Annotated in this window: 50 protein-coding genes, 2 pseudogenes, 1 riboswitch and 1 other annotated feature (1 of these 54 running past the window's edge); of the genes and pseudogenes, 28 read left to right on the forward strand and 24 right to left on the reverse strand. The window is 64.7% G+C overall.

Annotated elements, in window-relative coordinates; translation table 11 throughout:
* Positions 1-101 precede the first annotated feature (101 nt).
* Positions 102-219, forward strand: a sequence feature (AL1L pseudoknot).
* Positions 135-1067, forward strand: a pseudogene (locus tag AWC17_RS32235) (IS3 family transposase); the annotation flags it as partial. Its footprint overlaps the feature before it by 85 nt.
* A gap of 180 nt (positions 1068-1247) precedes the next feature.
* Here AWC17_RS32235 and AWC17_RS24920 read toward each other — a convergent pair.
* The 8 genes from AWC17_RS24920 to AWC17_RS24950 all read right to left on the reverse strand — a co-directional run bounded on the left by AWC17_RS24920 (position 1248) and on the right by AWC17_RS24950 (position 7089).
* The gene (locus tag AWC17_RS24920; protein WP_085165393.1) at positions 1248-2591 is read right to left on the reverse strand and encodes an MFS transporter; all 1344 of its coding nucleotides are present in this window, start codon (positions 2589-2591) and stop codon (positions 1248-1250) included.
* 126 nt (positions 2592-2717) lie between these two features.
* Positions 2718-3110 (reverse strand): ArsR/SmtB family transcription factor, encoded by a 393-nt coding sequence (locus tag AWC17_RS24925; RefSeq protein ID WP_085165181.1) that lies wholly within the window; start codon positions 3108-3110, stop codon positions 2718-2720.
* 273 nt (positions 3111-3383) lie between these two features.
* On the reverse strand, positions 3384-3674 hold the full coding sequence (locus AWC17_RS24930) for a DUF732 domain-containing protein (protein ID WP_244193516.1): 291 nt from the start codon (positions 3672-3674) through the stop codon (positions 3384-3386).
* A 157-nt stretch (positions 3675-3831) separates the two neighbouring features.
* On the reverse strand, positions 3832-4485 hold the full coding sequence (locus AWC17_RS24935) for a cation efflux transmembrane domain-containing protein (RefSeq protein ID WP_085165395.1): 654 nt from the start codon (positions 4483-4485) through the stop codon (positions 3832-3834).
* Between the two features lie 41 nt (positions 4486-4526).
* Positions 4527-4985, reverse strand: coding sequence for a PPE family protein (locus AWC17_RS24940; RefSeq protein WP_167385633.1), 459 nt, complete (start codon positions 4983-4985; stop codon positions 4527-4529).
* 361 nt (positions 4986-5346) lie between these two features.
* Positions 5347-5745: a putative copper homeostasis (lipo)protein LpqS gene (lpqS, locus tag AWC17_RS34300; protein WP_482805292.1), complete on the reverse strand. Its 399-nt coding sequence runs from the start codon at positions 5743-5745 to the stop codon at positions 5347-5349.
* Positions 5746-6104: 359 nt separating this feature from the next.
* Entirely contained in the window at positions 6105-6311 is a 207-nt protein-coding gene (locus AWC17_RS24945) for a hypothetical protein (RefSeq protein ID WP_085165187.1), read from the reverse strand.
* Between the two features lie 301 nt (positions 6312-6612).
* Entirely contained in the window at positions 6613-7089 is a 477-nt protein-coding gene (locus tag AWC17_RS24950) for a universal stress protein (protein WP_244193517.1), read from the reverse strand.
* Between the two features lie 166 nt (positions 7090-7255).
* On the opposite strand from AWC17_RS24950, the gene AWC17_RS24955 reads away from it, so the two are divergent.
* From AWC17_RS24955 to AWC17_RS24960, 3 genes are all read left to right on the forward strand, one after another.
* Positions 7256-8415, forward strand: a protein-coding gene (locus tag AWC17_RS24955) for an IS3 family transposase (protein WP_085978335.1) whose coding sequence is annotated in 2 segments (ribosomal slippage) — positions 7256-7547 and positions 7547-8415 — 1161 coding nt in all. Because the reading frame shifts where the segments join, the coding sequence is not laid out codon by codon here.
* A 381-nt stretch (positions 8416-8796) separates the two neighbouring features.
* Positions 8797-8967 carry a hypothetical protein gene (locus AWC17_RS32880; RefSeq protein ID WP_167385634.1) on the forward strand — a complete coding sequence of 57 codons (171 nt, stop codon included), beginning with the start codon at positions 8797-8799 and terminating at the stop codon, positions 8965-8967.
* A gap of 128 nt (positions 8968-9095) precedes the next feature.
* Positions 9096-10214 (forward strand): threonine synthase, encoded by a 1119-nt coding sequence (locus tag AWC17_RS24960; protein ID WP_244193518.1) that lies wholly within the window; start codon positions 9096-9098, stop codon positions 10212-10214.
* Between the two features lie 723 nt (positions 10215-10937).
* Here AWC17_RS24960 and AWC17_RS24965 read toward each other — a convergent pair.
* The 3 genes and pseudogenes from AWC17_RS24965 to AWC17_RS24980 form a co-directional block, all read right to left on the reverse strand.
* Positions 10938-12185, reverse strand: coding sequence for a PPE family protein (locus tag AWC17_RS24965; protein WP_085165190.1), 1248 nt, complete (start codon positions 12183-12185; stop codon positions 10938-10940).
* A 16-nt stretch (positions 12186-12201) separates the two neighbouring features.
* Positions 12202-12504: pseudogene (locus AWC17_RS24970) on the reverse strand (PE family protein).
* A gap of 298 nt (positions 12505-12802) precedes the next feature.
* A riboswitch (M-box (ykoK) riboswitch) is annotated at positions 12803-12974 on the reverse strand.
* A 1022-nt stretch (positions 12975-13996) separates the two neighbouring features.
* Positions 13997-14491, reverse strand: coding sequence for a hypothetical protein (locus AWC17_RS24980; protein ID WP_074376080.1), 495 nt, complete (start codon positions 14489-14491; stop codon positions 13997-13999).
* Positions 14492-14751: 260 nt separating this feature from the next.
* Here AWC17_RS24980 and vapB point away from each other — a divergent pair, with 260 nt between their 5' ends.
* Positions 14752-14979 (forward strand): type II toxin-antitoxin system VapB family antitoxin, encoded by a 228-nt coding sequence (vapB, locus tag AWC17_RS24985; protein ID WP_074376081.1) that lies wholly within the window; start codon positions 14752-14754, stop codon positions 14977-14979.
* Positions 14970-15383, forward strand: a complete 414-nt coding sequence (locus AWC17_RS24990; protein WP_074376082.1) for a PIN domain-containing protein — start codon at positions 14970-14972, stop codon at positions 15381-15383. Before vapB ends, AWC17_RS24990 begins: the two co-directional genes overlap by 10 nt.
* Before the next feature lie 214 nt (positions 15384-15597).
* On the opposite strand, the gene AWC17_RS24995 is transcribed toward AWC17_RS24990, so the two are convergent.
* Complete coding sequence (locus AWC17_RS24995) at positions 15598-17361, reverse strand: S1 RNA-binding domain-containing protein (RefSeq protein WP_141224764.1); 1764 nt, start codon at positions 17359-17361, stop codon at positions 15598-15600.
* On the reverse strand, positions 17358-20747 hold the full coding sequence (locus AWC17_RS25000) for a serine/threonine-protein kinase (RefSeq protein ID WP_085165196.1): 3390 nt from the start codon (positions 20745-20747) through the stop codon (positions 17358-17360). The genes AWC17_RS24995 and AWC17_RS25000 overlap by 4 nt, the downstream gene beginning before the upstream one ends.
* A gap of 213 nt (positions 20748-20960) precedes the next feature.
* Between AWC17_RS25000 and AWC17_RS25005 the strand changes: the two genes are divergently transcribed.
* The 3 genes from AWC17_RS25005 (at position 20961) to AWC17_RS25015 (ending at position 23556) form a co-directional block, all read left to right on the forward strand.
* Complete coding sequence (locus tag AWC17_RS25005; RefSeq protein ID WP_085165198.1) at positions 20961-22118, forward strand: helix-turn-helix domain-containing protein; 1158 nt, start codon at positions 20961-20963, stop codon at positions 22116-22118.
* A gap of 30 nt (positions 22119-22148) precedes the next feature.
* Complete coding sequence (locus tag AWC17_RS32250; RefSeq protein ID WP_141224765.1) at positions 22149-22499, forward strand: hypothetical protein; 351 nt, start codon at positions 22149-22151, stop codon at positions 22497-22499.
* Between the two features lie 97 nt (positions 22500-22596).
* On the forward strand, positions 22597-23556 hold the full coding sequence (locus tag AWC17_RS25015; RefSeq protein WP_141224766.1) for a hypothetical protein: 960 nt from the start codon (positions 22597-22599) through the stop codon (positions 23554-23556).
* A 240-nt stretch (positions 23557-23796) separates the two neighbouring features.
* Here the strand turns inward: AWC17_RS25015 and AWC17_RS32255 are convergent, their stop codons facing one another.
* Positions 23797-24003 (reverse strand): hypothetical protein, encoded by a 207-nt coding sequence (locus tag AWC17_RS32255; protein WP_141224767.1) that lies wholly within the window; start codon positions 24001-24003, stop codon positions 23797-23799.
* A 299-nt stretch (positions 24004-24302) separates the two neighbouring features.
* On the opposite strand from AWC17_RS32255, the gene AWC17_RS25020 reads away from it, so the two are divergent.
* The 4 genes from AWC17_RS25020 (at position 24303) to AWC17_RS25035 (ending at position 27446) form a co-directional block, all read left to right on the forward strand.
* Positions 24303-24491 carry a hypothetical protein gene (locus AWC17_RS25020; RefSeq protein ID WP_085165203.1) on the forward strand — a complete coding sequence of 63 codons (189 nt, stop codon included), beginning with the start codon at positions 24303-24305 and terminating at the stop codon, positions 24489-24491.
* On the forward strand, positions 24488-24736 hold the full coding sequence (locus tag AWC17_RS25025) for a hypothetical protein (protein WP_085165205.1): 249 nt from the start codon (positions 24488-24490) through the stop codon (positions 24734-24736). The genes AWC17_RS25020 and AWC17_RS25025 overlap by 4 nt, the downstream gene beginning before the upstream one ends.
* Positions 24737-25041: 305 nt before the next feature.
* Positions 25042-25884 carry a tyrosine-type recombinase/integrase gene (locus tag AWC17_RS25030; protein WP_308292900.1) on the forward strand — a complete coding sequence of 281 codons (843 nt, stop codon included), beginning with the start codon at positions 25042-25044 and terminating at the stop codon, positions 25882-25884.
* A complete protein-coding gene (locus AWC17_RS25035; RefSeq protein ID WP_244193519.1) occupies positions 25881-27446 on the forward strand; it encodes a serine/threonine-protein kinase in 1566 nt (521 codons plus the stop codon). The genes AWC17_RS25030 and AWC17_RS25035 overlap by 4 nt, the downstream gene beginning before the upstream one ends.
* Here the strand turns inward: AWC17_RS25035 and AWC17_RS25040 are convergent.
* Complete coding sequence (locus tag AWC17_RS25040; protein ID WP_085165207.1) at positions 27416-28063, reverse strand: hypothetical protein; 648 nt, start codon at positions 28061-28063, stop codon at positions 27416-27418. The genes AWC17_RS25035 and AWC17_RS25040 overlap by 31 nt on opposite strands.
* A 716-nt stretch (positions 28064-28779) precedes the next feature.
* On the opposite strand from AWC17_RS25040, the gene AWC17_RS32885 reads away from it, so the two are divergent.
* Complete coding sequence (locus tag AWC17_RS32885; RefSeq protein ID WP_167385635.1) at positions 28780-28935, forward strand: hypothetical protein; 156 nt, start codon at positions 28780-28782, stop codon at positions 28933-28935.
* 18 nt (positions 28936-28953) lie between these two features.
* Here the strand turns inward: AWC17_RS32885 and AWC17_RS25045 are convergent, their stop codons facing one another.
* The 5 genes from AWC17_RS25045 to AWC17_RS25060 form a co-directional block, all read right to left on the reverse strand.
* Positions 28954-34497 (reverse strand): helicase-related protein, encoded by a 5544-nt coding sequence (locus AWC17_RS25045; RefSeq protein WP_085165209.1) that lies wholly within the window; start codon positions 34495-34497, stop codon positions 28954-28956.
* 218 nt (positions 34498-34715) lie between these two features.
* Positions 34716-35318: a hypothetical protein gene (locus AWC17_RS25050; protein ID WP_244193520.1), complete on the reverse strand. Its 603-nt coding sequence runs from the start codon at positions 35316-35318 to the stop codon at positions 34716-34718.
* A 208-nt stretch (positions 35319-35526) separates the two neighbouring features.
* Positions 35527-36384 (reverse strand): hypothetical protein, encoded by an 858-nt coding sequence (locus tag AWC17_RS25055; protein WP_085165213.1) that lies wholly within the window; start codon positions 36382-36384, stop codon positions 35527-35529.
* Positions 36385-36578: 194 nt separating this feature from the next.
* Entirely contained in the window at positions 36579-36863 is a 285-nt protein-coding gene (locus AWC17_RS32260; RefSeq protein WP_141224768.1) for a hypothetical protein, read from the reverse strand.
* A 90-nt stretch (positions 36864-36953) separates the two neighbouring features.
* Positions 36954-37175, reverse strand: coding sequence for an antitoxin VbhA family protein (locus AWC17_RS25060; protein ID WP_085165215.1), 222 nt, complete (start codon positions 37173-37175; stop codon positions 36954-36956).
* Between the two features lie 168 nt (positions 37176-37343).
* Here AWC17_RS25060 and AWC17_RS25065 point away from each other — a divergent pair, with 168 nt between their 5' ends.
* The 3 genes from AWC17_RS25065 (at position 37344) to AWC17_RS25075 (ending at position 41774) form a co-directional block, all read left to right on the forward strand.
* A complete protein-coding gene (locus AWC17_RS25065) occupies positions 37344-38267 on the forward strand; it encodes an MPT63 family protein (protein ID WP_244193521.1) in 924 nt (307 codons plus the stop codon).
* Positions 38268-40161: 1894 nt separating this feature from the next.
* The gene (locus tag AWC17_RS25070) at positions 40162-41100 is read left to right on the forward strand and encodes a ParA family protein (RefSeq protein WP_085165217.1); all 939 of its coding nucleotides are present in this window, start codon (positions 40162-40164) and stop codon (positions 41098-41100) included.
* 11 nt (positions 41101-41111) lie between these two features.
* Positions 41112-41774: a hypothetical protein gene (locus AWC17_RS25075; RefSeq protein ID WP_141224770.1), complete on the forward strand. Its 663-nt coding sequence runs from the start codon at positions 41112-41114 to the stop codon at positions 41772-41774.
* An 18-nt stretch (positions 41775-41792) separates the two neighbouring features.
* Here the strand turns inward: AWC17_RS25075 and AWC17_RS25080 are convergent, their stop codons facing one another.
* Entirely contained in the window at positions 41793-42236 is a 444-nt protein-coding gene (locus AWC17_RS25080) for a hypothetical protein (protein WP_085165221.1), read from the reverse strand.
* Positions 42237-42443: 207 nt separating this feature from the next.
* Between AWC17_RS25080 and AWC17_RS25085 the strand changes: the two genes are divergently transcribed.
* A complete protein-coding gene (locus AWC17_RS25085) occupies positions 42444-42722 on the forward strand; it encodes a hypothetical protein (protein WP_085165223.1) in 279 nt (92 codons plus the stop codon).
* A 108-nt stretch (positions 42723-42830) separates the two neighbouring features.
* On the opposite strand, the gene AWC17_RS25090 is transcribed toward AWC17_RS25085, so the two are convergent.
* On the reverse strand, positions 42831-46175 hold the full coding sequence (locus AWC17_RS25090; protein WP_085165224.1) for a type ISP restriction/modification enzyme: 3345 nt from the start codon (positions 46173-46175) through the stop codon (positions 42831-42833).
* Between the two features lie 180 nt (positions 46176-46355).
* The gene (locus AWC17_RS32890) at positions 46356-47543 is read right to left on the reverse strand and encodes a helix-turn-helix domain-containing protein (protein ID WP_085165404.1); all 1188 of its coding nucleotides are present in this window, start codon (positions 47541-47543) and stop codon (positions 46356-46358) included.
* Between the two features lie 963 nt (positions 47544-48506).
* Here AWC17_RS32890 and AWC17_RS25100 point away from each other — a divergent pair.
* The 6 genes from AWC17_RS25100 (at position 48507) to AWC17_RS25130 (ending at position 52486) form a co-directional block, all read left to right on the forward strand.
* The gene (locus AWC17_RS25100; protein WP_085165226.1) at positions 48507-48821 is read left to right on the forward strand and encodes a hypothetical protein; all 315 of its coding nucleotides are present in this window, start codon (positions 48507-48509) and stop codon (positions 48819-48821) included.
* 9 nt (positions 48822-48830) lie between these two features.
* Entirely contained in the window at positions 48831-50522 is a 1692-nt protein-coding gene (locus AWC17_RS32895; RefSeq protein WP_167385637.1) for a hypothetical protein, read from the forward strand.
* Between the two features lie 63 nt (positions 50523-50585).
* Positions 50586-50951, forward strand: coding sequence for a hypothetical protein (locus tag AWC17_RS25115; RefSeq protein WP_141224774.1), 366 nt, complete (start codon positions 50586-50588; stop codon positions 50949-50951).
* An 84-nt stretch (positions 50952-51035) separates the two neighbouring features.
* Positions 51036-51605, forward strand: coding sequence for a hypothetical protein (locus tag AWC17_RS25120; protein WP_085165234.1), 570 nt, complete (start codon positions 51036-51038; stop codon positions 51603-51605).
* A complete protein-coding gene (locus AWC17_RS25125) occupies positions 51602-51895 on the forward strand; it encodes a hypothetical protein (RefSeq protein ID WP_141224775.1) in 294 nt (97 codons plus the stop codon). The genes AWC17_RS25120 and AWC17_RS25125 overlap by 4 nt, the downstream gene beginning before the upstream one ends.
* A 3-nt stretch (positions 51896-51898) precedes the next feature.
* On the forward strand, positions 51899-52486 hold the full coding sequence (locus tag AWC17_RS25130; RefSeq protein ID WP_085165238.1) for a hypothetical protein: 588 nt from the start codon (positions 51899-51901) through the stop codon (positions 52484-52486).
* A 1478-nt stretch (positions 52487-53964) separates the two neighbouring features.
* Here AWC17_RS25130 and AWC17_RS32900 read toward each other — a convergent pair.
* Positions 53965-54102, reverse strand: coding sequence for a hypothetical protein (locus AWC17_RS32900; RefSeq protein ID WP_167385638.1), 138 nt, complete (start codon positions 54100-54102; stop codon positions 53965-53967).
* 184 nt (positions 54103-54286) lie between these two features.
* Here AWC17_RS32900 and AWC17_RS25140 point away from each other — a divergent pair, with 184 nt between their 5' ends.
* The 4 genes from AWC17_RS25140 to AWC17_RS25155 all read left to right on the forward strand — a co-directional run.
* Positions 54287-55039 (forward strand): hypothetical protein, encoded by a 753-nt coding sequence (locus AWC17_RS25140; RefSeq protein ID WP_141224776.1) that lies wholly within the window; start codon positions 54287-54289, stop codon positions 55037-55039.
* Between the two features lie 14 nt (positions 55040-55053).
* Positions 55054-55770, forward strand: a complete 717-nt coding sequence (locus AWC17_RS25145; RefSeq protein ID WP_141224777.1) for a hypothetical protein — start codon at positions 55054-55056, stop codon at positions 55768-55770.
* Between the two features lie 136 nt (positions 55771-55906).
* Complete coding sequence (locus tag AWC17_RS25150) at positions 55907-56197, forward strand: hypothetical protein (RefSeq protein WP_085165406.1); 291 nt, start codon at positions 55907-55909, stop codon at positions 56195-56197.
* A gap of 302 nt (positions 56198-56499) precedes the next feature.
* Positions 56500-57671: the 5' portion of a DUF4226 domain-containing protein gene (locus AWC17_RS25155; RefSeq protein WP_167385639.1), read on the forward strand. The gene runs 37 nt beyond the window's last position; 1172 of the gene's 1209 nt are visible here — the first part of the coding sequence; its start codon is at positions 56500-56502; its stop codon lies off the right edge, out of view.

Genomic DNA, 57671 nt, shown 5'->3' on the forward strand with positions numbered 1-57671 from the left:
GCCCACAACGGATCTCGGCGCACCCCGGACCGCGTGTCGTTTACATCATCGACAGGACGCTGAGAACCTCAGATAACTAACGAGATTTTGAAGTCAGCGTCTGCGTTTTTTGCCGCGGAGTTCGACCGCCCCGCGACGAAATGATCGCCTACATCGATGCTCATCGCGATCAGTTCGGGGTCGAGCTCATCTGCCGAGTGCTGCGGGCAGCTATCCCCGGATTCCTCACCTCGCGGGGTTATCGGGCCGCGCGGACCCGACCACCGTCGGACCGGGAGATCCGCGATGAGCAGCTGATCGCCGACCTTGAGGCGGTGCACCGGCAGAATTACTCGGTGTATGGGGTCAAGAAGATGCACGCGGCGATGACACGGCGTGGTTGGCAGCTGGGCCGTGAACAAACCCGCCGGTTGATGCGCAAGGCCGGGTTGCGCGGCGCCCAGCGGGGCAAGCCGGTGTTCACCACGATCAGCGACCCGGCCGCGATCCGGCCGGCCGATCTGGTCAACCGCCAATTCCGGGCTGCTGCACCGAACCGGCTATGGGTCGCCGACATCACGTTCGTGCGGACCTGGCAGGGGTTCTGTTACACCGCGTTCGTCACTGATGCGTGCACGAAGAAGATCGTTGGCTGGGCGGTCTCGGCCACGATGCGCACCGAAGACCTCCCACTTCAAGCATTCAATCACGCTGTGTGGCAGTCGAATACCGATCTATCCGAGTTGGTTCATCATTCCGACCGCGGATCCCAGTACCTATCGCTGGCCTATACCGACCGGCTGGCTGAACTGGGGATCGCGCCCTCGGTCGGGTCGCGTGGCGATAGTTATGACAACGCCCTCGCTGAAGCGGTCAACGCCGCCTACAAGACCGAGCTCATCAACCGCGGCAAGCCCTGGCGGTGCATCGATGATGTCGAACTCTCGACCGCCGAATGGGTGGCCTGGTACAACCAGGAACGCCTGCACGAAGGCCTCGGCTACGTTCCACCCGCCGAGTACGAGGCCGCCCTCACCGGCACCTCACACCATGCGAGCCAGCCGACCCCGGCCCTCGCAACCGAGTAGGAACTAAACCTGGGGTAGTTCACACATCCTCGAAACCGGCACCGAGTCCTACCGTCTGCGCAGCTCCAAAACCACCACGCGACGCAAACGCACCGGATAACCGCGTCGCCGGATGGCCGGCGCCACCCGGCAGCCCTGGGCGTGGCCGTGGGGCCAACGACGGGACCCCACCCCGAGTGCCTACTGGGTGGGTGTGGGCCAGCGCAGGTGGTCTTGGTCGACGATGAAGGTGTGGGTGTGTTGCATGCGACCACCCTCGATCGCGGCGGCGTCGTTGAGGTGGTGGTGGTCGGTGGCGGCGATGTCGTGGGTGTGGGTCAGTTCGTCGGGATCGTGTCGGGGCCACAGCAACCGCGCACTGACTGCGCCCACGCCCGCGATGGCGGCGAGGATGATCCAGGTGGTGGTGAATCCGGCCAGGGTGGCGACCCATCCCGCGATCGGATAGGTGAGCAGCCAACACAGGTGCGACAGGGAGAATTGCGCGGCGAACACCGCAGGCCGATCCGCTGCACTTGAGGAGCGTCGGAGCACCCGACCCACCGGGGTCAACACCAGGCTCATCCCGGCCCCAATGAGCAGCCAGATGATCAGTGCCGCCCCCCAGCGCCCCGCACCGTGGGTCGCCGAGAGGGCGATGGCGCTGCCGGCACCGGCGACCAGAAGTGCTGCGCCGGTGGTCATCACGCTGCGTTCGGGCACCCGGCGCAGCACCGGGGGTAGCAGCAGCGCGACGATCATGGTGCCGGTGCCCGAGGCGGCCAGCAGCCACGCGACATCAGCTTGGGTGCGGCCCAGGGCGTCGCGCACGTAGTTGACAGTATTCACCAGCACGATCGACCCGGCGGCGGCAACCACCAGATCCAGTGCCAGCACGCCACGCAGCCGTGGGGTCGCGGCGAAGATGCGGATCCCGGCGGCGGTCTTGTCCCAGGCGCTGGCGCGGGGGTTGGGGGTGGCATCAGGGATGCGGGTGCTGAGGACCAGGGCCGCGGAGATCAGGAACCCGATCATGGTGCCCAGGAACAGCCAGTGGAAGCTCATCACGGTCAACAACACCGCGGCCAGCACCGGGCTGAGCAGGCTCTCCATGGTCGAGGCCAGCTGGGAAGCGGATAGTGCTGCGGTGTAGTCGGATTCATCGGTCACCACATCGGGGATCATGGCCTGAAAGGTGGGGGTGAACGCGGCCGAGGCGCACTGCAGCACCGCGATCAGCACATAGATCTGCCAGATCTGGTCGATGAACGGCAGCGCGACCACCACCGTGGCACGGATCAGGTCCAGACTGACCAGCATCAGTCGTCGCGGGAACCGATCGGCGTGCGCGGCAGCGACGGGGGCTACCACCACATAGGCGATCATCTTGATCGCCAACGCTGTTCCCAGTACCGCGGCCGCTCGCCTGCCGGCCAGCTGATAGGCCAGCAACCCCAACGCCACCGTGGTCAGACCCGTGCCGAACAACGCGACCACCTGGGCGGCGAATAGATGTCGGTAGTCGCGATAGCTGAACAACGACATGCCCAGTCCTTCCATGCGTGATCAACCGACGGACCGTGCCGTCTAGTGAGATATTCGTTTGCAGGCCAACGACTCCCGCGAAGATAGATCCGCCGGCCACCGCTGTCGGCGGCGAGTGAAAGTTAGTTACTTATGCGCTTTCTTGGCCGAACCCCCGGCCAAGGGATGCACGACGGCATCGGCGCGGTGATGCGGCGGGATACCGTGCCCGGCGTGCTCGGCGTTGAACACCGCGTCGGTCACCAACTGCCGGACATGTTGGTTTTCCAAGCTGTAGTACATCGTGGTTCCCGACCGGCGCGTGCACACCAGCCGCGCCATGCGCAGCTTGGCCAGATGCTGTGAGACCGACGGCGCCGGCTTGCCCACCCGCTCGGCTAACTCGTTGACCGACAACTCCTGACCGGTCAGCGCCCACAACAACTGCACCCGGGTCGGATCGGCAAGCATGCGGAACACCTCGACGATCAGGTGGACATGATCGTCATCCAACCGAGGCGATGCACTATCTGCATTCATAAGCAGATAATAGCTCACAAGAGTTCCGGATGGGAACTGCCCAGCAAGACCAACACCAGAAGCCAACGAACCAACGCGGCTGGGGCCACAATTCGTGACAACAGACGGAGCCGAACTACTTGACGAAACTCACCGACACGTCGGTCGCGAGCCGTTGTCCTGATTAATTCCGTTGTTGGCCATATGGATAACAAAACCTCCCCTTGCTCATGAACTGGCGCTCACGCCTTGGTCGAAGCTCCCGCACCGCGCTCGGAATCCGAGTTAGTCGTTTCACCGCTGGTGTTGGGGGCAATAGGAAGCCACCGACGCGCCGACGAAATAGCCGGCTTGATGTGGCGCAAGGTCGGTGTTCTTTACCAGAGACAACACCACGACTAACCGTGATTGGCCCTGATCCAGTCCGGCGCACACACTATGGGCCGCGGCAATCGCGGCGTCGCGGTTCGCAAAGACGACCCCGTGTTGCTCAAGTGCCCCGATGAATGCGTCATCAGCGTCATCAGCCGACGCTGGCGCTGCCACGAGCAGCGACGCGGCAGACACCAAGGCCACACCGATCATCAACCACCTCCCACGATCTAGCTTCGGTTCAGCCATGGTTTTCCCCAGCGGCTCTCATCAACCACCTTGCAGGCAGTGCGCAGACCCATCTGATCTCTCGCCGGAGATGCGATAGCGCGCGCTTCGCGTTTCGGGCACTGTTGACCGACCTCGCGCCCTAACATCCGCAGTCCTCGCCGCGCCACGATCGCAGGCCTTGCCAGAGCGCAACCGCGGCAATGCCCAACCCGATGACCGGATCCAACCACCACCCACCCGACCACATGACGGTGACCGCCAGGCCTAGCAGAACCGCGGCGGCCTGAGCAGCACAAAGGTAAGTTTGGATTCCTTTACCGATTGTGGCAGTCGACCCCAAGCGGCCGCCGAGCCTGTGCTGCGCGCGCCCCAGGATCGGCATCAGCAACAACGCGGCCCCCGTCAACACAATGCCTACCGACGTAGGGTGCGACGCGTGATCCTTAAACAGGTGGTGGATGGACTCCGCGCCGATATAGGGAGCGCTGAGCCAAAATGACACTGCCACGCCCCGTTGCGCGCGAAGCTCTGCCGACTCGGACAGGGTGCGCCAGCCGCTAAACCGCCAGATCACGATGAGGCTGGCCATCGCTTCGGGCCCGCTGCCCAACGCCCATGCGGTCAGCGCGATCGATCCCGCGGCCACACCCTGCCACAGGCCGATTCCCCCATCGACGACCACGAACACCAGACTGACCCACGCCAAGTGCCGCGCCCATCGCGCGGCCCGATGCCATCGGGCATCGAGCCCGCGCGCCGCCGCGGATTCATGAGCGATTGCGGCGCAACACATGTCGCTGACGATCCCTGCGGTTGCCGCCGAATCGAGTGCGGTCATAATGCGCTCCCCATGAGCACGCCGCGCATAATGACGGCCGACGCCGGCGCATCTGCGCGTGAAAATCCCGACGGCGAGACCATGATCGCCAGCGCCGTATCGTAGGCGGTCACTGACGCCCTAACCTGCGTTACGGCCTGCTCGGCGGTGGCGGCAAGCCATTTGAGGTACGGCGCGACTGAGTCAGCCATCGATGCCGCCGCACGACCGTGCCACGAGTCATCTAGTCCAGAAATCACCGCGCCGAAAGACGCTGCAGTGGAATATAGTTCGTCGGCCAGCCCATCCCACACACCAGCAGCGACCAACATCGGGCCCACTCCGGGACCGCAATACATTCTGGCGGAGATGATCTCCGACGGTAATGCTCCAAAATCGACCTCGTTGACCGGCAGATCCGTTGCGGATTCCGTTGGAGACGAAGCCAATAGCAACGTGGAGGCGTTGCTAACCATTCCGGTAGTCGGCGCTGTCGTTGCGTGAGTCGCTAAGTTCTGTGGCCAACCGGGATATGTCATGTCGGCGACCGCAACCACTGACATGGGTGTGCGGCTGTGATAGGGCATTGCGTACTCCTGTACGACGTAGGTTTTGCGGAAGCGAAACACACTCAGCGGGGTCGCTTCAGTGGTGTGTCACATATCCGAGGACGGCACGGCGGGAGCCGGTACATCCGATGACTCGATGCAGTTCGATTGACAGATAACTCAGGGTGTCGGCGAGTCAATCCGTCGATTTCGTCGATACCGAGGACGCGTCGAACGAGTAAGAATCACCGCCGCCGAACGCAGCGTCGAACGATTCGACGCTGATCTATCAGCGCCGTGCGAGACAGAACCGTGTCAACATGTCTTGACCGGTGACAATTAAGACAGGCCTCCGAGGCGGGCCTCGTCTGCTCTGCAGACAGTCAAAGCACAAGCCGACGGTCGCAACCAGTGCGAGCACGCCGAGCGTGAGAAAACCGGCGACCCAACGAGGGAGATCCCCCACAGCCGCCGATTCGGGACACGACGGCGACCAACCTCGATCGCAATGCGTGTGGTCCGCGTTGACCGCGAATACACCACGGGATGAGGTGCTCGAGCCGTGGGCCGCATCGAGCGTGACAGTCGCGTGCCGAGCATGCTCGGCGGTGCCACCGAGTAGCCACACTGCGGCCGCGATGGCAATAACCCATCGCACAAGTGGCTGTCTGGTTACGTCGCGGGGCACAGTGCCTTCAAATGTAGCAGCAGTTCAACGCCGGGCATCCAACGTTGCGGCCCTGATGCCATTTATGCATCGGACCGTCACGGCGCTCAGGAGACTCTCGGTTGAACGCGTGTGCGGCCGAGAAACGTGAGTGCCGATATCCTCGCGCAGCCGAGCACTAAGGAGATGCTTTAGTGACTTCAATTTCCAAATAGCCGCTCAGGTTGAGCGTGCCCGCGAACACGGTTTCGCCGCCAAACTTCTCTTTGGGTACGCTTCCACCGGATAATAGTGGCCTCAGCCACCGGCGACTCGGCGCCCACCACGACCCCATCGAGGGGCACTGTGTCTGCGGGACGGACCGCCACGATCGCGGCGGGCTACACCTGATCGACCGGTAGCACACGGCCATCGGCACGGTGGGCGGTCTTTGAGGAGCGGTCGATCAGTTCGAATACTGCTTTCTGTAAACGGGTCTCGCCGAACGCCTCGAAAGCCTCGGCCAGTGCGAAGAAGAACACCACCGCGGCCGCCTCCGCGACCTGACCTAAACACACCGCCTCGATCGCCGCCACGCTGACCAGCAAGTTAATAGTGACGTTACGCCGCAAAAGATCCCTTAACGCGGCACCGCCATGGGCACACCACCCGCGCCAAGCGGCAGCCCCAATAGCCCACACGCCTGAGGCGATTTCAACCAGCTGCCAACCAGACCCGCCGCGAATGCCGCCGCCGCCAACCCGGTCAAAGGCTTGTTACACGACCGTTGCCCAGCCACGACACGGTCGTCACTCATGCTTCAAGATGCGAACGGATCTGCGACGCAGTTTCCGGCCGCCGCGCTGTCGGACAAACCTTTGAGTCCACTTCCCGTCAGTTGCCGGTCGACTACTCGCCATCCCCGTCCGCACCCCCGTCCGCGGCGTCAGCACCGCGACGTTCGCCCGGGACGATGACCAACGGGCACGGCGCGCCTTGGGCGCACTGCTGGCTGACAGAGCCCAATAACAACCCCCGAAAGCCCCCGTACCCGCGTGACCCCACTACCAGCAACCCAGCGTCGGCGCCCGCAGCGATCAACACCCGCGCCGCGGAGCCCTCCTCAACGACGGGCATGATCTCGACCCCGGCGGTCTCGATGCAGGGGTCAGCGAGCGCGGCGTGTAGCGTTTGGCGGGCTGCCTCGATGAGGGGCTCGCGAAGATGCCCGAGCGCCAGGTGACCGACATAGCCCTGGTGGTAGGGCAGTTGCCAGGCATGAACGGCGCGTACCACACTGCCATGGTGGCGCGCTTCGGCCACCGCCCACCGTAGCGCCCCCAACGACCCGGGGGATCCATCGACACCTACCGCAATCGTGGACACCCAAACCCCTTTCCGCCGCCTAGTGTCACGTCCGGCGACCCACCCGCGATCCGCGGGGGCGAGTCGAATCTCGTGAGCACACAGCCCGTCTAGCTGCAAGGGTCTGCCCCCGGTTTGGTTGACTCCTGACCTGTGAGGATTCGTCCTTGCTGGAAGGATCAACCTCGTGCCGAGACCGTTTCCCGCCGAGTTCCGAGCCGATGTCATCGCTGTGGCCCGCAAGGGTGAGGCGCCGTTGCGCCAGATCGCGAAGGACTTCGGGATTTCGGAGGCCTGCCTGCATCGCTGGCTTAAGATCGCCGACCGCGAGGACGGTGCCAACCGGCTGTCGCCTGCGGCGGTCTCTGAGGATGTGTCGGCGCAGCTGCGCGAGGCGCATAAGCGGATCAAGCTCCTCGAGCAGGAGGCTGAAGTGATGCGTCGCGCGGTCGGCTACTTGTCCCGGGATGCCAACCCAAAATGATGTACCCGCTGGTCCTCGACCTTGCCGATGACGGCGTGCCCGTCACGGTGACCTGCCGGGTCCTGGGATTTTCCACCCAGGCGTTCTACAAATGGCGCAAAGCACCTCTATCGCAGCGAGATTGGGATGATGCGCACCTGATCAACGCCGCCCGCGACATCCATGCCGACGACCCCGCATTCGGCTACCGATTCATCGCCGACGAACTTCCCGGACGCGGTATCTTCGCCAGCGAGAACCGTGTCGCACGGTTGTGTTCCCAGGAGCGCATCTGGTCGGTCTTCGCCAAGAAGCGAGGACTGAACCGCAGATCCGGGCCGCCAGTTCACGACGACCTCGTGCAGCGTCAGTTCAGCGCCCAGGCCGCCAACCAGGTCTGGCTGGCCGACATCACCGAACACCGCACCGATGAAGGCAAGCTCTACCTCTGCGCGATCAAAGACGTCTATTCCAACCGGATCGTGGGTTACTCGATGGACTCGCGGATGAAGTCCTCGCTGGCAGTGGCCGCCCTCGATCACGCCGTGGCGTTGCGTTCACCTGCCGCGACGATCGTTCATTCGGACAGGGGTAGCCAATTTCGCTCACGAAAGTTCGTCCATGCACTGTCGCACAACGGATTACACGGATCGATGGGTCGTGTCGGCGCGTGCGGTGACAACGCTGCCATGGAGTCGTTCTTCGCCCTTCTGCAACGCAACGTGCTCGACCGGCGACGCTGGTCCACCCGAGCCGAACTACGCCTGGCGATCGTGTCGTGGATCGAGCGGACCTACCACCGACGCCGCCGGCAACGCGCACTCGGCAGACTCACCCCGATAGAGTTCGAACTGCTCCACACACAAGCCGCAACCGCGGCCTGAAAATCCCACCCCGCGAGTCAACTGAATGCGGGGCAGTCCCCAACAAGCCGAATGATAGCGCGGCAAACACCTGGCACGATAAGCAACACGGCCAGGGCACCGCCCTGCGAGCATCCCCTCACCTGACCGTGCTACCAGATCGATGCGGCTACACGGACCTTCGCAGTGGCGCTTACGTCCCTTCCTTTCCCGGGTCCGCCGTGGACGGGCACACGCCACGTGACACTAACATGCACATTGCAATATCAACATATGTGTGGCTGGGTAAGCCGTTGCGCCCGTTGGTGATTCCGGCTCAGCAAAACCACCGGATCACGGCGAGTCAAGGTGGCGTCCTGTCCTCGCCTTAACGTCACAGATTCGGGGTGCGCCGTTCTAGGATTGACACCACCGCACCAGCTCAACGCCCGCGGCGTGGTTTTCTATCTTCGCAATGCGTTACTACGGGTCAAGTGGGATGGTCTGATGGTGGAGGGTGGCGGTGCTGTGATCGATGAAGCGGCCGAGTGGTTCACGACATTCGACGCCGAGTTTGCCGTCGTGGGCCGGTGAGCGCGCGCTATCTCGGGGTGTTGTATTGTCCCCGTTGCGGATTGCAAGCACCCGAGGATCGAGCATCGTTGGGATGCTCTGTGTGCGCGCGTCGCGGTATCGGAGTCAACGTCAACCCCGCTTACGCATTGACAGCTGGCGTTTTGCCATGCGAGGCCTCCCAACCGGGGATCTTCGGTTTCCGCGAGTTGCTGCCGTTGGCGCCCGACGACGTCGCGGTGAGCCTGAGAGAAGGTGCGACGCCTCTGGTTGCGTTGAACCGGCTGGGTCCTCGAGTGGGATTGCGCAGACTCATGCTCAAAGACGAAACGCGCAACCCAACGTGGTCCTACAAAGACAGGCTCGCGGCGGTCGCGATCACCAAGGCGGTCGCGTGTGGAGCGTCAACGGTCGTTGTCTCGTCAACCGGAAACCATGGCGCAGCGGTTGCGGCCTACGCCGCGGCCGCGGGGCTGGGCTGTGTGGTGCTCACGGTGTCGTCCGTACCGCGCGAGATGCACATACTGATGCAGGCGTATGGCGCCTGTGTCGCCGCCTACGACAAAGGCCCAGACCGATGGTCGGTGCTGCGGGCCGCAGTCGAAGAGTTCGGCTGGATGCCGATATCTGGGCTGGTGATCCCCCCAATCGGATCGAATCCCTTCGGCATCGAGGGATATAAGACGATCGCCTACGAGTTGTGGCGACAACTCGGCGAAACGCCCGACGTTGTTGTGGTGCCCACCGCCCATGGCGATGGATTAGCCGGTATTCGCCGAGGGTTTTCCGACCTTATCGGTTTGGGTCTGGCCGAGCGCATGCCGCGGTTGGTTGCGATCGATCCTTTCGGCGCCTATGCGCGCGGGCTGCGTTCCCCAGAGGGCGAGCAGCCAACGGTTGCCACAGGGGCCTCGATGGCGTTCTCGGTCGGCGCGCGTGTAGCGACCTACCAAGGATTGGATGCCATCAGAGCCACCAATGGGACAGCAGTCGCCGAGCCAAGCGACGACGCGATCGCGGGTATGCAACGCGAATTGGCCTCAACTGAAGGCTTTTACGCAGAAGGCGCGTCGGTGTTGACGCTACTGGCCGCTCAACAACTTGCCGCGAGCAAATGGATCGACCCCGATGAGGTGGTGGTGGTGGTGTCAACGTCGACCGGGCTGAAGGATGCAGGCGCCTCGGCAAGGCGCCTGAGCAATGTCCCCGTTCTCGAACCGACCCTGGCGGCCCTTGAGGAGGCGTTGCCGGCGCGCATGTGCCGATGAGCTTTCGGACGCATCGCGCGAATCAGCGACCGAGCGATTGTATTTCGTCAAGTGTGTGCCAAGGCTCGAGTGTTGACGGCGGGTGAAAAGTAGGCTCCCGTTGCGACGCGTCGCTACTAGCCCCCGGTCGGACCGCCGTCAACAGGGAGGGGCTTTTGTGGAAATCTTTAACTCGAATTCAGTGTCGGCCTCTTGCGGAAAAATTGCAGGCTCCGCACGTCTACGCTTTCGCCAACCATCGCCTCGGCGATTGCGCTAATTTCCGTGATTCGAAGTCATGACCGCTCGCGATAGTGGCGTTGAAGTCAGGGTAGGAAAGGCCGCCCACCGTGTGCGTGCCCAACGGCATCCACCTGCTTGCATGTCCATTGACATTGCAAATCTCGGATGCCAGGTCGGAGTCCGGCGCGGAGGCAGGCTGGAAACTCGACTCGTCTGACACAAGATTGCCATCGCCCATGGGCACGTCTCGCATCGGTCGGTTTGCGGGATTCATGTCTGGTGGTCGGGCAGCGCGCCGTCGTTGACGCGTGCCGCCCATATCTTGCGGGGTGATCGTCCACCGTTTGAGCGTGTACGTCGAAGCGGCCCGCCAACGCGCGCATCTCGTGGTCATGAAACGTGTGATCACCTGAATTTCTCCATCTCTCAAACTGGTGGCGGTTAGTGTCCACGTCCGCAGGGTTGGCCGGCTTGAAATCAACTGCACTCCATCTCTTTCCGTTACCCGACGGCCGGCCAGTGTGGCAGCATCGGGGGGCGGGTCAAGTACCGGGTATCCGCAACGCCGGTACCCGCCGCCCCACGTCCGGCCATACTTGCCAGGGGGATCCCGGGAAAGCCTCCCGCCACCGTTGGCGGAGCGGTTAGCGGGGTTCCTCCCAAAACCGAAGCGACAGAATTGATCGGCGGAGCAATCGCAGTCCAGGTCGCCGGCACCGACAGTGAGCCGATCGAGGCCGCCTGGCCCGCGCCCGCAGACACCGCGCCGCCCAGGCCTGCGAGCCCGCCAAACGGACCCGCCAACGCGGAACCGAGCCCCCCGGCGGCAGCGTCTCCCATCGCCTCCCCGACCGCGCTTCCAGCGCCCGCACCGAGCAGACTCAGAAAAGGAGCGACCGTGTTACTTGGCATGAAGAAACCGGACGAGAATATGGTGTTCCAGATATTGGCGTTTGGGCCCAGCGGCGAATTCATCAACCAACCCAGGATGTCCGATGATCCCGATGAGGACGACCCGCCAGATGCAGCCAATGTACCCAGCATGTTCCCACTCCCCGACAACGCCGACCCAGAGGACGCGGGTGTCGCGAGGTTCTGCAGCGCCGGGGGCACCCCTGACATCAGCTGCGACAGCGCCGCCTGCGTGCTCGTGTTGGCCGACGTGGCGGTGGTGTGGGTGACCGCCGCGGCCTGGTCGGCCAGCCCACCAACACTGGTGTTCTGCTGCGGCGCGCTGAACGGGGTCACCTCGGTGGCGACCGCCGACGACCCGGCATAGCTATACATCGCCGTGGCGTCCTGCGCCCACATCTCGCCGTAGTGGGCTTCGGTGGCCGCGATCGCTGGGGTGTTCTGCCCCAGGATGTTGGTCGCGATCAACGACACCAACAAACTGCGGTTGGCTGCGATCACCGGTGGGGGCACCGCCGCCGCGAACGCGGCCTCATACGCGGCCGCCGCCGCCGTGGCCCGAACAGCGGTCTGCTCGGCTTGCGCCGCAGTAGTGTTCATCCACATTGCATAGGGCGCAGCCGCGGCCGCCATTGATGTTGACGCCCTGCCGCGCCACGCGTCGCTGGTCAGCCCCAAGATCACCGCAGTGTAGGAAGCCGCCGCCGAGCGTAGATCAGCGGCCAGCCCATTCCATGCGGTGGCGGCGCTCAGCATCGAAGCCGAACCTCGGCCGGAATAGATTTTGGCCGAGTTGACTTCGGGCGGTAAAGCGCCGAAATCCGTTGCTATAGTCATTGCCCCGCTCCTTTCTTTAGCGCGCTGCTCTTGCGTTGGCGGCTTCGGTAGCTGCAAGCGAACCGGCGCTGACAGTCAGCATGGTCACAAACATTTGGTGAATCGAGGCCGCGCCGCTTGGGCGCTTACCCCCTGGTGCATCTGGGCGTGCGCGGCGAATTGTGTTGCGGTCAGCGCCGATACCTCGTCCCGCCGCTGCGGCAACCAGGCCTGTGGTCTGCGCGGCCGCGGCGGTATTCTGGGCGCTCATTGCCGCGCCGATGCCGCGCAGATTGGCTGCCGCCGCCAAAATTTTCGGCACGATACGTACGAATGACATAGGACCACTCCCTGAGAGACGGGCCAAGCCCGACCGCTGCGTGCGTGTTAAATCGCACGCTGACCCCACGCGTCAGCGATGCGGAGACGCGCGTAAAAGAACAATCAGCGCAAGCTGACTCAGATAGTGAAAACGGCGCCGGGGCCGGATCGGAACGAAATGGTCATCGATCTCGGACTCGGATAGGGACTATCACCCAGACTCATCTCGCTCTCACCTCCTCACGGCCAAGGCACACGGGGGTGCCACCACAGTCGCACAAATGGGGTGAGACGGCCCGGCAAAGTGAACCGCGGCCGCGGCACCCCTCTCGTCAGAGCTTCAGCACCACACGGCGTATCCGACTTGAGCCGGAAGCCACTTGGGCTCAACCCTTAAGCCGGGAAGAGCTGTCCTGACCCTGGGCGTCTTTCGACGTTCGAGGTCAGCGGCCTATGTCCGTGCAGACGCCTCACCTAGCGAGGTGCATATGGTCGTAATACTGGCACTTCGGCCGATGCCCGTCAACCCGGCGTGTCGACTCCACCGAATGCGCGACTAGCTGCCGCCGATGATCCGCGTGAGAATATACGTTCGGCCTATACGCCTCAATTAACCGGTGCCCGAGAACGTCGGCGCGCAAAAGGGCCTGACCTCATCGACCGGCATCTATCGGCGTGGCACGTCAACACATCCGCAGACCTGTTGCGAATGCAACACGCTCTGCATCGTCCGCCGCGGGCGGAGGATGTAGCCCTCCCGGTTGCGAACCACCCCAGCTCTTGTATGCGGGTGCGAGGCAGGGTTAGCCAGCGCGTCCAATCCTTCAGCGCTCCCCGCCCGCCAGCAGCCTCAACCGGGCCGGTACCGGTAACCCGCCATATCGATTCGGCCGTATTCCCCACCTAAAAGTAGTAAATCGGATGAGGTGCCCGAGGGCGGCGCCCGCCAGTCGGGCAAAGATATCGACTTTTAGGCTGGGGTGGCAGTGGGGATGTCCTAGTCCCATGGTCGTTTGCTTGCCAGACTCGTCCCGCAATCGTGTCGTGGCCCAGGTTGCGGCACATTTGCTGGTTGCGCCAACCCTCGAGCATCTCATCGACGGTCTGCGCCTCCGGATGCAGCAGCGGCACCGATCCGACGACATGAACCCGACCGCTCTTGTCGAGGGGCAAATCAGCCTCCCACCCAGTCTCACCGAATGAATCATTGAATCACTCAATGATTCATTACCACATCCCTGCTGCCAGAAGGCTCGCGCTGACGACGACACTTTGTTCCGGCGTGTCGGCGGAGCGAACTACCCCTGCCGCCCCCACGGGGGCCCGCCACGCCCGAAAACCAGCCCCCATCACGGCATCTCGGGTGCAATCGGGTCGTCCTTATGAGCGTCGGCGAGCTAGGATCATGATTCATCAGATGAAAACGGCGTAATTGGTCGTGGATAACTGCTGTTATGCATGAGGAACCACTGCATATTGCATCTGATGAATCAGCGCTTGTGTGGTTGTCGCTACCGAGCAGTCCCCAAAACGCGCACGAGGATCTCGTACTCGGGCGGTCGATGGAATCGCAGATAGGTGATCCGGTGGCGGCCGTCGGCGAGACACGTGGGTCCGATGTCGGCAGGGCACCCGAGCCAGGTGCTAGTGAGGCCCTTGGCGGTGCAGTAGGGCCTCGCCCAATCGGACCACTGGGACTGGTCGTCTGGTAGTGGTTGATTGAACAGGGGCGATGAGCGCGCCAGAGTTGTTGCCGCGTCTACGTCGTCGAGTAGGTCGATGCTCCACGGCATCTGGGTCAGCGCGTCCAGGACGATGCGGCGGTATTCGGGATCTGCGCTCTGGTAGGCCCGCTGGTGGGCTGCGGGATCATAGCGGCCATCGCCGAGGTAGTTTTTCAGCTGGGTATCGAGCTTCTTGTACGGGTGCGTGTCGCCGGCGTTCTTGCCAAGTCCGTGGGGCCAAGGCAGGGCGCCGAGGCGACGGATTACGAAGCGGTGGGCCATCGGAACCTCTTGGGGTCGTTGTGTTCCCGGTACCAATTGCGGAGGCGTAGGCTGCCACGCCGTCGATCTGGGTGTCGTTCATGGCTTCTCGTTTCCTCGCGATCCGAGGTAAGTCGAGGCACTTGTTCTCCTTGGCTCGCCTTGTTTGCCGGACAATCGGCTGGCGGTCACTCAGCATCGTTGGCCGACTTGCCGCGTCGAATCTCGCCGGTGCTACCGTCTGACATGATGATATCATCGATATCAGGAGGTTGGTCGGTATGGCTGATGTGTTGATCAGGGGACTATCGGACGCCGCGGTGGCGCACATCGATGCGTCCGCGGCGGCGCGCGGATTGTCGAGGCAGGAGTATCTGCGGCGACGGTTCGAGACGGAGCGCTCACAGGGGCAACCTCAAGGCAAGCTCACGATCGAGGACATGCGTCGCGCGGCGGCCGCAGCGGCGGACCTCGACGACCCAGAGGTAATGGAGGGCGCGTGGCGGTGACCACGTGGCTCATCGACAAGTCGGCCTACACCCGCATATCAGGCTCGCCCGATGCCGAACTCTGGATCGACCGGATAGAACGCGGTCTCGTGCGAATGAGCACCGTCACCCGCCTGGAGATTGGGTATTCCTTTCGCACCGCGGCGCAAGCGCGTCACGAGGTCGTCTCCCCGCCACTGTCGCTAATGCCGGTGGAGTATTTAACGCCGGCCGCAGAAGATCGCGCCGTCGCGTTGCAGCTGCTGCTCGCCGATCGCGGTCAGCATCGCGCACCGTCGATCCCTGACCTCCTGGTGGCCGCCGCCGCCGATATCGGAGCGCTCACAGTCCTCGCTGTTGACAAAGACTTTGACTTGATCGCGCAGATCTCTGGACAAGCCATCGAATGGCTACGCCTGACATAGGGGCGGCGGCGGCGTGACGGGAAGGCGGCGCTGTGTTCCGGTATCGCCTCAGAAGCCTCGTGGCCGGGCGTCAAGGATGCCTTTGGGTTAACGCTGAGGGAGTTGTGCGAACCGACGACGATTTGCCCTTATCTGACTGTGCCCCAAAGTGATCGAATGGGCCACACTAATTCTAGCCAGCGCGTGCCAGTGTAAGCAGCGAGCCACATGGACGTTAGAGGGTATTGAGCGCGAGTGAGACTCGGCCCCGGTCGACGTCGACCTCGACGACCATGACCGAGACGGTTTGTCCGATAGTGACTACTTCTGAGGGATGTTCGACGCGCCGTTTGCCGAGCCGTGTCTTGTGGATGAGCCCGTCGAAATCGCCGAGGTCGACGAACGCGCCGAAGTCGGTGATGTTTTTGATAGGGCCCGACAGGGTTTGTCCCACAGCGAGTTTGCGTAGAGCGGCTTTCGTGCGTGAGCTGGTTACCGAGGACCGTTTACCGGGGGTGCGGTCCGGCGAGGCCTTTGCCGGCGCCGTGGTCGTTGCTGGTCTGGCGGCGTGGTGCGCCGGCGGGACTCTGGCGGCGCGGGTTGTGGCGCCGGGCCGTACCCCCGTGCGGTACTGGGCTGGGAGAGTGCCGACGACTTCGAGGGCATGTGCCAGGTTGTCGGTCATGTATTTCGCGTAGGCGCCGTCGGCGAGTACCTGGTCTTGGACGAGGTCGCCTTCTTCTTGGCGGTACTTGCGTGATGGGTCGCCGCGAAACGATAGCCAGTTAAAGCTCGTCTTGATGTAGAAGTCGTCGCCTACGAGGACCTTGGCGTGTGTGTCGTCGACTTTGACGATTGCCAGGCGTTGTGAGCGTTGCGCGGCGGTGTGTAGCGCGTCGATGGCGGTGGTGTCGGTTTTCCGGTTGTCACCGAATCCCCAGAAGATTGTGACGTCGACGGTGCGGGCCAGCTTTTCTACGCGGCTGACCCATTGTGCGTCAACGACGGACTGGGTGATCCACGGGCTGATGATTAGCAGCCTCCGTTGGGAATTGGTCAGCGCGTCATCGAGCCGTTTGGGGTGTTCGTAGACGCCGAGCCAGCGAATAGCGCTGCGGCTGAGCGCTTCCGGGTCAGACTGGTCTTGGTCGACCATCGATGTCTGCAGGGCGATGACTTCGTCTCGGGTTAGCCGTTTGCCGGGGTGGCCGACGGGTTCGTGGGGTTCCTCGACGGGGGCGGCAGTCAGGCCAAGGCGCTGCACTGCGCCAATCGCTTCGAGGGCGGCGGTGTGTTCTTCGCTCCACACTCCGTCGACTTCGACACCTAGCCGCAGCGTGTTTGAGTCAATGTCTTTGTACACCAGCAGGATCGCGTCGTAGTAGTAGTTGCGGTTCTCGGTGAGCCCGCTGACGCCCAGGATCCGGAACGCGTCGCTGTTAGCTCGCAGCGCCGTTGAGACCGCGGTGATGCTGAGATCCTCCAGTTGGATCGGCATGCTGGTCGCCGGCGGCATGAGAATTCGGCCGGGGTCGGATTTGGCTTGCGCTGAGCGCCGTAGCGACGGTTTTCGCCATTCGGTGACCCGGTTGGTGAGCCGGTCGTAGATCACCGGAATGGTCGCCGGTTTAGGGCGCCGTATGGTGGCGTTGCGGGCCGCTTCTTGGCCCAGGGCTTGCAGAGACAGTCGACGGTCGCCGCCTTCGGGTGGTTGGCGATAGTCGATGAACTCCGCGTGAAGCATGCCGGCTACGACGCTTTTGGTGTCCCCTTCATCCAGGCCGAGGAACAGCTGGAGGTCGTCGACGGTGTCGATGCCGTGCAGGATGGCCCGCAGCGCGTACTTCAGCCCGGCTTCGATCTCTTCAACCTGTTCGGCGAGTACGTCAACGGTCACGGCGGACACCGGGATTGCCGACGGTTCTGCTGCTAGCAGGACGTGGCCGGGCAGGGCGTGGGCCCAGCGGCGCGCGGCGTCGGCGAGGATGTCGCGGCTCACAGGTATTCCACCCTTGAGGTGTTGGCGGCGGTGATGTGGTGCAGCACCTTCTTGAGTGGGCCTTCCTTGCTGGCACAGAAGTCGGAATCGCCTACTATCCATAGCATTTCGCGGGCCCTGGATAGGGCCACGTTGAGGCGGCCTTTAAATCGTTCGGCGAGGAAGCCCAGTTCGCCGGCAGGGTTGCTGCGGGTTACTGAGAAGATGACGACGTCTGCCTCGCGTCCCTGGACGGCGTCGACCGTTTTGGCGGTGGGCTCGATGTTGGTCAGGGTAAGGCGGCGCAATGCGCGTTCAATTTCGGTGCACTGGGCCCGATAGCCGGTGAGGATCAGGACTTCCAGGGGCTGGCCATCGAGGCGCAGATAGGAGCCGCCGCTGATGTCGGTGTCGATCTGTTGGACCAGTTTCGCGACGTGGTCAGCTTCGAGTTTGTTCGACGAGCTCGAGCTGGCGTGCCGATCTTCTTCGTGGCGGTTGCCGCGCCTGCTGGTGGAAAACCACACCAGGCGATCGGCTGGGTTGACGGTCGCCTGATCCACGACGGGGACCGGGTCATGAATGAGGGCGCCGTCGTAGAAGGTGTTGGAGATGAGTTCGCCGATGGGGACAGCCATTCGGTGCTGGGTGACCAGGCTGGTTTTGCAGGCGGCCGGAGCTTCTCCGATCAAGATGTCGAACAGCGACGCTGACAAGAACGCTTGGTCGAGGTCGAACGTCTCGACCAGGTCTTTGTGTTCGAACACCTCTTCGACCATCGGGGGCAGCTGCTTGGTGTCGCCCACCATGACCCATCTCTTGGAGCGGGTCATCGGGACCAGCAGCTCGGGTGCGGTCGCGCGCGACGCCTCGTCGATGATGCACAGGTCGAATTGCATGTCCTGGATGTGGCTGTTGGCGAGGAAGCCCATGCAGGTTCCCGCGACGACACTTTGGGTGGGTAGAAACATTGGCTCAGCGCTGTCCGGGTCGTTGAGGCTGGCCAGCCAATCACCTTGGGCGCGCATGAGTTCGCGCAGACGACGGTCGGTGCTGCGTCCCCCGAGCAGATCAGCCACCAAGGCGTGCAGTTGGGGTTCATCGACGGTGTCGCCCAGGGGGATGCCCAATTCGGTTGCCGCGGAACGGACTGCGGCGACGGTGTCGTCGGCGCGATCGCTAGCGCGTCCGTAGTCGGCCAGTAATTCGGCGCGGTCTTCGGGTAGCTCGTCGTTGTCGAGGCGGTCGTCGTCGCCGAGTTGGCCGAGGGCTTCGGCGGCCTCGGCTTTACGCCGCAGTGTCGATGCGGCCTCCTCGGCGGTCAGCGCAAGTGAAAGATGTTCGACTTCAACGCCTTCGCGCTGGGCAAGGGTCGACATGCCCGCGCGGGCACGGTGGGCGACCTGTGCTGTCCATGCGGACACTTTGTTGGACAGCAGCATGTGTGCTGCGTCGGGGTCGACGTTGTCGTCGCGGCTGGACAACCGCACGACTGAGGTGACCCCGGAGCGGTGCAGCCGGGTGATGGCGTTGTCGATCGCCACGTGCATCTGGCTGACCAGGAGCACTTTGTCGGCGGGGCGTGCGGCCAGGTATTGGCCGATCAGTTCGCAGATGAACGACGTTTTGCCGGTGCCGGGTGGGCCCTCGACCAGAAACAGGTCGCTTGAGCCGAGCGCGGCGGCGACGGCGGCTTTCTTGTCGTCGTCGAGATCCGGTGTCCTCGGCTGGAACGCGACCGGCTGCGGGTGTGCGGCCAGCGTCGGATCTAGGACGAGGTCGCGCAGGTGTGGCCGTGCCGCGCTGCCCTCCCGCAGCGCTGCCAGGGCGCTTTTCTGCCGGCTAATGGCGGCATTGGATGGTGTGCGGTCGCGGACTAGCAGCCCATCGGTTGGGATGTCGCCGCCGGGACGGTGGACGCGCACGGTGAGAGTTTGGCCGTCGACGTCGACGATGGTGGCGGCCACGCCGCGGCTGGTCGGTTCACTGACGGGTCGCGCGATGCGTTCTTGGTCGAGGACGGCGCCGGTCTGCGGCGTTGTTGCTTCGAGTTCGAATTCGGGGCCCGAGCGTGCTATCCGCTTGTACTGGATTGGCTCCTCGAGCCGCTTTTCCAGTTGCTGCTTGGCGTCGATCAACTTCGACCAGTTGTTGAGCCGCAGCTGTTTGAACCGGTCGCTGACCTGATCGCCGGCATCCTGAACGGCTTTTTGCAGCATTGTGTGCAGTTCGTGGGTGGCCAGCGCGGCCTGGTGCGGGTTGGCCGGGCGTGACGCGGTCCAGGTGTAATCGCGGCCGTCGAGGGTGACGGCGCTCTCGTTGCGCCGCAGAATCTCAAGCTGTTCGAAGTCTTTCGTTTCAGCCCAGATACAGAGCAGCCGCTGGGAGTTCTTGAACACCAGCGTCAACGAGATCTGGTCACCGACCAGGCGGAATTCTTCGGCGGTGAGTTCGGCGCCGCCGTCGTCGCTGTTCTTCAGCCGGGGAATTGCATAGGTTGCTGTCCCCATGCGCGCCGCGATCACCGCTTCAGCGGGTCGGCCGTCGCCGCCTTCTTCGAGGGCTCGGCGCGCTGTGGCCGACAGTTCGAACGGGATTTCTTTTCTGCGGTGCCAGCGTGCGCTTCGCTTCGTTTGGATGGTCTGTAGAGCGAGGTGGAAGACCTGCCCGTCGGCCGGTCGTCGGTTGAGGTCGGTGTGGAGGGCATCGCTTAGCAGCTGACCCACTTCTGGGGGGACGTTGGCGTTGTCCAGGGCGCGCCCGATATCGGGGTAGTCCCGCAGTTCGTGGCCGGTCACGCACTGCAGCAGCGTTGCCGCCAGTCCGTAGACGTCGAAGCGGGTGGACCCGCGTGAGGCGGCGTCGGGCGGCGCCCACGGCGGCGTGGTCATCCCGGCCACCGTGGCGTCTTTGGCGCCGGCGATCTGGTCTTTGATCTTGGACAGTGCGAAGTCGGCCAGCAGCGGTTGCGTGCCGTTCCATAACACGTTGGCGGGCTTGATGTCTCGGTGCAGAACCGACATCGAGTGTGAGTGCGCCAGCGCGGAGGCCAGCGGAAGCGCGATCACATCGGCGATGTCGTCCCAGCCCGGCGGCTCAGCGAACGCGGCCAGCCAGTCTTTGATGGTCTCCTCGACCCAGTCGAGCACCACGTAGTAGAACCCGGAATCGGTGTCGGTGCCGCTGTCGAGCAGGGCAGCGATATGAGGGTGGCTGAGCTTGCGTAGCGCGCCTGTTTCGCGCTCGAAATAGATGCGGTAAATGTCGTCGGATGTCGCCGGCACGATCTTGACCGCCACCAGGCGTCCGCTCTGGTGAAGGTCGGCAGCTTGGAACAGCTCACCTTGGCCGCCCACGCGGCGGGTGTTCTCGATTTCGGCGTAGCGGCCAGCGATCACACGCCCCACACATATCCCCTTCCCGACCGTGGCCGTTCAGACGACGATACGCACTGCGGACGACACATTCGGCGTCGGTTCGCACGTGGCCCGCCCGGCGGCAGTCTGCGGGCTGGAGTAACGATATGTAAGCCATCGCCTTGCGTAAATGACTACTGTACCATTCCATAATTGTAAGCTATAATTTGACGCTGGTATGGATGCTGCCTCACACTGGGACTCATGGCAACGAGACCTGCCAGCCGCCTGGGCCAGCTGATCGAGGACTACAAACGTGTACACAGCGCCAGCGACACCGGCTTGGCCGACCGGATCGGTATCACCCGTCAGACGCTGGTCCAATGGCGCAACGGCGAATTGCGCACGCTGCCAACGCAGGCCAACCTGCGGTCGGCCGCCACTCAGCTCGGTTGTCCCTACCGCACAGTGCTCGACGCGGCGTTGTACGACACCGGTTACCTCACTCCCCCGCTCGCATTGGAGCCGCGTGCGTATGCGGATGTGTTCGCCGAGGCCGTCGCGATCCTCACAGAGGCGACCCGCCTCACGAATCAGCGTGTCCGGCGGACCGCCACCGGCGGGTGGGAGCCCGACCCGGATGCGCCGCCGGATCGGATCGACTGGGCCGCGTTCGTCACCGAAGCCTTGGCCGGGGCAACCGCCAACGCCGGCGGCATCGACAACGTCTTGGCCGGCCGCCCTGGGTCCTGGGAAGCCGCCGTCGTTCGCGACGTCTTGAACGCTGCTGTCGGCCAGGACGAGTGGGACCTATGGCGCTACCGCACCGAGCCCGTCGACATCATCCTCAAACCCGAACAAATCCTCTATGACGTAGGCGACCTGGAGCACATGGCTGCCTACGACGATGCCGAACAGGAACTCTCGCGCCGCGAGGAAGAGATTTCGCGGTCAGTGCCGATCAAGCCGGGAGGGTTGGACTGGGTCAACGATCCCGTGCAGGTCGCGGAGTTTCACGCCGCCATACGGGCCGAAGCTGAAAACCCCACTCCCCCAACCCCGGAAGAACAGGCGATCGACGACGCGCTGGCCGCTGTACAGGCACTCAGGGACCGCCTCCAAGCTCAACAGCGGGCCGAGCTCGCCGACTACGGCCAGGCGCTGGTCGCCGCCGTCACCGAGCACCTGGCCGACCTCAATCTGCCTGTCCCCGTTTCGGTTACGGTCGACCTCGACGCCCAGCTCGACGCCTTGCACGGCGGCGGCACCCCTGTAATCGGGGAGGTAACCGGCGCCATCGACGTGGCGATCGCCGACGCCATCATGACCACACCCACTCCTAGCGCCTTGCCTGGCACGCCGCTTGAACGCGCCGAAGCCGCACTTTCCCGCGACCAGGACGCCCCCCGCAATCCCGAATAGGTGTCGTACCCGCGAGACAGAATAGACGCGATGCCGACCCCCAGCGAGGAGAATCTGATGGCGAACACTTCAGTCACGACGACCATCACCGCGGTCCCCTGTGGCCGTGATCGGCATGGCAACCCGCTTGCGCCTCGCCGCTATGTCGTCGATGCCCGTCGTGAGGACTGGGGCGACGGCCGCACGAGGGTGTTCGAGCGTCGCCCGGACTTGGAAGTTGGCGACGGAACGCTGCGGTTCGCGCCGGTCGTCGTCCGAACGGACGGCATTCGCGAGTATCGCGAACCTCACCCGACCGAACGCGATGTTGCCGCAGCCTGCGCGGTTTGTCGTGGGACAGCTAAAGGGGTCGAACGAGGTGACCGGCATCGAATGGCATGACAGTGGCTACTTTCGCTTCAGCACAGCCGCGATCTGCGCGAAGGGGGTCGCAGGCGACGTTGCGGCGTTGGCTGAATTTGCCAGGCGTGCAGGGGCTTTGACCACATCGCGCGTCGTCTATGAGGCCAGCGACGCTTTCGGCGACATCGGATACGACCCGGAGGTGTGGTCACTGGCGCGCCACTGCTTCGAGGACGACTTCGAGCGCAAGCGCGGGGACAAATCGGCGCTGTCACAACTGAGGCTTGCCGCAGAGAGCCTGCCAACTGATCGGAAAGCGCTGGTCCAGCTGGCCAAGGCCAGGGCCGCCGTGCTGAATGAGGTTGCACCGTTGGTCCCGTCACCGCGGGTGTTCGATACGCATACCGCCGGTGTGATCGTCGCGGAGCGGCGCGCGATGCGCGGCTTCGCCGCATGGGTTGACTGGGTTTCGCCTGAAAAGGTTGTCGCGACGTCGGCGCGGGCCTGGAACGACATCGACCGCACTCCCCCGCGATCCAGCGTGGTCGACATCGCCGCAGCCCTGGGCACATCGGAGCTTGGCCAGTGGGTCGAGCAGATGTCACCTGAGGTTGATCCAGTCGTCGCGTTTCGGGTGGAGGGGCCGGCCGGCCCGATCTATGAGGTGGGCACTGGAACGCACCGGGCGCACGCTGCACGGGTGTTCGGCCTTCCGTGCTTGCTTGCATTGGTCAAGCCGGCGGGGCTGCCGGTGGCGGTGCGTCCGGCGGATCGGGAGGTATCGGCAGTATGGGCAGGGTTGCTCGACCGCGGACTTGTACAGGCCGCAGTGTCGGACGATAACTGGTGGTACGTCGGGTCAGTCGTCGGAGAATGGATGCTGGCGGCGCCGTCGGTGGCCACGCAGGTGAACAGTGCGTACGAGCGGGTTTACCCCGGTGCGCTATCTGAAGCGACCGGGTTGACGGTCGCGGAACTGACGCATCCTCAGCTGTGGAGGCGTGCCCTGGGCGGCCGACGCGGATGGTGGGGGCGCCCCGCGGTCTCGGGCACGCAAGGTAGCGCCGGATCGGCGGCCGGTGGTGGTATCGGGTAACACGACAAAGGAATTCGACGGCGATTCCTGGCGGGTCTCTGTCTGTTTCTGTTGTCTGTCTGTCCGTCCGTCCCCCCCAAGACGGCGGTCGCACGGTCAAGAACTTCGCGATTGGCGACGACGACGCCGTGACAGACCGGGCGACGGCGCTCGGAAAAATGCTGGGGATATCTCCTGGCGCGGCGCAAGACTTCGCACAAGAGGTCGCCGAGGCCACTCGTATCGAGCGACAGGTGCTACTTACAGGGCGTCGATGAGCGCCTGGCGGGTCGCCTCGTCATTGGCAGCCAGCTCGACCAAGGCGCGCATGATGTCGGCCTTGGTCAATGTGCGTCTGCGGGTTTCGCGTCGCAGCCGGTAGAGGAGTTCGTCCCATTGGGTGACCTCGTCCCCGACAAGCCGGATGGACCAGTTCACGCGATCAATGTCGTCATCCGGTGCGGGCACGAACCTGATTCTAAGCCCAATCCTTTATGCGCGCAAACATGCTGGCGCGCATAAAGGCATGCGCGTATTCTTGTATGGCGAGGCGTGGCCTGGCCGTGAAAAGGCGCGGCAGGGTCGCTACTACGGGAGACAATGGCTCGGATGGGCGAGGAGGGCGTCTAGGTGTCATCACCACGCATCACCAGCCGGCCAGCGATCGTGGCCGACTTCGCCGGCATCGACAGCCTGCAACAGCGACCAGCGTCTAGAGGAGAGGCAACATGATTCATCGCAACGCAGGTGCTCCTCATCATGTACTGATGCACCCTGAGCGTGACGACTGCGGAACGGTGGTGGACAGTGTCAACCCAGCGTGGACACCTAACGTGCTGACGGCGACGCCGCCGGACGCCGGCATGGTGAAAGTCCGGTGGTCTGACAGCGCTGATCCGACCCAGTTGTATTGGGAATACCTCGCCGAGCTGCGGCCCGTAGTCGAGGAGTCATGAGCGCAACCGCCCGTGAGCATGTGCGCAACGTGGCCGCTGACAACGGTTACGAGCGCGATGGCGACCTTGGCGAGGCATCGCCGTGGGATGCGTTCGTTCGCAACGAGAGACGAGTCGCCATCAAGTTCAGCCGAACAAACGATCGAGTTCTGAAAGTCACTGTCAACGGCTCCGACGTCCGCGGCCGCTATGGCGGTGCGATCACCGCCCTGGCCGGCCCTGACGGCGACCTGCGCCGAGCATAGGCCGATCCAGGAAGCGTAGGCGACACAAGGAGATTGAAGCGCATGGGGACTCAACGTGGAGGGCTGGCGTACGACAGGGGGCGCGCCGCCTGCAGGTGGTGCAGATGACGGGTACGAGCGACGGCGACCCAGACGGGCACCGACCGGCGTGGTTTCGGGAGTTTTTGACTGACAGGGCCACACGTAAGCCGTCACCACACACCTTGCAGGCATACCGCCACGACTTTGACGCGATCGCCAGCCGACTTGTCTGTGAACCACAACATATTTCGGCGCTGACGCCGACCGCTATCACGACGGCCGCGATGCGAGAGGCGTTCGCGGACTTCGCGCACGGCCACGAGGCTGCGTCTGTGCGGCGCTGCTGGTCGACGTGGAACACGCTGTGCGGCTATCTTTTCGGCGCCGAGCAGATCCCCGCCAACCCCATGGAACTTGTCGGAAAACCCAAGCCAGCCAAGACGTTGCCGAAATCTTTGCCGCCGGCGGCAGCGCAAGCGTTGCTGGGCGCGATCGACGCGCCAGGCGCGGACACCCGGACCACCGACTGGCCCGAGCGCGATCGTGCGATTGTGTTCACCGGGCTACTAGCCGGCCTGCGCGCACATGAGCTGCGCGGCGCGAATGTGGGCGATCTGCGTGTGCTGGCCGGCAATCGCGGCGGCGTTTTGCACGTGCGCGGTAAGGGCAACAAAGAACGCGCCGTACCGATCGAGCCTGCCCTCGTTGAGGTGATCAACGCGTATCTGGACAGCCGCGCAGCACGATTCCCCAACACAGTGCGCCAGCGCACCGCAGGGGCGCAGCACAGCCGGTGGCCGGCTCAGGCACCGTTGTTTGTCGGTCGCGACAACGAGCGCATCACCCGAGGCGTGCTGCAGTACCGGGTTTTACGCGCTTTCAAGCTTGCCGGTCCAGACGCCCAACGCGCACGCGGCGCCCTATTGCATGCACTACGGCACACGTTCGCTACCGAGCTGGCCAATGCCAACATTAGTGTTTACGCGCTGATGCGGCTACTCGGGCACGAGTCCATGGCCACCTCACAGCGTTACATCACAAGCGCGGCCGCCGAGACCAAGTCCGCGGCCGCCCTCAACCCGCTCTATAGCCTTGTCAACCGGCCGTTGGAGGCTGATCCGTCGTGATCACCCCAGAACCCGTGGCGCCGTTGCCCAACGAGGTCGCCGGGTATCGCATCGAACGTATCCTGGGCCGGGGCGGGATGGGTGTGGTGTACCTGGCTGAAAGCCTGACCTTGTTACGACGCGAAGCCCTCAAAGTGCTCTCCGTCGACCTTGCCGACAGCGCTGCCGCCCGCGACGCCTTCCGCAGAGAGGCTGTGACGACCGCGGCGCTGGACCACCCGAACATCGTGACGGTGTTTAGTCGCGGCGACACGGACGACGACCGCCCGTGGATCGCCATGGAGTACATCGCCGGCACTGACGCCGAGAACGCGCTGCGTGAGGACACCGTCACGCCGTCGCGGGCGTTGCACATCATCACCGAAGTGGCCGGGGCGCTTGACTACGCCCACGGCCAGGGCGTGATTCACCAGGACATCAAGCCCGCCAACTTTCTGCTCGGCAAACAGACCGGGGCGCGAGACAGGGTGGTCCTGGGGGACTTCGGCGCCGCCCTGAGCCTCAATGAGGCCGCCGACGCGAGCGGCGGGGGTTCGATGGTGGCCAGTTTCGCCTATACCGCCCCCGAAGTCATCACGGGCAGCACGACGATCGGGCGCCAGGCCGACATTTATTCGTTGGGCTGCAGCCTGTTTCGGCTTCTCACCGGCCAATATCCGTTCGCTGGGCATGACAGCGTGGTGTCGATCGCCAACGCGCATCTCGAGCAGCCGCCGCCGCGGCCTTCTGCCTTTGTGTCGTGGGCGACAGCAAACCTCGATGACGTCATCGCGCAGGCCCTGGCCAAACAGCCCGAGCAGCGCTATAGCACGGCGGGCGAACTTGCGGCCGCTGCTGCGCGCGCGATGCGTGTCCCGTGGCAGGCTCGCACACCGGCGCCCACCGACATGGCCGCCGGTCCTCCTCCCCCGCCGCGGGTTTCGGTGTCGCCGGTCGTCAGGACGTCGCGGTCACGACGTTATGTGGCGGCGCCGAGACGCTGGATCGCCGCGGGTGGGATCGGCGCAGCGGCGGCCGCGGTCGCGCTGCTGGTGTGGTTGGTTCTACCTAGCCACAATTCGGCTTCCAACTCGGGGGCATCGCGGAGCTCGACGAGCAGCACGGCGTCGAGTAGCAGCGCCGCGGCGCCGACCGCGGCGCCGATCGAGCAGCTGCGGCGTGTCGTGCCCGCCGCAGGGTACCCGCCCGGTGCGTGCACGCCGGCGCCGCCCGGGCCGGCGGCGGTCATGTCGTGCGGACCCAACGTGGATCCGGGCGGTCCGAGTGCGGCGATATACACGTTGGCCCGCGACACTGCATCGCTGCAGGCCGCATTCGCCCAGGTCATTTCGACCGCCAACACCGTGGTGTGCCCTGGCAATATTCAGTCACCAGGCCCTTGGCGGCGCGTGTCTGACCCGAGCGTCCCCAAGGGCACCGTGTTTTGCGGGTTCCGCGATGACCGGCCGCTGATGGCCTGGACCGTAGATTCCGAACACCTATTAGCGGTCGTTGCCTCCGACGTGCCGGATCCCAACGCGCTCAACGCGCTCTACGCGTGGTGGGCGACCCACTCGTCGTGACGGCCCACCGGTAGAGCCAGCCGCGGTTGGCTGCCCGCCAAGAGCGGCTGCAGACGGACGTCGTTGGTCCACGCTGGCCCGTACAGCGCGTGCGCGGACCATAACGCAATGGCCACCGCCGACGGCCCAGCCACACGTAGGGGCAGGCAACGATCACCGTAAGCGAACGTCACGGTGCAGCCCAGTAGATCTGGGTAGAACTCCGTGACGTAGCCGAACCAGAAATCAATTAGCGTGCCGTCTGGTCCGCTGCACATCAGCCGCTCGTCGGTGACGACGATGGTGGACTGCTGCTGATAGCGCCATTGAGCGACCTCGTCGCGGCGAGCCCGCCTTTTGCGTCGGCCGTTGATAACGCTCTGCGCGGCGAGCATCCCCAGCGTGAGCCCAGCGCTGCCGAAGACGAACGTGGAGGACCGCTCGTAGGTGCCGTCGCCGGCGGCCAGGCGGCTGGACGTGGCGGTGGTGCACAGCCGCGCTTGTTCATCGTCGTCGAGAATGGGGCCGTAGACCGCGACCGACGCTGGCGCGACACCGCTGCGTAGTGCCGTGGCCCAGCCGCGCGCGTAATCCCACCACGGATCGGCCGCGACGAGTTGCGCCTGCACTGTGATCACCGCCCCTGTGAATGCTGCTGGTACTGGTGGCAGCAACATAGCACTGCGCTACGACAACAGTTCGGGGCTGGCGTCACGGGCGGGGCGCACGAAGCGGGAGATGGCCACGTGCTCCTGCGGGTTGGGGGTCTTAACCCTGCCGCCCGTGACGCCGCCTTAACGCTAACACCGTGATCTGACAGCTTCGGCGAAAATCGACGCACGTGCGCAAAGCAGCGACGTGAACACCCGGCGTAGAGGACGTGGTGTTCACGGGCAAGCGCGCAGGGCTGCACCAGCCAGCCAGCCGGCCGCGTGGTCTGCTGCCTGCCGAAGCGTTCGGGGCTGCTTGCCGTCATCGTCTGACTTCCAACCTCGTTCGGATCATTACCCGCGTAGTGTAAGTTGGCCGGCCACCGGCGCGAGACGCAACTTACACCTGTCACAAGCCCAGTGTACCTGGTGGTGTCTATCCTGCGTTTACGCATTGCCGTTATTGGCGCTTTGTGCCCGGCTTCGGGGGCGGCTGCATGTGAGCTGAGGATGGCGTGTGAAACGGCCGGGCGGTTCCCGGCCGTCGAACTGTGGTGTCGTTCAGCGGGATTGGTGCGACGTCGCGGTTAAACCGCCAGCCTTGTCGCGGTGAATCCGCTTCCGCCGCAACCTATCTGGCTCTCTGAAGGTTGTCGGCTGCTGCTCGTAGGGTGGCACATGCCCGAATACTGGAAAGGTGGGTGATGGTGGAGCCGTGGATCGTTGAAGCGGTGTTGCTGGTCGCCGGCGCGCAGCCTGCGCGCCTGGCCCGGTGGATGCGCGAGAACGTCGATGAGGACGCGCGTGGTGAATCGCGCCGTGGCGTAGAGCGGGTCGATACCGGCCATTTCGTGTTGTAGCGCCTGGCCGGGCCGGCCCTACAGCCCGAGCTCGCCGTCGTCGGTGTTGTCACGGTGTTGTTGCTGCTGCTGTTCTTGGTCTTTGGCGATGTGCTCGTTGCGGTATTCGGCGGCGCGGTGTTGTTCGATGATGCGTTGGGCGGCGCGGTAGCTGGTGGCGTCGGGTAGCCCTGACTCGGCGATGAGCGCGGGGGTTGGGTTGAGTTCGAGGGTCCAGCCTGGTTGGCGTCCGGCCTCGAGCATGCGTTCGCGGGCGGCTGCGGATGCGGCTTGGGCCGCTTCGCTTTGGGCTTCCATGCGTAGCTGGGCGGTCAAGGTGCTCAGTTCTAGGCGTTTATCGGCGAGTTCGGCGGCGTGCTCGAAGTCGCCGAGGCTGGTGTTGTCGTAGTCGTGCAGCTCGCGGGTGAGGGTGTCTGCGTGTCGCTGCAGGCGGGTGTTGTGGTGCGGGATGTCTTTGTAGGCGTTCTCGACGCGCTGGAGCAGTCCTCTGGCTTTGGCGATGTGGGCGTCGCCGCCGACGGTGGGTGCTGTGGCGAACAGTTCGGCGTCTTCGATGGCGACGGTGGTTGACGGTACGTCGAGGGTCAGGTGCAGCTCGCCTTTGAGGTGGCTTCGCCGCGCGGTGATGGTGATGCCGTTGATGGTGGCGTCGAGGGGTTTGGTGTCGAAGCTGGATTTGTGTTTAAGGGCGAGATAGGCGTCGCGGCAGGCGGCGGCGAATGGGGCGGCGGCGTCTTTGCGTTCTGCGTACCCGCGGTCGCCCACGGTGATGTGTGCGGGCCGCTCGCCGGTCGCGGCGATCTGATCGAGGACTGGTGCGAGGGTGTCGAGTTCTTTTGTGGTGGCGTCAAGTTCACGCTCGGTGGACTGGCGCTGGTGGCGGCGGCGGGCGGCGGCGTCGCGGTGGGCCGATTCCAGGGCTGCCAGCCGTCTGACGTCGTCGTCGAGTTCGACTTGTCTGATGTAGCGGGGGTCGCCGGTAGCGATGGCCTTGGTTTCGGCGGCGGCGCCGGAGATGTCTCCTCCCCCAAGGTCTTCGATCTCATCGACGTCCACGTTTTCGCGTTTTACCTGTTCGATGAAGCGGGCTTTGAATTCGACTTTTTGCCACATGACGGTGTCGTAGGCGCCTTCGGTGACGTAACTGACGATGTCGATGTCGCTGTTTTGGTTTCCCTGGCGCATGATGCGGCCTTCGCGCTGCTCGAGATCGGCGGGACGCCATGGAACATCGACATGGTGTAGGGCGCGCATTCGGGTTTGAACATTCATGCCGGTGCCCATTTTTTCGGTGGACCCGATCAGGACGGAGACCTCCCCGGTGCGGCAGCGGTGGAACAGGTTGAGTTTGTCGGCCGGTTTGACGAAGTCGTGGATGAACGCGATCGCGTCGGCGGGCATGCCGCGGGCGATGAGTTCGTCACGGATCGCGCCGTAGAGGGTGAATTGGCGTGGGTCTTTAGACGGGGTGCCGCGGTCGCAGAACGCGAGTTGGAAGGCGCCGCGGATCGGCATGGCACGGCCGGTTTCCGGGTCGTGGTAGACGTTGTCGGCGCTGGCGCGGTGGATATCCATGATGTCGTCGGCGACTGCGGATGCCCGAGAGGTTGCCGGGGCTTCAAGGCCCGCCAGGCGCGGGTCCAGTGAGACGTTGCGGCCGTCGTTGGCGATCTTGAGTTGGTTGTCTTTGTCGGGGCGGCGGGGGTCGAGGTGATCGAGACGCCAGCCCAGGTCGGTGATGAAGTCTTTGACCTCTTGGCTGGGGGTGATGCTGTCGACGCGGCGCCGGCCGCCAGACAGGCGGGGAAGCTCGATGGGGACTTCGTCGCGGGTGACCACGTCGGTGAAGATCGACGAGAGTGCCAGCAGTTCAGGAAGATTGCAGAATTTCCCTACCCGGGTGACGGTGCGCAGGCTGGTGCCGGTGGCGTTGACTTCCACACCGCTCACAGGGGCGGTGAAGTTGGCTCCCCAATCGTTGATGTCAGCGACACCGGCGGCGGCGAGCAGGTCGGGACGCAGATAGTTCTGCATGACCCACAGCTCGCCCAGGGAGTTGGCCACTGGTGTGCCGGTGGCGAAGGTGGCCACCCGCTCGACGACTTGGTCGGGTCGCAGACCCGCGGCGCGGCCTTCGTCGTGGCGGCGTGCTCGCAGGACTTCGAGTTTCATGGCGAGGTCTTCGGCACGTTGAGCGGGGGCAGGGCAGGACAGTTCTTCGATGTTGCTGAGGCGTCCTTTGTTTTTGTACATGTGGGCTTCGTCGATGAAAAGGTAGTCCGCACCGGCATTTTCGAATGTGAGGCCGGTGTCTTTTCTGTCCTGCTTGGTCATGTCTTTGAGGCGGGCGTCGAGGCGTTTCTTCTGTTGTTCGACTCGCTTTTTGCTCATCGAGGTGAGGGCGCGGTCTTGGTGGTTGTCGAGTTCGTCGAGTTGGCGTTGGATGTAGTCGGCGTGGGTGTCGGCGCTGACCCCGATCGCGGTGAACAGGCTTTGGGGAACAATGACCATGTCCCAGTCGGTGGCGGCGGATTGCGCGACGAATCGGCGTCGGCCTTCAGGGTCGGTTCCTGGTGTGCCGAGCAGGATTCGGGCGGCCGGATACCATTGCGCGGCTTCTCTGCCGACTTGCTCGATGATGTGGTTGGGGACCACGATCCAGGGCTGAGAGCATAACCCGAGCCGTTTGAGTTCCATCGCTCCCATCAGCATGGATCCTGTTTTGCCCGCGCCGACCACGTGGTCGAGCAGCACGGTGGGTTCGGCGATGATGCGGGCGACAGCGTCGCGCTGGTAGGGGTGGGGCTCGAACTTCTCCGATAGGCCGGGCAGGCTCAGGTGGTCGCCGCGATGTTTCGGCGCGACAAGGCTGTTGAACCGGGCGTTGAATTCGGCGACCAGCTCCTCGCGGCGGCGGTCGTCGTCGAATACCCATTCCTGGAAGGCCTCGGTAATCTTGGCTGCCTTGGCTTGGGCGGCGAAGGTAGCTTCGAAATTGATTGTTGGGCCGCCGGTTTCGGCAACGACCTCGGCCGGCCGATTGACGGTGATCGGCTTGGAGTTACACAGCGCGTCGAGCAGCTCGATCGCGTCTTTGTACTCGGTGCCCCATGTTTCGGTCATGGCCACTGAGGCGCGTTGGTGGCGTGCGCAGTCCACTGACCAGGTGCCGCTGATGTGGTCGGCGACGACGGTGTCGGCGCCGAATGTCTCGTTGGCGAACTGGGCGACGTATTTGGCGTCGATCCATGGGGCGCCGGGGCGGACCCGGATTTGGGAGGCTTCTTTATCGGCGGGCATGACCGCCTGCAGCGCCGACATGTATTCGGCGTAGGCGGGATTGGTTTCGGCGGCGGCCCGGGCGGCGGCCAGTTTGTTGCGGACATTGCCTGACAGGGCGGTGACCGCGGGAACAAGTTCGTCGGGGTCGTCCAGGGACGGGTAGGCCAGCCCGCGTAGTTGTTCGCGGACCTCGTCAGGCTCTGCTCCCAGAAGGGTGGCGATGTAGTCGACGTCGATGCGCTGGTGCTGGTCGATACTGATGGCCAGGGCGTCGCTGATGGTGGCGGCGGTGTCGGGGACCGTGCGGGCGGTCAGGACGTCCACGGAGAAGATGGGCGCTTTGAGGGCTTCGCCGCTCTGTTCGTTGAACATCTCCAAGGCGGCGACGTTGGCCCAGCGGGGATCGTTTTTCATGCCGCCGTCCAGGTGCGGGCGGCGCTTGTAGGGGTTGCCGGCTTCCCAGGCCTTCTCCGACCATTCCTGCTGAAGATGCTCGGGCACCGGGCCCCGGTAGCGCACGCCGTCGATGCCTTGTGCTTTGCGCCATTGTTCTTCTGCGCCAGCCACTTTGCGGTCGTGGGACTCTTGGGTTGGCGGTTGCGGGTAGATCCATTTGAAGCGGTTGATCGGCCCGTACTTGCTCACGTAGCCGTCATAGAGCGTGTTCAGCTGCGCGCGGAGCTGCTCGCGCTCGGGTAGGGGTTGGCCGTCGCGCTGGGAGGCGATGACAGCGGTGGCGGCCTCGCGCAGCTCGATGAGCGAACGGGTTTCGCGCAGACGGCTTTTGGGGGTGCGCTGCTCTTGCCAGCTATGCCCGGTCCACCGTTGGATGCTGTCGGTCGGTGGGTGGTAGCGCAGCGCGTCCAGGGGTGGTTGTTCGGCGCGTTCGGCCTCGGTGAACAGGCCCGGGTCGAACACCGTGGTGTCGACGTCGATGAGCGAGTCAGCGGTAGCGGTCAGGGCGTGGCCGCGGGCCAAAGCGTTCTCGACGATGTCGCGGAGGCGGCCGCCGATGGCATCGGCGAGCGCCTCGCGGCTCTGCTGCTCCTCCCCCACGACTTTGAGGGTCGGTGAGCCGTGGATGCCTTGGCCCAGGGCCAAGGTGCCGACAACGTTGTCGGGGTGGTTGAGGAAGTATTCGTTGATGTTGAGGGCATCCCCGACGTCGTCGCGGCCGAAAACCGTCTCGTCGACGAGGTGGTCGAGGTCCTCGACGTCGAGGGTTTCAGTGTCGATCCAGGCGGTCAGGTCTGTGTCGGCGCGGTCGCTGTCTTTGCGGCGCAACACCAAGATGTCGGTGACGACCTCGGTGCCGGCGACTCGTTTGAACGCCGTGGACGGCAGCCGCACGGCGCCGATCAGGTCGGCTTCGGCGGCCATGGCCCGCCGGGCTCGAGTGTCGACGCTGTCCATGGTGTAGCGGCTGGTCAGGACCGTGACGTAGCCGCCGGGGGCGGTCAAGCTGATCGCTTTGTTGATGAAGTGGTTGTGGATGCTGAACCGGGCCGGGTTGTGGGCGGGGTCGATGAGTGAGAAGTTGCCGAACGGCACGTTGCCGATCGTGGCGACGAACGAGTCGGCGGGGACCCGGGTGGTTTCGAAGCCTTCGGCGCGGATTTGGGCGTGCGGGTAGAGCGCGGCGGCGAGGGAGGCGGTGACGGTGTCGTTGTCGACGCCGACCAGGACCGTGTCTGGGGGGGCTAGGCCGATGAAGGTGCCTGAGCCGCAGCCTGGTTCGAGGACACGGCCGTCGCGCAGCCCGGCGTGTCGGAGGGCGTCCCACATGGCCGCGGCGATGATTGGGTCGGTGTAGTGGGCGTTGAGGATGCTGGCTTCGGCGGCCCGGTAGGCGTCGGCTCCCAGCACGCTGCGGAGCTGGTCGCGCTCGGTGACGTATTGGTCGCTGCGCCGATCGAACAGCTCGGCGCAGGCTCCCCACCCTGACCAGCTGGCCAGCACGTCGCGTTCGGTGTCGGTGGCCGGCCTGCCGCCGTCGGCGCGCAGCCGTTCGAGCACGTCGATCGCCGCGAGGTTGGCCTGGATGCGGGCTTTGGTCCCTGACGGCACCCGGATGTCGGTGCCCAGGCGAAACCTCGGTGAAGTGAGCTCGACCGCCGATGGCGGGGCGATCTCATCAGCGCTGGACGTCGCCGCGGTGCTGGGTTCCTCGGTATTGACCCCGCGGGCGGGCTGCGTTGCCGGACTGGTGCCAGCCGGCGGCGCCAAGGTCTGCTTCTGGGAGTGCTCGGGGTCGGGCAGTGTGCGCTGCGTGAAGTCCAACTCCGCGGCGGGGTCGGCGGCGATCTCGGCGCCGCTGGTGTGGGCTTCGGCCGGGGTCGAGTCTAGGGCGTACAGGTCACCGTCGCCGGGCTGCGCGAGGTCGGCAGTGTCGTCGAGGCGGCGCGGTGGCGGTAGTGGCGTGCCGCCGGGGTCGATGCTGCGTGGGTCGGTGGGCTGGTCGAAGTCCTCGAACAGCGACAGTTGTGGCTCAGGTGCGATTACTTCACGGGATAGCCGTCGAGGCGAAGATCCTCGTACACCAGTGGTGCCAATTCGGCTGCCAGTGGATGCTGGGGGCCGTCCGGTAGCGGAAGCTGGTCCTCGAGGCGGGCGATCAACAGGTAGGCCGCTTTGATGCGGAACAGGTCCGAGAACTGCGGATCCGGCCACACCATCTCGGCCAGGGCCTCGATCTGCTCCCCCGGTTCGCTGCGATAGCGGGCGTCGTTCCAGCGCAGGTTCCACGGCACCTGGCTGGCTGGTACCGGCTGAGGAAGCGGCGGGTTGAACGCGACCGTCTGCTCGGGCGGTTCCTCGATCTGGTCGTAGAGCTCCTGCCGTACGACCGTTTCCCGCGCGTTCTGCAGCGCCGTCTCGCGCAGCCGCACGGTCGTCAGGTAGTCCGGGTGCGCGCCGTGGCGTTGAGTCCATTGCTGGATCGCTGAGGCTGCCAGGTCGTCGGCCATCTGGGCTGCCATCCGGTCCAATCGGGCCGTCAGGTCGTTGAGGTGCCGGCGCTTCTGTTGCGGTGTCCAGTCCGGGGGAAGATCCAGCCAATTGCGGTACACGTCGTGTACCGCTTGCTGCATCCATTCGGTCACTGGCGTCGTCAGTCCCTTCGAAGCTGAACAGATCCGGCTGCTGGTCGTCGGTCCTGCGCGCCATAGTGTTCTCCCGATGCCGCTCGTCATGAGTGTTTCTCCTGATGTGCGGCATCGGCCTGTGCGGTCGTGCCCGTGCCCGGCGACCGTGGCGGGCGGGATCGCCCGGCCGTGGTTACCTGTGTGCCCCGTGGGGGCGTCGTCACCGTCATGGTAACGAGTTGCTGCTGCGCTGGTGGGGTGCTAAGTCCTCGACGACCAGGTATGCCTGCGAAAGCGCCTGGTCAATGTCTCGAAGCTGCTGGTCAAGGCTTTGCTGTTGGCGTTCGGCGCGGGTTCGCAGCACCTTGAGCCGGTCGATGATCGAGTGGACGGGGACCAGAGCGGGGTGCGGTTTGACGTCGATGTGCAGGTTGACGGGTTTGCCGCCTTTGAGTGCGGCAAACGCTGAGCCGGGAGCCCACATGAGGTGGGTGTCGATTCTTTCCAAGGTTTCGGCGTTGGGGCTGTAGCCGCGCTTGCCCATGGTGGCTAGCGTTGTGCGGCCGGGCCCGCCCACCGCGGCCAGGCGGCTCTTACTCATCTGCAGCTCGAGTAGCCGCTTTTCGATCCACATGCGCAGGTTGTCGTAGTCGTCCTCGGCGTCGCGATCCACGATCGGGCCGGGTGGGCGGCTAATGGTGTTCTCGCGCGGTGTGGGTTCCGACCCGTGCATGGTCGCGTGCGCTGACCCTGGCTCCCAGGACAACAGTTCATCAAGTTTGGACAAGGTGGCGCTGCCCGGGACCCTGTCGTCTTTGCCGAGCAGGTTCAGCGTCGAGCGCGAGACCAGGCCTAGTTTGCTGGCTTCGAGCTGGCTCATTCCCAGCTCGCCCAGCCGCGCATTCATGTACTTGGCCAGCCGCTTCACATCGGGGGCAAGGGTGCTGCTAGCGAGCATCTCGACCTGATTTTGGGAGAGCCCGGTTTGGGCCACCACCTTCTTGATGTCATAGCCCTGGCGGAGTAGCGAGCGCGCCTCCTCGGCGGCGGCGTCTTCGTCTAACGGCTCAGCGCTGATGATCACCCTCCTGCGACAAGAGCCCTCGGCGGGTGCCCTGGTGTGCAAAAAATAGTACAGGTTTCAGTATGGCACTTCTAGAACAATCGCGGCACGAGCGCAACACGGAAGTGTTTACGCAACATAAGCAAAATAGGCGATGGGCAGGGGTTGTGCGATACGAGGGCGTCCGCCGGTGATCCAAGCCGCGCGCTGCGACGCTATAACCCAGGATCGTAGCCTTCTGAGCGGCGGGTCGCGCGGAGCTCGGTCGTGATGCTGATATCACCTGCTGGGCGGGCGATCTGCGCGAACACCGGCACCATCCAGTGATCCTGCGGTTCGTTCTCGTCCTGAGCAGGGCAGGAGAAGGCAGCGCGCTGAACGAACACCTCCCATGAAATAGCGCCAAAGTCCAGGCCGCGGCCGGACTTCTCAGCAAGAGCTGTCAACGGCGCCGTTGCCCAATTCGATGGCGCGGCCTTGGGCCAGGCTGTGCTCAACACGGGTTAGTTCCGAGGCGTCGTGGATGTCGAGTTTGTTGGCGAGAACTTTGGTGCCCGGCCAGAAATAGTCCTCCCACTGCACGGGCGTGGCTAGCGGTTGGCTACCGTCGGCGCCCGGGTATCGGCCAGGATGGCGGCGCGGTACTGCTCGCCCGTGATTTTCCCGATCGCCAGGTCGGTGAGCAAAGCAACCGACGCTACGTCGGGGATATCCCCTTCGATCATGCTGCTGGCTACCGCGTTGCTCACGCGCCGCCGCTGCTCCAGAGGTAAAGCGGCCAAGATTTCAGTGAAACTGTCAGGCGCGCTCATATCATGAATTCTACAGCGGCGCCGCGACATAGCAGCTACCAATATGAGGCAGGCGAGCGGGCTCAACCTCGGCAACGGGCGTGGTTGTGAAGCGGCGAAACGACTGATACAACGATGTCAAACAGACCGGCTCACATGAGCCGGCAACGGGGAAGCCGGGGTTCAGACGTGCCAATCATCCGCACCACCACCATCCTTGCCGCGATCGCCGCCACCGGAGGCGCGCTGAGCGCCGGTCTGGTTCATGCCGACCCGGGCACCGCGGTGGCCACCGCCAACACCACCAATCTGCACGCCCTGGGCAGTTCTACCCAGATCGGTGAGGGCACCTGGACGGTCACCAACCTCAAACCCAGCAGCGACGCCATCCCGTATCACCTCGACGGCGCGCTGTGGGAAGCCACGGCCACCGACGAGGCCACCCACGGCTCCACCACGCCTATCGTGTCGAACTTCAACGCCCGCGCCCGCAGCGGACAGACCTACCGCGAGCTGTTCCAGGTCGCGACCGCCCAGGGCGTCAACCCCGCAGGGCTGGCCCAGGGGCAACAGGCCAGCGGCAAACTGTACTTCGACGTCACCGGTGACACGCCCGACAGCGTGGTCTATAACGCCGGCGGCCCCGACCTGGCCGTGTGGGTACAACCCCCGCCGGGCACGGGCGCAGCGGCTGGCGGAACGGGCCGCGGGGGTAGCGCCGGGAACGGCTCGCCGACATCAGGCACCGGCGCTCCCCCGACCCCGACGGCGGTGCCAGCCGCAAACCCTGGCAGCGTCGGTACTCCTGCCACCGGTCTGGCCCAGGGCACTCCCCTGCCGGGCGCCGTGCCAAGCGGGCCGCAGACGCCGGCAGCGGCAACGCCTGCGGCGCCGCCGCCCCAAGCTCCCGCTCCTGGTGCACCTCAGACGCCTGCGCCAGCCGCGCCGCTACCCCAGGCTCCGGGTGCCCCGCAACCGCCAGCCCCGGGAAGCCTCGGCACCCCGCTTGCACCAGGACCCGACCAACAGCCAGTGTCCACCCCCCAGCCGGCAGCCACCCAGACGCCGGCCCCCCAGCAGGGTGCGACCGCGCCGGCGGCGGCGACCCCCTAGTTAACGGGATGACTCAGTCTCGGCGTTGCGGACGACTTACTGTTTGACGTCGACCCTGATCGATGCCGAGGGCATCATCGACGCTGTCGGAAGGCTCCTCCCAGAACTCGGGATCTGGAATTGACTCCTGGGCCGCTGCGGGGCCGCCGCTGGCGGCGCTGTCACGTCGTTAAATGCGCTGACGATCTCGCACGGGGGCTAACGCGGCCGGGCGAAGGTTTCCGGTGCCGAGAAGGGTCTACGCGGCACAGGAGGGAATTCAGGGGTGATTGTGGGTGTGGCGGGTTACCGCGCTGCGTGACCTCCGACTATTTCTGCAGGTCAGTGGTCGTCGAGCGTGGTCGATCCTCCTCTCCCCCGCCGCGGTGTCTGGCTCTAGTTTCGCGCCCGCCAGGTCATAGCGGCGGATGCTGAGGTTGTCCGGCTGGGGTCCTGCGGGTCCCTAGTAAGTAGAGAGTGCTGATCTGATTCGCCGGGACTCGGCGTAGTTCGTGTCGGCCGGTACATCTTTGGCCTGGTCAGTGCAGTCTGCGACCGCGGAACGTCTCTTGAGCGGCGTGCAATATTCCGCGCCTGCTGTCCGGGATCAGCTGTGGGTGGAGGTCCACTGGAACCGCCCGGCTGCCGACATGGCTCGTCTAGGGAATTCGAAACCATGCGGCCTCAATGCGGGTCTGCCATTCTCCTGGTTCCAGTTCCCGTGTGGTGCGCAGGAGCACCTATATCCTCCGAGCTTCGTGCGCGACTCTTCGGCGCCGCGGAGAGCGAAACTTAAGCGCTAAGAGGTTCTTTGTCGCTGTGCATTCGCACCGTAATGGTGGGCCGCGGAGTTGATCTGGAAAGTGCCTCCTCTCCCCCACTTCGAGCCTGTCGACGTGTGCCCTGCGGTGCTGCCCGGGTTGTGCGCGAAGGGGCGACGTCGACGCCGCCGAGCGCCCTGGGGTCCGCGCGAGGGCCGACCTCACATGGCCCACTGCGTGCTGTGTGCAGCACAGAGAGGAGTTGAGGACGAGAGGCTGATGGTGATCGCCTCCTGAGCGCGCGAGCCACGAGCGTGCCGGCATGCGCAACGAATGCGGCCCGAGTTGTTGTGGGCATCCGTGTCGCTACGGCATCGTAGTTCGGGTCGGCTTTATGTTCGATGAGTGCAAGGCACGGAGAAAATGGCACTGATCTGCAGGGATAACGCTGCTGAGCCGTTTGTGCATTTCCGTCGTCACACGCAACCGGATTGGTCGTGGGACACGGGGGCATCTCCCCTGCCCGATGCGTATCCGAGTAGGGATGCAGAAACGGCGTTTCAGTCGAGTAACCAGTCCCATGATGATGGGGCTAACCAGCGGTGGTCCACAACGCGCCGAGTGGTGTATTACGAACCGGCTGCACTTAGGAGAGGGATACCCTGTGGTCAGCCGTAATCCTAAGCGTATAGCTAGCCGTAGTCAGATACGGATGTTGTGCGGTGGTTCGAAACGGCTACAGCAACTAGTCGTCACACCAAGGAAAGCACGGATCACGAGTTTGGTGTGTAGCCGGAAAGAGGTACGACGTCTGAGTGCCGATGTATCACCACAAATCAGAGGTATGGGATGTCGGAGTGGTATAGAATCGGCCATCCCAATCGGCCAACGGTTTGTGACGCCCATCAAGCAGCGTGTACCAGGACGCGATGTTATGCGGCTAGTACTGCGAAGTAGTAGACCGGTAGAGAAGCCGACAGAACTACGGGTCGATAACGCGCTGGATAAACCAACGGGTAAGCGGGCTACGAAACGAGTATTGACCTATCTGGGTACACGGATACAGATATGAAACCCGATGGGAGGTAACAAACGGATCACCATCGGTTGTGTATAGTAGACAGCCAACCGGGTGCCGAGCTACTATCGCGGGTATGACAGTGCTCGCGGAGAAGGTGGTCGTCGCCACGCAGAAGGGCGGCAGCGGTAAGTCGTCAATAGTGGCCGGCATAGGGGTGGCCATCGCCCGTAAGGGTAGAAAAGTGCTGGTCGTGGACGCTGACCAGCAGGGAAACCTGACGATCGACGATCTTGGTGTCCCCGAAGAACTGTGGGATAAAGGCAAGAACCTCGCCATCGCCCTGCAATACGGACCGGGCGGGGGAGTCGCACTTGAGCCGTACCGCAATATCCGCCCAAACCTCGACATTCTGATGGGCGGCCCGGCGATCGGCCAGGTATCCACGGCCATCGCCGCATCAACCGAACCGGTCGACTTGGCCGAGAATCTCGACGCTGCGCTCACCGAGCTATGCGAACGCGAAGGGTACGACATCATCCTGGTCGACTCCGGACACGGCGACAAAGTACTGCTCATCGCCCTTCTGCAGGCTTGCCGCTATCTGGTCGTGCCGACCAAAGAAGATGGGGCGTCCCTCAATGGGGTGCGTCAACTCGCGGCTACCTACCGCCGCGCCAAGCGGTACGGATCCCCGATCTCGCTGATCGGCGTCGTACTCTTCGACGTGAACCCCAACGCCTCGGTGCGGCTGCCGCACGTGTTCAACCAGGTCAAGGAAATGCTCGGATCTGAGGTGGAACCGTTCCAAGCCACAATCCGCAGCGCGCCGGCGTTGGCTATCGACATGCGAGAGCGGCACCTGACCGCCCAGGAGCTCGCTAACCCCAGCGAAGAGCAGAAAGCGACCCTGATGACCGCGCTGCGGAACCGGGGCAGAAGGGACGCCACCGACCGACTGTGGTCAAAAGACCCGGGGGCGGTAGCCCAGGACTACCAGGAGCTGACCCGGGAAGTCCTGATGCGCGCGTCCAAAGAGCGAGCAGCCGCAGCAGCGGCGGGAGCACAGGAGTAAGGAGCGCCCCCATGGCCAAGAAGAGTGTCTTTGACGAATCCGCCCTTGATGACGACCTGGACGAATTCCTACCAAGGGTTGGGGTCGGCAGCCGGGCGGGGCAGCCTGATCCGGTCGGTACACCCGCCCCGCCTGCGGCGCCGGTCGAAACGCGAGCGAACGAAGTCCAGGCTGAGACGAGCCCGCCGGGCGGGGGAGTGGGGGCGGCAGGCAGCCGGACCGCGAAAGCTGGCGACTCCGACGGTGAAGGTAACCCGACCGCGGAGATTTCGGCAGACAATCTGGCGAAGCTGCGCAGCTTGAACCTGGCGGAAAAGAAGAAGAACCCGGCCAAGGCCCGCACTTATGGTCAGATCGTGCTCGATGCCATCGACGCCGTCCATGAAGAACTCGCCCGCCACTGGAAACCGGCAGAGAACGCCGAAAAAGCGCCGGGCAGCTTGTTCACCCGCCAACCCGTGGTGCGCAAGCGTCGCCGTCACATTGCCCCGCCGGCCAAGATCGCGCTGACCGGTCTGAACCCGGCTGATGCGAAGACTATCGATGAGCAGCTGGTTAAAGAGTGGGGAGCGCCGTCACGCAGCGCGCTTGTCGATGAGGCGCTGACCCTGTATTTCAAGCGGCGCCGTGGTCCGGCCCGGGCAGAGAAAACGGTCAACTCTGCCGCGTCGTAACCTCTCGTGGCACCTCGGCTAACGTGGTGTTTTGGCTAGTTGAGCCACGATTTCGGCAAGTTGGGCGATGTTTTCATCGCGCTGGGCGAGGGCGGCCTTGAGTTGGGCATTTTCGGCTTGCAGTGTGGCGTTGGCCTGTCGCGCGGCTTCGAGGTCTGCGCCTTGAAGCTGGAGCAGATGCTCCCAGTCGGTCGCTGCCGTGGTGGGTGGCCATTTTCCGCGTGCGTGAAGGTAGCGCTCGAAGCTGTCGGCGAACAGGAACCATGCTGGGCGGCCTTGGCGGCCGGTGACGTGGCCTTGCTCGGCGTCCACGGCGCCGGTACTGGCCAGCTCTGATGCCCATCGGGGGCTGCGTCCGGCTAGGACGGCCGCGGTGGCGGCGAGATATGAGCGTTGTCCGGAGGGGCTGAGGACTTCGCCGTGCTCGCCACCTGGCCACGGGGCGCCGACCGGCGAGTGCATCGTCTAACGGTACCTGCTGATGTGCAGATTGCAGCCTTCGATTGCGGAAATCATATCGCAATATCAGCGGCTAATTTCGGAATAACCGCCACAGAGTGCAGCCTGGGGGACACGCATAACCGAAATCTTCGAGAAAGCAGTGTGCTGCGGTAGGCTTGCGATCAGCACTAGGACAGGGCTGAGCTGGGATTTCAGAGAGGTTCGGAGATGGTGGGCTTTTCGGAAGATATTCGGAAACCTTCGAGCGATGGTGACGTCGACGAGGGCTCAGCGACCGGTGCAAAGTCCGACTGGCGGCGCCGTGAGCGGCGTCAAGCACAGAAATACTTTGGTAAGCGCCTCACCAACGCTGATCACCAGCTCATCAAGAACTATGCGCAAAGCCTCGACCTCGACATGTCGGATCTCATCGCGCCCTATGTCGACAAGATTCTCAAGCAGGCCCGCGCTCACGCTCGGCAGACAACTCGCGCTATAGCGTCGTAGGTGCATCGGCGCTTGGGCGCCAGGCTAGGTGTGCTATCTCGTGACATCGGTTACGCGGCGAAGTCACCGAACCACAGTTGCAACGGCCTCTCGGGGCGGTCGGGGTCCTCAGTTGTCGCCGAATGTGAAGCCGAGCTGTCCGTCCACGTCCTCGGTCTGCTGGCCCTGGTCTGCCTCCGCGTAGTTGGGGCTGCGCTGTACGTCGTTGGCGTTGGGGCCAGGCCAGGTCACTCCGGCGGCGGCGAGGTCGGTGTAGCTCGCGACCGGTTTGGCGAGGATGGCGTTGAGCACGTCGGCCTGCGCAGGCTGCAGCTCAACGAGGCGACTGAGCACCGACAGTAGGTCGATGAGTTCGCCGTTCCACTCCGTCGGCCAGGTCGTGGCGTTGATGTCGTCCAGCGGGCTGGTGCGGCGCCCGGTCGGGTTGGCCTTGCGGTAGTTGAACCAGGATTTGACGACTTCTCGGCCGCCGACGGTGTAACCCCAAACCGCTTGTGGGACAGGGCCAAATGAGCCCCCGCCGATGTGGATGGTGGCGGTGTCGGAGTCGTAGGTCATTGCGGTCGGCATTGACTTGACTGCGGTCAGGTTGGTGATGCGGTGCGGGTCACCCGCGGGGTATCGGACGTCGCTGCCGTGGATAGCGGTGAACCGTTCGGCGTAGGTATGTAGCCAGATCGCGTGGCGGCCGAGGTCGATGGCTTGTTGGAGCAGTTCAGGGTCGGTGGTGATCGGGACGCGGATTCCGGGGGTGTCCAGTTCTTCGGTGAACTGTTCGGTGAATCCGGGGTGGGCGGTGACGCCGGCGATGTATGCGATCAGGTCCTCGGCGGTGAGTTTGCGGCCACTGATAGTCGAGAGGGCTCCGAGGAGGCCTTTGGCGATGTTGGGGCGCCCGCCGGGGTGCAGCATCGGTAGTGCGCGGCCGCCTCGGTTGTTGAAGTGGTGGGCATCGGGGATGAGGGCCGAGAGCATGACGCCTGGTCCGTCGCTGACTGGTTGGGAATGCTGTTCGATGACGAACATCTGACCGGGGAGCCGTGCTGCCCACAGTTCCGGGCGTGAGCGATCCAGCAGTCGCCGGTCGGCGATTATCCATTGGCGATCGAATGAGCGGTAGCCGTATCGGACGATGCGTGCGGTGTTGACGTAGCTGGCTGTTTCGTTGTTGAACGGGCGGTCGGTGTGCGGTTCGGTATCCGGAGCGGCGAAGGGGTCTTTGCGCGCAGTCAATGACGATGTGTCAGTTTGCTTGAATAGTTCGGCTTTGCGGGTGGTATCAGGCTCTGCGACAAGCCGTTTGAGGCGCTCTTTGAGGACGGCGACGACGGGGGCGCTGGGCCAGTTGCGGTTAGCGGTGATCCCGGTGCTGCTCCAGGGCAGCAGATCGTTCAACGCGGGATAGTCGTCCCACTGGGACTGAGTCGCAGGCGTGAACGGGGCCTGCCAGGTGGTGCGCGTCGGGTGCCACTGCGTGTCGTGGAGGTTCAGCTTGGCCAGGGCGCCGTACTTCTCGGCACGGTGACCGTGCACGGCGGTGTAGTGAATTTGGGCGGGGGTCTGCGGGTCGCAGTGCGGGGTTCGGGTGAAGATGGCGATCGCCAGGGGTTGTTGGACGCCCGGGAAAATGCGCGTGGCCACCTCGGGGCGTTGCCCTTCGGGCGAGACGTCGATGATCCAGCCTTCGGTGGTGTTGCGGCGCAGATATTCGCGCATCCCTTTGAAGCCGGGGCCGCGCAGGTAGCCCGATGTGGTGATGTAGCAGACGATGCCGACGTCGCCGTCGGGCTGATCCCTGTTGGCGTCGAAGACTTTCCATGTGCCCCAACGCCAGAAGTAGACGTACAGGTTTTTCAGGTTGAATTCGTGGCGGCCGTTGCCTTCGGCTCGGAAATCGTCGAGCGGCTTGTAGGGGTCGGCGCCGCTGCCCCGCTCGACCCAGCCGCCCATTCCTTCGGCACGTTCGCGGTACGGCGGATTGCCAATTACCACAGTCACTTTCGTCTTTGCTTTGACGCGGGCGGCGCGTTTGCGGGAGCGGCTGATCAGCTCCAGCCCGGAGCCCAGTTGCGTCTGCTCGGCGTAGGGATCGTCCAGGGTGTCGGTGACGAACAGCCCGAGCCCTCTGGGCGGCAGGGTGGCGCCGATATCGGCCAGCAGGTCGGTGGCGCGCAGCTCGGCGACGGCGAACGGCCCCATCTGCAGTTCGAAGCCATAGAGCCGGGTTGCCAGGCCGGTCACCGCGCCGGCGACAGCGCCCTTGCCGTCGCGGGCCTCGACGCGGTCAGCGACGTGCTCGATGACCTGCTGGAGATACCCGCCGGTGCCCATCGCAGGATCCGCGATCACCACCGATGGGTCGGCGAACCCCTCGGGTCGGTCCAGTCGGTGGACGAGAACGTCTTCGGCGAGGCGCACCATCTGCTCGATGACCTGGTGCGGTGTGTAGTAGGAGCCGGAGAGCTTGCGGAGCTCGGGATCGTATTCGCCGAGGAACCGTTCGTAGAGGTGCAGATATGTATCGCGGTTGCCTGCACGGACTTTCGGCCAGTCGACGGCGCCGATCACGCGTACCAGCAAGTCCAGTGTTACCCGGAAGTCAGCGGCGACGTAGTCGGTGAGGAGCTGCAGGGCACGTGACATCAGGGAGTGCTGCCCGGCCAGCTTGGTGCCGACCTCGTGCAGACTGCCGGCGGCGACAAGGTCAATGTTCTCGGTGCGGGCCAGCAGCAGCGCGAAGGTGACGGCCTGAGCGTACCCGTCGGCGAAGACGTCGTCGGTGGCAGTGGGAAACAACAGGGCCCGCCAGTCGCGGGCCAGGCCGTGGAAGGGCTGATCGGCTTCCTTAGCGCCGGCCGCGATCGCGCGGGTTTCTTCGGCGAGCTGGTCGAGGACTTCGCCGCGTAGAAGCCGGCACAGCGGTGCGACCTCGCGAACGAGTGCGACGACGCCGGTGATGTCGACCGGGTCCCACCGCAGAAAGTCGGTCAGCAGGACCTCAAAGTCGTCCCCGCAGGTGAGTTTGGTTCCCGCGGCACGCAGTGTGCCGCCGGCCAGGTGCACAGGGTCTCTGACTGGGTTGCCGTGGTGGTAGAGCCGCCACTCGGTTCCGTTGGTGTAGATCAAGTTGGGAAAGTCGCGTTGGCGTTCCCATTGGCGCTTGTTGTGGCCGGTGAACGATTCGGGGTCCAGGTTCGCCCCCGGTTTCTTGACCTCCAGGTAGCCGGTGATGGCCCCGTCGACGCGGATCGCGTAATCCGGGCGGACGCCGCGGTCTTTGTCGCTGACTTCGTCGTGAGGGACGACTGTCAGCGACAGGTTCTGGCCGGCGGCGGTGAGCAGTTCTTCTATGGGGGCTCGGATCGCTGCCTCGGCTTCTCCTGGGCCGGCTAGCTTTTTCTTGCAGACGTCACCGAGTGCTGATGTCGCATCGACGATCCATTGCGCAGGCATACGTCCTCACAGGTCATTCCGAGCGTCTGAGGACATCAAACACTGCTGTCTGGGCAAGGTCGGGTATTTCTGGGTCCTGGAGAGCCGGTAGATGCCGCCCTACAATGCCATCATCGTGTCGCGCCGTGTCACCAACGTGGTGGAACACCACAGCTAGGTCTCTCGGGCGGCCTATAGCGTTTAGCGCCACAGGTCGTTTCGAGTTGCGTCGGGGGCAGGAGAGCCGTCGCGGCGGGCGCGGTCGATGAGCGCTTCGAGTCGTGTTTGTTCGGCGGCTGCTTGCTCGGTTCGGCGCTGAGCGCTGCGGCGGCGCGCGGCCGATAGGGCGGCGAATGCTTTAGCACGGCCGGGGCCCGACTGTGCGGCCTGTGCTGCGGCTCGGCCGGCTAGATGTGCGCGGTGCGATGCGGCGTTCTCTGCGATGCGGATTCGTTGGGCGGCGCGGGCTTGGGCTTCGCGTGCCTCGTCGAGGGCGGCTGGCCGCTCGCCCAGGTTGTCGGCACCGTGCCAGGTCAGGATCGCGCCGAGGAGCCCGATCGGGCGGGCGGGGGAGTCGGGGATGCGCCGGCCCACGCCGAGCCAGTCGGTGATGAGTTGGTTGAGGTCGCGTGGGGTCCAGCCGGCGGCGGCTGGGGCGGCGAGCATGGCGGCCCAGCTGGTTGGGGTGAAGCGTCGGGCCCATGGTGGGGCGTGCGGATGGTTACGCCAGTCCGCGGCCAGGCGCCGACCTCCTGGGTCTGGAGCTGGGCGGCGCGTAGCGACGCCTTGCCGGGCGCCCTTGTGGCGCCCGTGGGTAGTAACCAGTCGGTTTTGAGGTGAGGTGTGAGGGGTTACTGGGGACCGTTCCAGGTGGGGTGACACGCTGTGGATAACCCGGTTGACCTGGGCGTCGTCGTGCAGCGCCCACACGGAGGCCCAACCGCGGTGGCGATCGCCCATGCGCCAGGACGCCATACGTTCGATGTAGGTGCGTTGGCGGCCGCGCAGCACCTCGGTGGCCACCGCGAGAAGGCGTAGACATTCACGGGCCCGCTGGACGGTGCGTTCAGTGAATCCCGTAGCGTCGGCGAGCTGTTCGTTGGTGGGGCGGGCGTTGCGGCCGGTGTCAGCGTCTGCGGTCCGGGCGAACGCGGCCGCGATGACGACCAGGGTTCGTTTGGCGATGCCGCCAGAGGTCATCTGCGGCCGGATTTCGGCGTAGCGCAGGTCGTAGGCCGCCGCGACGGTCACGTGCGCCCAGTAGGCGCCGCCGCCGGACCAGCACGGCACGCCGACGTAGGCGTCGTCGGCGAGCTCGAGGTTGACGAACAGGCTCGGCGGCGGGGGAGCAGCGCCGAGCAGGCGCCGACCCCGGCGGATATCGAGCACCTCGGCTACCGGGGTGGTGCGCACGACACCGCGGCGGCGGTGAACGGCGCTACAGCCGCGATACGTTCGGGGCCGCGTAGCAAACGGCCGGTGTTCGCGCGCGGGCCCGGCCGGTCGACGGTCGGGCGATGGTTTGACACGCTGCGCCGGCTCTGGTGCTGGACGCAGGCATGCGCTACCGTAAGAACTGCCTGTCAAAGCAAGTCCCTTCGGGGATGGGGCGGTCTACCGCCTGCCCAAAGCCCTCCGGTTGCCTCCGGGGGGCTTTGAACGTTCGGGGGTAGTTAGTGCCTGATGTCGGTATTCAGTTGAGCCGCTGCATGATTCGGGGCCGCGGCGCTCAAATGGTCAGGTGCATCGCCTCCATTTGCGGGTAGCGCGGATCAGGGTGGGCGCACCCGGTAGTTGGGTGCGCGGCGGCATGCATGGCTGAGGGATGGGGTGATGGGGTGCGAGGAGCGTTGTGGTGCACCGGCATTGGCACGGATTCGCGCCCCGGCGCCGGGCGCGGGGGGAAGGGCCGTGTGGCGGCGTGATCCTTCTTGCGGCTCACGATGGGTGTCCTCTATCCTGGAGCCAGCCCCTTGGAAGGCTTGGTTCCTGTTGTAGGGAGCCCGGATCGAAGGTGGTGCTTCGATTCGGCAGATGGGCCCCGCTTCGGCGGGGCTTTTCTGCGTTTAGCGGGCGGTCGTATTCAGTTGGCTGGGGTCGGGGTTCCTCCTGGTGCCTGTGTTGTTGGTGAGTTTTACACGCGCGTCGGCGGATGAACCGCGCCGACACGCGGGAACGGTGATTTGGCTAGTGAATACAGGCGGCGAAGCTGGCCGCGGGGCTCCGGCGACGCGAAATGCGGATCGTCCGGCTCTTGCGCACATGGTAGGTGATGCTACAGACTAGGCAGTGGGTAAACGCAAGTGATGCAGGCTTCGTGTCGCGGGCCTGTGACGAAGGAAGCGGTGAAACATGACGGACTCGATCTCCCTTGACACCGACGCTGCAGCGCAGTCGGTCGCGGCTTGGCGTGACTACGGCGACCAGGTCGAGGCGCACGGCCGGCATCACCACATGACGCTTGAGGAACTGCGCGCCGCGGTGGGGGACACCTACACGCCTTACGTGCAGGCCAAGCAAGCCGAGATGGCGGCGCGCGAGGCCGCCTATCAGCGGGTGGCTGCTAACGCGCGCGGCTTGGCGGATCACCTGAGCAACACCATCACCGTCTTCGAAGCCACCGACGACGAAAACAAGACGCATATCAACGCCGTTCTAGACGCGTAGCCTCAGCGTATGGACCTGACGGTCGACCCCGACGGCCTGCGCGCCGATGCCTCCGCTCTGCAGGGCTCCGCGGCCCCAGCAGGGATGGCACCGGTGGCCCAGGCTGCCGCGGCCGACACGGTGTCCACCCATCTGGCGGCCTCGTTGACCACCTGGGCGCAGTCACTGCACCTGCTCAATGACCATGCAGGACAGCTACGGGCAGCCGGCGGGCTAGCGCTTAACGGCACCGCGACGACCCTGTCGAGCACCGACACCGAGAACGCGGCGGCGATCAGCGGCATCCTCGACGGCGCGGCAACACCGGGTGCCCCAAGCCCCGCAGCGCCAGGTGCAGTTCCCGACGTCGCGTTGCCGACCCTTCCTGTTCCGCCGACGATGACCCCGCCGGCGCCCATGCCAGCCGAGCAGATCGCGGCGCTGGTGCATTCCGGCCCCGGCCCGGGGGCTCTGCGGAACTTCGCCAACCACGTTCGTGAGGCACTTGGCGCGACGGTGCTCCACACGGCCGCCAACGTTCGCAACGCCGGGACCTCGGTTGCCCAGAATTGGCGCGACGGCCACCAACAGGCGGCCAGCAATATCACCGACCACGCGGACTGGCTGGAGTCCAGTCTTCACCCACAGGTCCTTGCGCTGGCCGGCGCCGCCGACGCAGCAGCCGAGCACACCGACACGTTGATTCAGAGCACCCCGCACCCGCAGGAGTTCACCGATCTGAACCAACGCTTGAAGGTGGCGATCGCCCACTACAACGCCACCGGCGGGTCTAACGCTGCGCAAGTCGCCACCCTGTCGGGCGAGCTGACCAAAAAACGAGCCACGGCGATGGCCGCGTTCCAGACCTTCGCCACGGCCGCGCCACCCACGCTCACCGGTGCGGCTCAGCCGCCTACCCCTGCGCCGCCGATCGTGCAGAATCCTGGGGCCTCAGTTGAGCAGCTTCAACCGCCTGCCCATACAGAACAGGCCAGCAAGCACGATGGACGTGCCGTCGGGCATGACCATCACGGTCACGGCCCGGGCGATCCCGATAATCCCGATCTGGCCGACTCCGGTACCGCTGCACCGCAGCCGACACCTGGGCTGGCAACACCGCCGGCCGCCGCCGCGGCGGCCGATCCGAATACCGCGAACACGGTGGCCAACGTCGCCGGAATGATCATGGGCGCGGGAACCGGCGCCGTCGGCCAGGTCACTCACGGGCTGGGCGGCGGCTCGCCGCTATCGGCGCTGTCGAGTCTGTCGTCGCTTCCCGGGATGGGCTCAATGCCCCACATGGGCTCCCCTGAGATGCCCGAAAGCGGCGGGGGACCGGACAACTCGTCGCCTGATGGCCCGGGAGCCGGGGACTTCGGTAGCGGCGGAACCAGTCCCGCGTCCGGCGTCGGGGACGGCGGGGCCGGCGGCGGTGGTGGTGCGCCGATGACAAGCTCGAGCCCGGCCGTTGGCCCGCCCACGGGGTCAAGTGTGGGCGTCGGCGGGCCCGCCACTGGGTCGGCGCCGCCCACCGGGTCTGCATCGGGCGGCGGGTTCGGCATGATGCCGCCGATGATGGGCGGGATGGGCGGCAAGAACGACGCCGAGCGTAAGTCCGAGGAACGCCGACGGGTTGTCATGCGCCCGGTGGCCAATACCGAAGCGGTGTTCGGTGAGGTTCGTCGTGAACCGCGCCGCCGCGCCGAAAAGGACAAGAAGTAGGGGCTGGTTGAGGGAATGTCGCTGTATCGCAGCGGATTTCGGACACTTCAAGGGAGATGAGAGATGGCTACACGGGCAGAAATGTCATCGGCGATGATCGATAAACTTCTCGATGCGATCTACCGCTGGGAAGACAAGGTGAATGCGTTCACCGCTACCGGTGATCCCGACGACGACATCGTGTTGACACACGATGGGCGGGGGCGGCTGATCGGCTGCGACATTCGCCCTGGCCTCCAAGAGGAGCTGACTGTCGGTGAGCTCGAGGAGGCGATGAACGACGCGATCGCCCGCAACGCCGCGCGCACGCATGCAGGAATCCAGGCCATGGCTGCGGAGTTCCGTGAAGAGTTTGCGCACATACCCGAGGAATTCGCCCAGCATCCGGTGGCCGCCGAATTCGCGGCGGCACTACGCGGCGCGGGCTAACCAGTATTTACGGCCTGGAAAATACCCGGGCGCAGTGTCGCAGCAGACAGCTACCATTTTTACAGGAAGCAGAAAGAGGCAAGGATGGAAACCACGGATGCCGTGCATGTGAGCCTGGTTCATGCGCGTTTTGCCGCGGACCTGCTTGTCGGTGTGCAGGAGGAATTACTGCGTTTAACGACCGATCTTGACGTCTACATGGACCGGGCGCGTCGAGCCGGCGTCGGAACGAAACTCGACGCAGCTTGGATGGCGATCGCGGCGTCGGCCCCTGGCAACCGTCGAGAGCTCATTGCCGCCGCGGCTTACGCGCAATGGCTCAGCGACCACATTCGGCTGCAATCCGCCCGGTGGAAGCGCGCGGACAAGGCGTCCGCAACCGGATACATGAAGCATTCCGAGGAGTCGGCGTTGTTGGAATGGCAACCGGTTCCATTCGAAATAGTTGAGCCTCCAAAGGATCCGCCGCCGCACCCGGGTGCGTTGGACAGCACCATCGCAATGCTTCCGGCACCATACTTGGCGCACATTGATCGAGCGCGTGAGTGGTGCGGGCAAGCGCTGTGGGCAGCGAGGATGTCGAACACGCAAGGCATGGCCGTGGTTTGTGGGTACATGGAGAGGCTTTTGGGCTGGATGGAGGAAAATCCGTGAGTGAGAGGGTAATTCGTTTAGAGGCCGAGGAACTGGCATCGGCTACGGGCGGGTGGTTGGCCGCGGCGCCGATCCAACCCAGCATCCACCCAATCTGCACACCGGGCACCGACCCGATGTCAATGGCTGTGAGCGCCGTTGCGGCCGACTGGCCGGCCGTTCACGAAGCATTGACCACCAACCGCGCAACTCAGGTCGGCGAGCTGGCCGCCGCCAACGGCGGAACCGAAGCAAATCTCAGCGCAGCCGAGGCCACCAATGTTGAACAAATCACCGGGATCGAGGTCTAGACCATGACCGACCAATACACCTACCCGGCCCACGTGGCGACGCGGCCGTCCGCGCCTGGCAGCTACACGCCGCCGCTACCCCCGCTGCCGCAGGCCTACCCGCCGCCGCAGCCACGCAAGGGCAAGGGTGGTCTGATCACAGCGGCGATCGTCGGCGCGGCCGCGATCGCGCTCACTGCCGGTGGTATCGGCGGCCTCGTCGGCAACCACATGGCCGGCGGCTCCGCTGCACAGTCCTCGGCGCCGGCGGCAGCGCCAGCGCCGACCGCCGAACAGGTCCACGCCGCCACAGTCGACCTGTGCACACGGTTCGCCGCTGGTTATCACGCGATGCCATCAACACAGAACACTGCGGCAGACGTCATTCCAAGCCTTACTTACATCACCCAGGCATTGAACGATGATCAAGTGGCCGACGGCACAATCCGCAACGCACTGACCGAAAGCCTCAAGTTGGCCCGCGACCAGGCATCGAAACTCACGAACGAACCCGCTCGCGGTGCGATTCAGCCGTCTACTACTTGGACTTCCGCCGCGGCAAATGAGGCGGATCAGCGGGTGTGGGACCTGTGCAGGGCCTACGGGAGCTAGGCGATGGAAACTGCGGCTGACGGGGTGAGCGAGGCGGTATCGGAAGCGGCTCGGGCCGGGGGCCACATCGCCCGCCAGCTGTACACCCAAGGGGTCAGCGCGCTGACAAATGGCGCGGCCACCGCCAAGGGTGCAGTCTCTGATCTTGGGGACGGCCCGTTCGGACGTGCGTTAAAGCAGGCATGGCGCCCCGCTGAGCGACTCGCTCAAAGTATGCAAGAGATACAGGAATTCCACACCGGCCTGGCCAGTCAAATCAGTGACGCTATCGGCACGTCGATGAGCCATTATCGGCGGCGGTTTGAGGCAGCACTATCGGACCAGGGCGAGTCTGGCGATGCCCTACTGCAGGCTCACGACGCGAACATCAGGCTATGGAGCAAGCACCAGGATATGCACGAAGCAGCGTCCACGGCCGCCGCCCAAGCGTTAGTGCATATCAAGGGCTTGCAGGGCCGTATCGACAGCCTCGCCGAGGCCGGCGAGGAGGAATTCAACAAGGCTGTACGCAACCGCGATCCCATAACGGCGATGGAGGTCTGGACCCGATACAACGGGCACGCCGAGGAATCCACCACCGAATCCACCCAGAAAGCCACAAGCGCCATCCGGGCAGCCAACTTCACGATTCCCCTCGACAAACCGCCTGACGCCCCAAAAGACGGGAAACGCTCAGACGGCGATGCCGGAAAGAAACCACCCGACGCAAAACGTTCCGACCCGGAGACCACCGGTCAAACCGCTGATGGTTCTGGTGATGGTAGTGGGCAGAACGGCGACGGTACCGGCGCGCTCAACGCTGGCAGGACGGAACCAGACACATCAGCCAGCAATCAACCTTTGCTTGCCGCCAATGCGGGGCGCACGGACGGCCCGGGCACTTCAGGAACCCCGGGTACGATGCCGCCGCTGACGTCGCTTCCGCAGGCGCTCGGCGGTTCGATGGGTCGGGCCGCTTCTGGTGGTGGTGGTGCTGGTGGCGGTGGTTCGGCGCTTTCGGGTCTGGGATCGGGGTTGAATCCTGGATCGATGGGGTCAGGTCTGGGCTCGGGTATGCCGACGTCGCCGGCTTCCTCGTTGCCGTCTGCGCCGGCTGCACAGTCTGCGGCGTCGCCGCTTGCGAATGCTGGGTCCAGTTTTCAGTCCGGTCTTGCGTCGGGAATGGGGGCGACGGCGCCTCCTCCGGTGGCTCAGCAGCCGATAGCGCAGCAGGCGATGGCTGCTCAGCAGCCGTTGATGGGTTCTACGGCCGGTAGTGGGCCGGCGGGTGTGCCGATCGCGCCGCATGGGGTGCCGGATGGCGGTGGGGGCGGCCCGGTTCAGGGCGGTGGGTCTGGCGTGGGTCCGGTGGGTGGTGCGCCGATGATGCCGCCGGCGGCGATGGGTGGTGGTGGTGGGCCGTTGGCTCCGTATAGTGCGCCGGGTGCGGGTGGTGCTCCACCTGCCGGTGGTGCGCCGACGGCTCCGGCGGCCGGTGGTCAGGCTTCGTCTGGTGGCGGCGCGGCGCCTGCTGGCGGTAGTGGTTTGCCGTCTGGGCCGGTCTTGGCGGGCGGGGCCGGGTCGGGTAGCGCGATGGGCGGTATGGCCGCGTCGGCGTCTGAGGTCAGTGCGGACATGTTGTTGGCTCAGCGGGTGCTGGGCGGGTTGGTGCGCGGCTGCGAGTTTTGGCCGTCACCGATCGCGTGGGCAGTGAGCGTGGTGAAGACCCCGGTGGGCTCCCAAGTTGTGGTGGCCAACAGTGTGGGCGGCGGAAGTTACTTGCCGGCAACGGTTTTCCTTCCATCGACGGCGCGGTTGGCGGTGGTTGATCCGGCGTTGCCGTTTGGATGGGCGCAGCGGTGGATGGGTTGCCAGAAGCCGTCGAAGATTCTTGCAGATCATTTTGAGCGTTTGAGCAAACGGGTTGCGGGAGCGTCGATTTCGGCGATGGTCACCACAGAGTTGTGGCCTGTGGAGCCGGCGGGTGTGGGCGAGTTCTTGGGGCTGCAGCATCGCCAGGCCTTGGGGTTGCTCAGCGTGGCGCCGGTGCTGGATGGGGCGCATCAGCATCGTTTGACGGCTCTTGATCCTGTTCTGGCGCAACGCATTTCGTCGATCGCGTCGAACGTGGACGTGGCGGTGCGGGCGGCTGCGCAGTTGACGGCGTCGGTGACCCGGGCCGCGCAAGCGCCGGATGCAACCGGCAAGCCGTTGGCGTTTGAAGACGAGGTGAACGTCTTGCAGGCGGTGTCGGCGGGAACGGCCGACGAGGCGACCTGGGACTCGTATAACGCGAAGGTCGCGACCCGCGATGGCGAGGCGTGGCTTTGGCCGGAGTCTCACGCAGCTCTTGATCACGATGGCTCGGAGCTGAGCGAGTCGATGAATCTGTGGTATCGGCGTTACTTCCAAGGTGGCCGGATTGTCGAGCTGGTGCAGTGGTGGAAGAACAGCGCTGCACCGCTGGCCGAAATCGCCTATTGCGGGGTGCAGGCCGGGTTCGGGGCGGTCGTGACCGCGACGATTAGTGCTATTGAGGAGCAGCTGCGCCGCGGTGGTGGGCCGCGCTCGTGACCCCTGCTTGGCGTGTGCCTGACCCGGCCGAGCTGACGGCGCGTGATCGCCGGCGCCGGGTGCGCGATTGCCTGGCCGATGTCTTGGCCGAGGCGCGCCGGGGCGAACTGTCAGCCGACTGGCGTGAGGAGCGGCTGTCGGCGGCGTTGGCGGCGGTTAAGCAGCACCAGGCGTCGTTGCCGCCAGAGCCGGTCGATCCATACCGCCCGGTGTACGACCCTGATGACCCGTTGGCGGCGTTGAAGGAATTGGATCGTGGGCCGGTGGGCTTGGATTCGCGCGTGAAAAGCTATTTCACGCTTTTGGATGTGGTGATGACCTGGCCGGCGGCGGTGTGGGAGCCGGGAGTGGTGGGATCTGCGCGCGCCGCGTTGGATGCGTGGTATTTAGCAGCGTTGGGCTGCGTCGCGGAGGCCTGCAGCGAGATTCCTGAAGTTCCCGACGGCGACGACGAGCGCAGTGTGCGGACGCGGCTCGGTATTGGAACGGCTTGGGTGAAGCGGCGTGCGGAATGTCAGCGCGACGCAGATTTGCTCACCGAAAGCTACGAGGCGGGGTTGGCTTCGCTCGGTGCTAGCGATGGCGGCTGGGTGGAGCGGTCTCGGCGGCGAGTTGCCTTGTGGCCCGACGCGATTGGGTTTTCGCGGCATGAGCATTGGTGGCTGCTCGAAGATCCGCTGTATCAGGTGAGCAGGCAGTGGCTGCCGGCGTACTGGACGGCGCACGTCTAGAGGCCGATGTCGGTGAGAGTGGGGGGACGCCGGAGGCTGCCGGGCGGATCATTGCGTTATTTCTGTTTACGATTGCTTATCTGTGTGTAGACTGCTTTGATGTAGGGGTTGATGGTGCGTCCAGGAAGGGGTAGTGGTGGACGACCTTGCTGAGGACGAGACGGCGGTCCCTGATGTTCGCGTTGTGGCATCGGCGGTGTCAGCGAAGAGGAGCCTCGCGGTTGAGGTGGGTGACACCGGATGTGTCGTGGGGGTTCGGCTGCTTTCGGACGCGGTGCGGCGGTGGGATTCCTACACGTTCGGGGAGCGGGTCGTTGCTGTGGCCGATGTGGCGCACGACCGGTATCTGTCCAATCAACGCAACGTCGACGGGCACTATCCAGACCCCGCAGAGGTTGCCCGCGCTGAACGCAAGTTGAATTTCTAGGAAGGGACTGCACCGCAATGTCGAATGATGGCTGGGATTCGATCGGTTCAACGATCGAGCGGGTGTTGGGGACTGCTGTGCTGACCCCGATCTTGGGGCCGTTGGCCCCGGTGGTGGGGGGACTGTTCGGCCATGGGCATGCACCGCAGGCGCCGGCGCCTGGTCCGGCGCCGAGCCCGCCGCCGCCTGACCCGCACGGTCCGCCGAATACGCCGCCGCAGGGTCAGTTGCCGCCGCCGCCGGCGGGTCCTGTTCCTGGTTCGGGTGCGGCCACGGATCAAGCCAATGCTGACGCTGGTCGGGTGGCTGAGGTGATCGCTCAGTTGCACGAGCTGGATAAGAGTGCCGCTGCGACGATTGACGCGATTCATGCTGCGGGCGCTGCTGGGCAGAAGCAGTTGGACAATATCGGCAAGGATGTTGACGAGAAGATCACCGAGTTGGGGCCGCGGTTGAACACTCCTGCCGGACAGCAGGAGTTGCGCGACTTTTTGAAGGAGAAGCTGACCGCGGCCAAGAAGGTGATTGATCAGCAGATCGCCGATGCCGAGGATAAGGCGCGTCACACCCGCGAGTTGACCGAAAAGTATGCCGGTATCGGCGGTGATGACTCCGGCAAGGCCGGCACCGAACCCGCGTCCGCGCATGGTGACGGCGGCGAGGGTAGCGGCGGCGGTGGTGGTGGTGCAGGTGATCAGGGCACCACCCCGGCGGCGGCGCCGGGCGCTGCGCCGGGTACGCCCCCGCCTGGGCAGCCCCTGATGCCGGGTGCGGGCATGATGCCCGCCGGGATGGGGATGCCGTCGATTCCGTCATTGGGCGGAATGCCTGGCCTGGGCGGCGGTGACCCCTTGGGCGCATTGGGTGGTCTGGGTGGTGATCGTGGCGCCGGCTTCCACGACGACGACGGCAAGCTCGATGGGGACTCCTCGAAACAGGGTGGGTCAGGACCGAAGTTCCACGACGACGACGGCTCGACGGGTCCGGGTTCTGGAAAGACCGACCACGACGGCACGGGGACGAGCCCGGCGTCAGCGGGCGGTTCAGCGGGCGATGGCAGCGGGCCGGGCACGGAGCTGGCGGGCAATCATGCCGGTCACGCTGGCGATCCCGGTGGTGGGCAGGTTCCGGCGACGACGAGCGTGTCGCTGCCCGATGGTGAGACCAGCGAGGCGCGCACTTCGCAGGGCGCTTCGGCGGCGAAAGCGGCGCTGGGCGGCGCGACGGTGGCCGATGCGTGGCATCAGGCGGGGGTGACGGTGCCACCGCCGGGGACTCCTGTCACCGATCCGATTCCCCCGACGAAACTCAAGGCGGGCGATGTGGGTATCTGGCAGGACCATCTGGTGATGGCCTTGGGCAACGGGAAGGTGTTGGTGTCGGGGCAGCCGCAGCCGCTGTCGAGCGTGGGATCGGGCCCGGACTTCTTGGGGTGGATGGACCCAAGCGCATTGGCTCCCAAGGGCTCTGCGCC

This window comes from Mycobacterium nebraskense (assembly GCF_002102255.1).
Classification (GTDB): domain Bacteria; phylum Actinomycetota; class Actinomycetes; order Mycobacteriales; family Mycobacteriaceae; genus Mycobacterium; species Mycobacterium nebraskense.

Excerpts from the sequence above, each read along its gene's own strand:
- AWC17_RS25085 (WP_085165223.1), top strand. The coding sequence starts at position 42,444 with ATGGTGGGCTTTTCGGAAGATATTCGGAAACCTTCGAGCGATGGTGAC.
- AWC17_RS25020 (WP_085165203.1), top strand. The coding sequence starts at position 24,303 with ATGCACCCTGAGCGTGACGACTGCGGAACGGTGGTGGACAGTGTCAAC.
- AWC17_RS24940 (WP_167385633.1), bottom strand. The coding sequence starts at position 4,985 with ATGGTTAGCAACGCCTCCACGTTGCTATTGGCTTCGTCTCCAACGGAA.
- AWC17_RS32885 (WP_167385635.1), top strand. The coding sequence starts at position 28,780 with ATGGTGGAGCCGTGGATCGTTGAAGCGGTGTTGCTGGTCGCCGGCGCG.
- AWC17_RS24920 (WP_085165393.1), bottom strand. The coding sequence starts at position 2,591 with ATGTCGTTGTTCAGCTATCGCGACTACCGACATCTATTCGCCGCCCAG.
- AWC17_RS25070 (WP_085165217.1), top strand. The coding sequence starts at position 40,162 with ATGACAGTGCTCGCGGAGAAGGTGGTCGTCGCCACGCAGAAGGGCGGC.
- vapB (WP_074376081.1), top strand. The coding sequence starts at position 14,752 with ATGGCTGATGTGTTGATCAGGGGACTATCGGACGCCGCGGTGGCGCAC.
- AWC17_RS32900 (WP_167385638.1), bottom strand. The coding sequence starts at position 54,102 with ATGTCCGCACTGACCTCAGACGCCGACGCGGCCATACCGCCCATCGCG.
- AWC17_RS24925 (WP_085165181.1), bottom strand. The coding sequence starts at position 3,110 with ATGAATGCAGATAGTGCATCGCCTCGGTTGGATGACGATCATGTCCAC.
- AWC17_RS24930 (WP_244193516.1), bottom strand. The coding sequence starts at position 3,674 with ATGATCGGTGTGGCCTTGGTGTCTGCCGCGTCGCTGCTCGTGGCAGCG.
- AWC17_RS25025 (WP_085165205.1), top strand. The coding sequence starts at position 24,488 with ATGAGCGCAACCGCCCGTGAGCATGTGCGCAACGTGGCCGCTGACAAC.
- AWC17_RS24965 (WP_085165190.1), bottom strand. The coding sequence starts at position 12,185 with ATGACTATAGCAACGGATTTCGGCGCTTTACCGCCCGAAGTCAACTCG.
- AWC17_RS25075 (WP_141224770.1), top strand. The coding sequence starts at position 41,112 with ATGGCCAAGAAGAGTGTCTTTGACGAATCCGCCCTTGATGACGACCTG.
- AWC17_RS25030 (WP_308292900.1), top strand. The coding sequence starts at position 25,042 with ATGCGAGAGGCGTTCGCGGACTTCGCGCACGGCCACGAGGCTGCGTCT.
- AWC17_RS25080 (WP_085165221.1), bottom strand. The coding sequence starts at position 42,236 with ATGCACTCGCCGGTCGGCGCCCCGTGGCCAGGTGGCGAGCACGGCGAA.
- AWC17_RS25005 (WP_085165198.1), top strand. The coding sequence starts at position 20,961 with ATGGCAACGAGACCTGCCAGCCGCCTGGGCCAGCTGATCGAGGACTAC.
- AWC17_RS32895 (WP_167385637.1), top strand. The coding sequence starts at position 48,831 with ATGGACCTGACGGTCGACCCCGACGGCCTGCGCGCCGATGCCTCCGCT.
- AWC17_RS25115 (WP_141224774.1), top strand. The coding sequence starts at position 50,586 with ATGGCTACACGGGCAGAAATGTCATCGGCGATGATCGATAAACTTCTC.
- AWC17_RS25100 (WP_085165226.1), top strand. The coding sequence starts at position 48,507 with ATGACGGACTCGATCTCCCTTGACACCGACGCTGCAGCGCAGTCGGTC.
- AWC17_RS25120 (WP_085165234.1), top strand. The coding sequence starts at position 51,036 with ATGGAAACCACGGATGCCGTGCATGTGAGCCTGGTTCATGCGCGTTTT.
- AWC17_RS25090 (WP_085165224.1), bottom strand. The coding sequence starts at position 46,175 with ATGCCTGCGCAATGGATCGTCGATGCGACATCAGCACTCGGTGACGTC.
- AWC17_RS24935 (WP_085165395.1), bottom strand. The coding sequence starts at position 4,485 with ATGTGTTGCGCCGCAATCGCTCATGAATCCGCGGCGGCGCGCGGGCTC.
- AWC17_RS32250 (WP_141224765.1), top strand. The coding sequence starts at position 22,149 with ATGCCGACCCCCAGCGAGGAGAATCTGATGGCGAACACTTCAGTCACG.
- AWC17_RS25060 (WP_085165215.1), bottom strand. The coding sequence starts at position 37,175 with ATGAGCGCGCCTGACAGTTTCACTGAAATCTTGGCCGCTTTACCTCTG.
- AWC17_RS24980 (WP_074376080.1), bottom strand. The coding sequence starts at position 14,491 with ATGGCCCACCGCTTCGTAATCCGTCGCCTCGGCGCCCTGCCTTGGCCC.
- AWC17_RS25130 (WP_085165238.1), top strand. The coding sequence starts at position 51,899 with ATGACCGACCAATACACCTACCCGGCCCACGTGGCGACGCGGCCGTCC.